Origin of the sequence: Varibaculum cambriense (assembly GCF_022133705.1) — a bacterium.
GTDB classification, from domain to species: Bacteria; Actinomycetota; Actinomycetes; order Actinomycetales; family Actinomycetaceae; genus Varibaculum; species Varibaculum cambriense_A.
Window position 1 is genome coordinate 1 of the sequence record NZ_JAKNHJ010000005.1, and the last position, 52,305, is coordinate 52,305.

Consider the following 52,305-nt stretch of genomic DNA (forward strand, 5'->3'; position numbering starts at 1 on the left):
AACAATCCTCTCAAAAAATCAAAAAAACCTAGGAACAAAACCTGGGACGCTTCAAGGGTGACTCGTTAGACGGCGCGCCCACAGTCGGGGCGGCATTTGGGGTTAATACCCAGTACGCTTGATTATTGCTGCTGGGGCAATTGTTCTTCGTTTTTGGCTCAGTCTGGTTTTACTGTTTCGAGTTGGGTGAGGTCAATGGATGCTGTGGTTAAAGCGCAGAACTTGGTTGTGAGCTATGGCAAGCATGTTGCGCTACGTTTGGATGATTTTCGCATTGGCGCCGAGGCAGGAGTGGTGGGGCTTTTTGGTCCGAACGGAGCCGGTAAAAGCACGTTGCTTCGCACGATTGTGGGGGATATTGCTAGGGTCCAGGGGAGAATCGTGGCTCCTCATCGTGTAGCGGTGAGCTATCTTCCCGATGAGCCTTTTTTGTATCCGTGGTTGCGAGTATCGCAATGCGTTGATTTGTTTCGTAGCCGATACGATGATTTCAGAACTGGTGCTTTTGAAGAGTTTCTTGAGGGGGCTTCTTTCTCGTCATTAGCCAAAGTAAGTGAGTTATCAAAAGGGATGAGTGAACGCCTTCATCTTGCGTTGATTATGTCTAGGGCTCCTAAGCTTTATGTGTTGGACGAGCCGCTGGCAGGGGTTGATCCGCTCACGAGGGATCATCTTCTTGCTCTGATCAAGAAATATCGTATTCCTAGCGCTCCGCTGTTGCTTAGTACCCACCTGATCAATGGCGTGGATTCTATTTTCGATGAGATTGTTCTTATTTCAGATGGGAAACTGCTGACTCATGATACTGCTAGCCATCTGCGAGATTTCGGCGATGGCGATTTAGAGCTGGCTTACAAGAGGAGCGTATCGAGCCATGTTAACAATGACTGATTTTCGTCTTTTGGCAGCCAAACATGGGCGGGTCATGATTCCGTTAATCATGGTCATTATCGCTCTAGCAATCGTTCGAGTTGTGTCAGATGAGCTAGTGGTGCAGCAAATATACGGTATTGGCGTTATGCTTCTCGAAATTGCGATAACGCTGTATGCGTTAGATGCTGTGCTTCGGCTCACTGGCGCTTGTGATGATCGTTTACTCTTGCTTTCTCCTTTGTCGCGCTGGCGTTTAGCTGTTTGCAATATGCTCGTGCTCTCCTTGTACCTCCTATGCAGCTATGGTGCTACGTTCCTACCATTAGCAAAGTCTTCATCGGTTGATGGGATGGTGCAGTTAGCTAATCTTCTCGGATATATCGTTTCGATATTCACTGGCCTTGGTTTGATGCTGCTCGTATCGTACACATTGAAAAATATTCGCACCCGTTTTCCTTATCTGTTATCGGCTTGGTTTGTTTTTTCGGTTACCATACTGCTCGCGGTGATTGCTTGTGTGCAGATACTTAAAAAGGTTGCGCCAGAGGCTCAATGGCTATTAGGAGTGACCTCAAGCGACTCGATAGTCAACCTATATTCAGCTAGTCTCCCCGTCACTGTTATCGGGCTCGGGGATCAAGTGAACAGTGCTTTCTTCTTCATCGCGGCGAATATGCTCCTGGGAATCATTGTCTGGTTGAGCGCGTTCATGCTCTCCCGTCGAAAAAACAACTTCATACGGCTATAGACAAGCTAGTAGACGGGTAATACTCCGCTCTGCAAGACTTACCGGTAATACCCTGTTTGCTTCCAAGATTTTGCACGCGAGGGGCCGAGCCCGCTGTCCAGTGCATCATGTCGTAGAGATTCGACCATCCCTACCCAAGATGCTCGCGCTTGACTGACCTGCCATTTCGCCAACGATCACTGTCAAGAGCGTAGATACGCTAGTAGCAAGGCTTGCACAAAGCCATCAAATTACCAAAGTCATGCGCGCCACCCCGGCTTAGTGGGAGGATGTGGTGGACTTCCTGCGTTGGTGTGAGCCTGTCTTCTTTCTGGCGCTGCTCGCATAGCGGGTGTTCGGCGACATAGCGGGCGCGAATTCTCCACCACTGGCGTCCGTAGCGTTTGTTGATAGCTGGGTCGCACTCGTACTTGCGATAGTTGTGTTTGGCGAGTTTGGCGAGTTTGGCGTGCCCATCGCAATACCTGTCGTGCGTGAGGTGCGGGAATCCGTGATAGGAGCAGGGCGTTGCAGGCTTGCGCAGCACCGCCGATTCCCGCTAGCTCCACTTCGTTGGCGTAATCTCGTCAGGGATTAGTGGCACTAAATAGAAGCCCCTGGATAAACCGGAGGTTTGGTCACTCCACTACATTTCTGACCCAACGTACGAGCTCATCGTATCCAACAGCCCCATCCGCCACACCCAGAATAGTCTCGAGAAATGAAGCATGATCAGGTTTGAAATCTATACCGGATACTCTGAGATATGTACCTAAGAGTGCGGCACCAGTTCTCTTGTTTCCATCTAGGAATGGGTGACCGGAGATAATTCCAAATGCATATCTGCACGCCTTCTCAACTGGGTCAGGGTACAAATGTTCATCACCAAAGGTCTGGAAAGGCTGTGCGAGCGCCGACTTTAAAATCCCCTCATCGCGAACTCCATCGAGTCCGCCGAACCGAACGATTGCCGCAGCATGAATAGCGAGGACATCCTGCTGCGAAAACGCAAATCCGTTCATTTGGCCAGTTCTTGGAATACGTCGGCATATTCATCCATGAAATCGACTGCAACGTCGGCTACATCGGTCGCGCCGTGTGCCGGTTGGATAATTACCCACGGCCGATTATTCTTCAAAATGGTGAGGGGTTTCCCCGTCCTGTTCACTTCGGCCGTGACCCGGGAAAAATTATTTTTTGCTTCCGCTAGACCCATTGTAAATGCAGGCATCGACATTCCCCTTCTTGACTTAGCAAAATTATGGCTAATATTTGATCCAGAGTCAATAGGTATTTGCACCTCTCCGGCTTCGATGTGGCTGCTTGCCGCGCAGGATAAAAATAAATTAAAAAGGTTTCTCCTCTAGCGCTAGATGGTTTCGGTGGCGGTGCGCCATGGTGGGTGCGATTGCTATCGCAGGCATGACAAGGGAAAGGGAGGAAAAACTTATCCCCGCGCCTCAGGTGCGTAGGTCAAAAAACTCTACAATCCACATGCTTTCAGAGCATATTTAAAGTACCAGAACCTCTGAGCAAACCCCCAAAAACAACAAATTTATACACATAATTCAGCTATTGACTCTTTTTAGAAGACTTAAAATGGGCGCTAGGAGAGGGGGCAGCTAATGCGGTTTCATTCTTTGCAATTCCAGATCAAGGGATGGGCGGAGGATTTTCTTGCCAGTGATGGGCAAGACTTGGATATTGCGGACGAATTTGCGCGTCTTTCTCGTTCATTGGGGTTTGAGGGAGCTCCAGATAGCTATGCCGGATTATGGGCTACCCAGTTCGTCTACAACGACTATTCCCTTCTCGAGGGTGACTTTTTAGCTAGAGGTTTATGTTTAGACTTGCTATGCGACAGTGATTCCCCCATCCCGTTTAGTGCGATTTTCTTATGCCTAGCAGAGACGCTCAAGCGAACAGCCAAGTGCACGGTAACGGAGCTAATTGTTGTATGGGAACCTTATTCAGTTAGGACGAAGATTCCTAAAGGAAACGGTAAAGCGAATCTTGAAAGATATATCGCGCAAAATAGGGAAATTAATCCCCTCCCGATTGCCCAATGCGCAACAGTTAAATACGCATGCAAAGGTAAACAGGCATCGGTTCTTGCATCTGGCGAAGTCCCCTTGTCGATGTCCTCATGCTACCTGCCCGAATTGGCTTTACCGTTTTCTGGAATCTGTTCACAGTGGGGAACTGAAATACTGCGCCATGCGGAAACGATTGAGATTACTGCCAGCTAGTGCGACCTATTTGGTGCCGCTGGAATTTTTGGGTATTGAACGAGGGCTCCCTTTCACTTACGCGTTTCCATCCGGATGTTAGTCAACTAAAAGGAGTACTGATCCCAACGGGACTGCCGCGATTAGGACACTCAGGATTATTCCGAGGACGAGGGCGCGCCCTCCGGACTTAAGCACGTTGCGTAGGTTCACTCCGGCTCCCATCGCGCCCATCGCTACCGTCAGGAACAGGGTAGCAGCCGTGCCCCCTAGGGTGCTGAAATTATTATTGACAGTGGGGACGCTGGCAAACACCGAGGCTAGCGCTACTGCCATCAGGAATCCCACAACGAATCCGGGAATTAGAGGTGGACGCTTGCCAGAGCTGGCTTTTTGTGCCTGTTCGTGGCGTACTTGCACTACGCGTCGCTCAATGATTCCCACAATCGCCACTACGATCGCTAGGCAGGCCACGCGTCCCAGTTTGGTGGCGGTAGCCAAATCAGAGATTGCCGGATCGTAAATGTTTGCGGCCGCCACTACCTGGCCGACCTCGTGAATAGAAGCTCCCAGCCAGACGGCTGCTTGGGTGGGGGATAACCCCAGCCCGTGGGCGGCAGCCGGTAAAGCAACGAGGGAGAGCGTCCCGAATAGGGTAACGCACGCAATAGCAGTCGCGACCGCATCATCGGCATCCTCGCGGTTGCGGGCAGAAACCACCGGGGAGATCCCCGCAACGGCAGAAGCCCCGCAAATAGCGGTGCCGGAGGTGGTGAGAATCCCGGTGGCGTGACTGACCCGCATCAAGTAAGTCAACAGGTAACCCGCCACCATAGTGACTGCCACCGCGCAGATGATGGTCGCGATGGTACCGGCACCGAGTGCAGCGATAGCCGGTAGCGACAGTCGAAAACCAAGGAGCACCACCCCGGAGCGCAGAATAGTCTTCGCGGAAAAACCGATACCGGGTTCGCAGACAACAGGAATCAACTTCGTGTTGCGGACGGCTATTCCCAGTAGGATTGCTACCAGCATCGATGACAGCAGGGGAATAAACAGGTTAATTAGCCAAGCGATTCCGGCAATCACACACGCGTACGCTATGCCTGGTAGTAGCCGTTTTAAATTATTCAAAAAAATCACTTGCCATATATACCACAAGGCCAAGACGGTTAAGCAACGAGAACGCTAAAGTTGCCTGTCTAGTGCCTTACTGATTGCCTGGTAACTACTTCGAACTTAGTCAGGTATTACCGCAATTTTTACGCCGATGCGATCGTGTACTGCCTGATACGCTTCGTGCACTTGTGAAAGCGGGAAGGTGTGGGTCACGATTTCCTCCACATATATAGCCCCCGCTTCGAGCACTTGAATCGCCCGTTTTACATCCCGACGGCGAGCATTGGAACCCCCGGTAACCTGCAATTCTTTATAGTGAATCAGGTTAGGTTCCATTTGAGTCATCGAACCCTTCGGGAATCCCGCGAAGTAGTTTACTCGTCCCCCATCCCGGGCAAGCTCTAAGGCGTCTTGAGCGAGTTCGGAGGCACCGATGCACACAATTACTACATCGGCTCCCGCACCGTTGGTTACCTCCTTGACCCGATCCTCAAGTTCTTCAGGGCTGACCCCAATCGCGCCTAGCCGGTCTGCCACTTGGCGCCGCCCAGGGGAACGGTTAGATACGAATACCTGTCTAGCCCCACTGGCCAGTGCTAGTTGCGCGTGGATTAGTCCGATCGGGCCGGCTCCCAGAACAGCTACTACCTCCCCAAGATTAACTTTGAATTGATCGAGGCCGTTTAAGCAGCAAGAGATAGGTTCGGCTAGACAAAGAGCTTTGGGGTCAAGCTCTTTACTAGTTGTGATTAGGTTGCCTCTACGTAGGGCGCGTTCCGGCACCAGCAGGTATTCCTGGAGACCCCCATCGATGGCGTAGCCAAACAGCTCTAGATTTGAGCAAAGGTGTTCACGATCTTGTAGACAGTTGGGGCAGGAACCGCACGATACCACGATCGATACTGTCGCCTGTTGCCCAATGCGCAAGTCGGGTTGAATCTGCTCGACGCCCTCGCCGATTTCCACGATCCTGCCTGCAATCTCGTGCCCGGGAACCGTACCATAGGAGATCCCTGAAGTTTTCGCCCCGGTATAGAGGCGATAGTCGGTGCCGCACATGGTGTTGGCCTCGATTTTCAGTAAGACCTCATTTTTGCCCGGGGTTGGTTTTTCCTTTTCGACCAGCCGTAGATCTTCCGGTGCATTCAAAGTTGCTGCCCGCATGACTTCTCCTCTCCTTAAAGACATTTCGGAACCGCGCCCAAAAGTAACGTGAAGAAAGTAGCGCGTGGATCAGGGGCTCTGATGCCCAGTGAGTCTAGTGTCTCACGAATCTAGTAGCGACCACTGTCATCAGTAACCGTAAATTGGTTCCTCACCCGTCACGTGAATAGTTCTTCCAGTCTTAAATAACTGGAGAGATTAGTGGTCGAAGAAGGATATTAGGCTTTCGACTCACCTTGCGAAGATGGCTCCTTCTGTGCGGTCGCCTAGCGGTAATCAAAGACATTTCCCTGGGATCCGGCGAGTGATCTTCCTAAGCGAGGTGTCAGGAATGTGAACTGCCAATAAAAGTTAGGTACGCCGCTAGGTTGAATCCGCTGGAAGTTACTTTAACTGGTACCTGGGAGAAACCCGTTACCACCAGCAAGATTAAAACTGCTGATTCCGAAAAGACTCCCACGCCGAAAGCTAGCCCCAAAGAAGAAATGGTAAATACCGGCTCCTCGCCCTTAGAGCTGCTGTTACTTGCAGGAGCCAGCAGTGTTCTAGGTGCGTTAGTGCTGCTACGACGCCGGGCGTAACGCGAGTATGAGGTTTTGGCTGGAGGGCGGGTGTATGTGGTACCGCCGCGAAGCGTTTAATGCGGCTTGTGTTGTAGCTGCTGCAGCATTTCTGATTAGCTCAACGCCTGACGATAGCTTCACCCCGAGGAGTGTAACGTTTAGTTCTTGAAAACTTTGTAACTGTATTTTCTGAAAGGCTGATTTTCAGATTTCCTCAGACTAGACTCCAGACTGATTAGATAGTCTCATGGTGAAAAAAGATCGCTTGGGAATGACCCGCAGGGATCATCAATCCCTGGATGTGGCAAAGCTCTACTATAGCGGCCTATCTCAGAGTGAAATCGCTAATATACTGCATGTTTCGCGACCAAATATCTCCAAATTGCTCACTCATGCGAAGGCGCGCGGGTTCGTGAAAATTCGAATAGATGATCCACGAGAGCAAGACAGAGAGCTCATCGATTCTTTACGGTCTGCTTTTTCACTTGACGAGGTACGTTTAGTGTCTCCACCTAGAAGACGCGACATTGATATTCGCAAGGCTCTGGGACAGGCGGGGGCAGACCTTTTTATGGGGATGGTGCGTGATGGAGACGCCGTTGGAGTTTACTGGTCTCGAACCATTCAGGCATTGACTGCGAGCTTACAGCGGAAATCTTTACAGCGGGTCGATGTAGTCCAGGTCGGTGGCAATCTAAGGATGCCGTCCCTGGATTTATCCACTCTAACCAGTTTCCGGGAGTTACGAGAATCTCTGCAGGCCAAGGTGCACATGATAGGGCATCCAATCGTGTTGGAATCGGCAGGTGCGAAGCTAGCGATTGAACGAGAAGAGAGTGTCAGTAGGGTTATGGCACTTGCGCGCCGAGCACGTATCGTGCTTTATTCGGTCGGCTCAGTTAGTTCCGTGGCAACTCTGCTGCATAGTCCGCTCATTAATGAGGACGAAAGAGAATTCTTGATCGAACATTCGGTGGGGGAAATATGTGCGCACTTCATCGATGAAGACGGCAGGGTCTGTCTGCCGGATCTTAACAACCGCACTTTGGGAATTTCCTTGCCGGATTTACGGCGTAACGAGCAAAAGATCCTGGTAGCCGGAGGATCCGATAAGTTGCAAGTAGTCTATGCGGCATTGCTACGTGGTTATGCTAACCGGTTAGTTATAGATACGGTAACGGCTCGTAAGCTACACGCCTTGACGAAAAAGAAACAAAGCAAATAGCCAAAATGGCACATATGTGCCAAAAATTCGTTCTGTAGGCTGGGGCAGCAAAGTAGCGTGAGACCAGTGACAAGTCAGCCAAGACTTGCATGAAGTCGAAGGAGACGTAGACATGACCAATAAAGCAAAACTAATTGATCATACCCTGCTTGCGCCAGATGCAACAGGTGAAGCGGTAAAAAAGCTTTGCGAAGAGGCTAAAACCGCAGGATTCTGGTCGGTGTGTGTAAGCCCCAATAGGGTTTCGCTGGCGAAGCGTGAGCTTTCCGGTAGTGATATTAAAGTATGTACAGTAATCGGATTTCCTTCTGGTGCGCATTGCACAGAGGTGAAAAAATTTGAGACTGCCCATGCCGTTGCAGACGGAGCGCAAGAAGTCGACATGGTAATAGACCTGGGGGCAGTCAAAGATGGGAATTGGCGCGCAGTTCAGCTGGACATTGCTGGTGTTGTCCAAGCAGCTGGTACTGGGGTTCTAGTGAAGGTCATCTTGGAAACCTGCCTGCTAACGGATGAAGAAATCGTGAATGCATGCGAATGCGCACAACAGGCTGGCGCAGATTTTGTAAAAACTTCTACAGGTTTTTCACAATCAGGTGCAAGTGCGCATGCGGTGGAGCTTATGCGTAAAACTGTTGGCTCGAATATGGGAGTTAAAGCATCTGGCGGGATTCGAACCGCTGCCGTCATGGACGAAATGATCGCCGCAGGAGCTAACCGTATTGGTGCCTCTGCCGGAATGAAACTGTTGGGGGGGAACAAATGAGTATAGATGTGGAAACTTCGCCAAAGCAATCATTGCCTAGGCAAAAAACACCCGAAGGACAAGTAAATAACAGCCGAGGGTTGATAAAGGATAATACGCTGCAGTTAGCCGACGGTTACCTTTCGCGAACCCCCATTTTTCAGTATCTCTTACTGTCGATTTGCTTCCCCATGTGGGGGATAGCTGCCAGCCTCAACGACATCTTGATTACACAGTTCAAGTCAATTTTTACTCTTTCTGACTTTGCTTCCGCGTTTGTGCAGTCAGCATTCTACGGTGGGTATTTCATTATTGCTATTCCTGCCTCCCGAGTAATCCGCTCCACCTCCTACAAAGTTGGAATCATGGTTGGTCTGAGTGTGTATATCATCGGCTGCTCACTGTTTTTCCCGGCTTCCCACATGGCAACGTATTCAGTATTCCTGTTTTCACTGTTTGCGATTGCAATTGGATTATCGTTCCTTGAGACGTCCTGTAACACTTACTCGTCGATGATTGGACCGAAAAAATATTCCACGCTACGACTAAATATCTCCCAAACTTTCTATCCTCTCGGATCTATCGGGGGAATTTTACTGGGCAAGTACTTGATTTTTTCCGAAGGTGCCGCGCTGCATGAGCAGATGGCAAATCTTACTGCTGCAGAGTCGCAACAGTTTGCTCGGGAAATGCTACAACGCACTCTGCATCCCTACCGGGTAATCATTCTAATCTTGCTGGTAATCCTGATCCTGGTGATGATTACGCAGTTCCCAAAGTGTAAGCCTGTGGTAAATAACGCGAAAGAGACCACGAAGGCAACCATATTCCAGACCCTAAAATACTTGGCCGGAAACCGTAGATTTAAAGCTGGTATTCTGACTCAGTTCCTTTACGTTGGCATGCAGACAGCGGTTTGGTCCTTTACGATTAGACTCGCGCTAAATCTGGATCACTCCCTCAATGAGCGAACAGCCTCTAACTTCATGATCTTTGCGTTTATTGGGTTCTTTTTAGGAAAGTTCCTAGCAAATCTTTTGATGACCCGGTTTAATCAAGACTTAGTCCTCGTCGGCTACTCTCTTTGTGGATTGGGTGCGTTAGCGTATGTAATCTTGGTTCCTAATATGACAGCAGTTTATGCTGCGGTGTTGGTTTCGTTCTTGTTCGGGCCTTGTTGGGCAACCATCTACTCACGCACGCTAGATTCGATCGAAGATAAACGCTATACCGAAACCGGCGGAGCGATAATCGTCATGTCTATTATTGGCGGGGCGGTTATTCCTGCAGTACAGGGGCTGGTCTCTGATCTGACTGGCTCGATGCAGATTTCTTTTACCGTTAATCTCTTTTGTTTCGGTGCCGTATTGATGTACTTCTATTCCTCTTATAAAACTTCTCCAAAGGGCGAAATCTAATGCAATATGAAATGAATTTACCAAGATCCCTGTTTACGCAGTTAGAGACGGAAATACTGCATTCAGAGCAGTGGTCGGTAACCACGAAAACTTACTCATCCGGAGTTGCTTCACTAACTATCCACAACTCGCTCGGATATGTTGAGGTGCTGCCCTTCATGGGGCAAATTATCTGGGACGCAGAGTTTTGCGGTCACAGCCTGCGCATGGAAAACATGTTTTCAGAGCCTAAACCGGCGACCTTGATTGAGGACACCTACGGCTGCTTTGCTTTCCATTCGGGGCTGCTTGCCGCTGGTTGCCCCGGCGAGGGGGATAACCATCCGTTGCATGGTGAATTTGCATGCGCTCCCATGGACTCGGCGAAATTGATTGTTTCAAACAATGCCATTCGCGTAGTTTCTTGCCGCGAGTACTTGAAGGGTTTTGGTGATCACTATGTAGCCAATCCCTCGGTGACTTTGCACCAGAATTCATCCATGTTCGATATTGAGCTACGGGTGCAAAACATGTCTAAGTACGCCTCTATGCCTCTGCAATATATGTGCCATATGAACTACGCGTTCGCACCAAGCGGAAAAATTACCCAAAACTTGCCTGCCGATGCGTTCAAATTGCGTGAATCTGTGCCGGCGCATGTTAAACCAACTGAAAAATGGTTGAAGTTGAACGCAGATATAAAAGCCGGTAATCGGGACGCTAATTCCTTGGAAGGGGCTGAAGAGTTCGATCCGGAGATTGTGTATTTCGCTGATGGAGTAGACAAACTGACCGAAGAAGCAATTTTAGAAATGACCTGCCAGGACGGAACGGTATTTGAAACCCGTTTTAGTACCGAGAGTTTCCCAGTGATAACGCGGTGGATATTGCATAACGAAGATCAAAAAGTTGCTGCGTTTGCGCTTCCCGGGACATCACGTCCAGAAGGGCGCGAAGCGGCTCGTAAAGCTGGAACGTTAATTGAACTTGCCCCTGGGGAAGCTCGCACTTTCCAAGTAACTACCGGCATTAAGGAGAACTAGAAATGGATATTGCAGTAGTTGGCTCGAATATGGTCGATTTAATCTCCTATATCAATCGAATGCCCCATGAAGGCGAGACCGTAGAGGCTCCAGATTTTCGAATGGGTTGTGGCGGTAAGGGTGCGAACCAAGCCATAGCAGCTTCTCGGATGGGCTCGGAAGTTTTGATGGTCACCAGAGTAGGCAACGATATGTTTGCAGACAACACCATAAGAAACTTTGCTGAGAACGGTATCGACACCAAATTTGTTATGCGTACGGATGCTACCTCGGGGGTCGCCCCAATTTTTGTGGATCCCCAATCCCGTAACTCAATCATAATCGTCAAGGGAGCAAACGCATTGTTAACTCCCGGTGATGTGGAACGTGCCAAGGCACAAATTGCCGAATGTAAACTGATCGTGATGCAGCTGGAAATTCCGTTAGAAACGGTATATGCGACTATACGATTAGGCAATGAATTGGGTATTCCGATTCTGTTGAACCCAGCTCCAGCCGATCCCTCACTATCGTTAGAGCAGGTAAAAAACGTAGAGTTCATCGTGCCAAATGAGAGTGAACTATCTTTACTAACTGGGATGCCGGTAGAATCCGAAGAAGATATACGTGCTGCAGGGCAAGTGCTTACTCACTCGGGAATTCCGAATGTGATTGTCACTTTGGGTTCACGGGGCGCCTTGTGGATTAGTGAAGCCGGAGAACAGTTAATTGAAGGAACCTCTGACAGGGCAGTTGACACTACCGGGGCAGGTGACGCTTTCATTGGTTGCTTTAGCCATTGTTGGACGCAGACTGGTGACATTGCTGAGTCGATTCGCAAGGCTAATATCTATGCGGGCGATGCAGTAACTAAGCGGGGTACGCAAACTTCCTATGCTACGGCTGAAGAGCTAAACCTGCGTTAGTCCACCGTTTTCCTAGGCTCAGTGTGGCTGGCATGAACGGTGTATATGCGCAGTCGCCTTAGATTAGCATACGCAGCATAAAAGCTACGAGGACATATTATTCGGTCCTTTGTCAGCCAGCTTGATAATGTCGTTACCCTTTCTCCACGGGGTGGGAAGGGTAACGACATTATTGCTATCACGGTGAGTGAAAGCTGAGAGTAAGAATTCTGGGTAAAGCTGAGCGCTCCTTAGAGCGTACTGTTTATTATCCTGGTGGTTTGTACTGATTAGGCTTCAGATTCTGAAGAGTTTATCGCTAAGTGTACTTGTTTTCATCAGGCAGTTTCGCGCGAGCATCAAGTAGTATCGAGGCATCGGCATCGAAAACCAATGCAACTGCCCGCTCTAGAAGGTGGCGGTGTCGATCACGTAGCGGTAGCGCACCTTAGCGGCCACCACGTTATCCCAGGCCTGATTGATTTGATCGCCAGAAATGATCTCCACTTGGGGGCCGATATTTTTCTCGGCGCAAAAGTCCAGTACTTCCTGGGTGAGGGCGATACCGCCGATATTCGAGCCGGCCAGCATCTTTTGCTTGCCCACCAAGTTACCCATGGCGAAGGATTGTCGATTTTCCGGAAGTCCTACAATCCCTACGATTCCCTCGGGTTTTACACAATCTAGCAGCTGATCGATTTCCACTCCGTCAGACAGAGTCGATACCACCAGGTCAAACTGGGAGCGCATACTTTCCCAAGTCCCGTCCTCGGAAGTGGGGTGCAGTGCAACTGCCCCAAAGCGTTTCGCGTCCTCTTCTTTGGCGCGGGTGCGGGAAATGACGTGGGTTTCGGCTCCCAGGGCGGCGGCAATCTGCACCCCCATATGACCGAGCCCTCCCATGCCCACGATGGCGACTTTCTTGCCCGGGCCTGCTCCTAAGCGTTTCAGCGGGGAATATAAGGTCACTCCGGCACACATAATGGGGGCGGCTTTTTCCAGAGGAATCGCGTCCGGGATTCGGCAAACATAGTCTTGCTCCACGGTGATCCCGGTGGAATAACCGCCGGCTGTGGGGACGCCGTCGCGCCCTATACAGTTATAAGTCCAGATAGTCCCGCCCTCGCCATTACAGAATTGTTCGGTTCCCGCTTGGCAAGCCTCGCATTTGCCGCACGAGTCCACGAAACAGCCGACCCCTACCCGATCACCAACGGCAAACTTGGTTACTTTCGAGCCAATTTTGGTGACGATTCCGGCGATTTCATGACCGGGGGTGAGGGGGTAGATTACCTCTCCCCACTCCGCGCGCCCGGTGTGAATATCGGAGTGGCAGACCCCGGCATATTTGATCTCGAAATAGATTTCGGTTGGTCCTGGTTCGCGCCGCTCTAAGGTTACGGGATGGAAATCCGAAGTGGCCGAATCCATTGCGTAGGCTTTTACCTGGGTCATTGCTGCTCCTTGTAAGCGAGAAGGTTATTACCCTCAACCATAACCCGCCACCCGACCTAGCGCAGGGGTGGCAAGTAGGAACGGGGGGGGGGAATAATTTTTATCTGTCAATACCGTACTAATAGTGGTACGATATTGACAAAGAAGGAGGGGGTGAATGTTTTGACCTACGCGCACGATTTATGGGAGGTTGCGGCTTATAGCCACGGGGTATTAACCGTTTCGGAGGCGATTTCTGTCGGTGTACCTGCTGTTGAGGTACGAAAATTAGCTTATAGAGGCACGCTGCGTAGCTATGGTAACGGGGTATACGTACATCATGGGGTGCCGCTCACGCGTTTTACCCAGTTCGCCATAGCGGTGGCGCTAGCTGGTAAAGGCGGGTTTTTATGGGGAGATGCGGTCTTTTCTCTTTTGGAACTGGGGGATTTTAATCCGCGTTCGATCCGGGTTGCTACCCGTAGACGGGTACGTAGAAAGTTACCGCAATGGATGCAGCTTACCGATTGCGTTGACATTGTGGAAACAGATATTACTGAGTACTGCAATCTGCCATCCACCTCGGTTAATGAGGCACTGACAGATGTTTTTCCCCAACTACCAAATGAAAAATGGCTGGCCTTAGTGCACGAGTGCTACCGTAAAGATTTTGTTACCGCAAAGGAACTCAAGGCTAAGGAAGTGCTGTATGAGCGGGGTCGTTCCTCCCAAAAACATTGCTCAACTTGAGCAACGCCTGCAAGAAGTGTCCGCTGCTCGGGGGATTACGGTTGCGCGCTCCCGGTTAATGCTGTCTACCTTGGTTGTATCCCAGATGCTTCCAGAGTTCACAGTAATAAAAGGTGGTATGGGCATGAATCTGCGCGCGGGCGAGCCTGGAACTCGCGCGACCTCGGATCTTGATGTTTTTATCTCTGAGCAAACCCGCAGATTCGAAGAAGCGCTGCGCGTTAAGTTGATGAAAGGCTGGGGTTTCGTCCCACCATCAAAAGCACAGCTACACAATAATCCAAACAGTGCGCCCCGAACAGCTTTCACGGGGGCTTTGGTTGCTTTACCAATTCACGACCCTGGGGTGAAGCTCCCTCAGTATTTGGTGCAACCGTACCGGGTTTCATTGAAATTTCTTGGGAAGCAGTGGTCTGCGCTCAAGGTGGAAGTGTCAGCTCAAGAGATTGAGACGAGTACGTATGAGGGTACTCGCATAGATAGTGATTTATATGATTTTAATGCCCGTTTCGGCTTTGGGGAGTTGAGGCCTGTAAGTTTGATTTCTCCTGAAGCTCAGTTTGCGCAGAAGCTTCATGCAGTTACTGATCTGACATATTCCAGAGCCCATGATTTGGTAGATCTGCAGGTGCTGTGGCGCATGCAGCTGGACTTGGCGGAACTTAAGCAATTATGTGTACGAACTTTTTCATGGAGAAAAGCGCAAGCCTGGCCACCTCTACCTTTGCGGGATATGAGTGGTTGGGAAAGTGCATACCTGGAAGCGCGCGCTGAGACTCAGGTCAATGAAGCTACGGACATGCTGTCCTCACTTTCCGATGCGAGACAGTGGCTAGCACAAACTATTCGCACCATAGATGGAATTCAATGACCAGGTAAACGCAACAAAGGTAACACCGTGTGGCAGAAAGTCCCCAAGACTGGTTCCGCGGGGATTCCGGCGCTGGCGCTAGGGTTACTAGCCGTTGGCGCGGGCGCAGTCATGGTTCGCCACCGTAAACAGCAGTAACCATTAAGAATAACTAAATAACAGTTTTGGGGCGCCCCTCAAAAGGGGCGACCCAAATTTATTGCTTTTCTCGCATCACGTCCTATTACCTAGTGCAAGGGGTGACGTAGAGAGAACTGATACTGCTTATCCATAATCGGTTTCAAGGCCGGATATGCCTGGTTTTGCAGCTCCGCTAGTTCCAGATAGATTTCATGATTCTTAAGGTTCGGTTCCGAGGTGTCTCCCAAGACAACCATCCCTTTTGCGGCCTCTGCTACGGAAGCGTAGGCAGCAGTTTGTGCCATCGCCATCACCGCGGCGCCCATAGCCGAAATTTCTTCGGTTTCACAGCTGGTGAGAGGCAGCCCGATACAGTCCGTCATAATCGCGCGCCACAGGGGAGAGCGTTGCCCACCTCCCATTACCCGCACCGATTGCAAAGGCACCCCGGTAGTGTCGGCAAGGGTATACAGATTGGTAGCCATGGTCAATGAAATACCTTCCAGAATCGAGCGGTAGATTTCCGCTCTCCCATAGGCTCCTGCCAGCCCGATGATGGCGCCGTGGGCAATCGGATCCCAGAAAGGTGACTGTACTGCATTCCAATAGGGCATGGTTACCAGCCCGCCGCATCCGGTCGCCACCTGAGAGGCCGCTTTTTCTAGTTCGGGATCGGGGCGCCCCGCAAGTGCCGGATTGCCCAGTTCGCTACGGAACCAACCCGCCAAGTGGGCACCAGAATTTTGTACGATTTCCAGCACGTATTGGCCGGGAATGCCTGCCACGTCGGTGCGGAACACATCGGCTATCTGATAGCGAGGCGAGTGCACTCCGGCTACCAGGGCAGTCCCCATATTTAGGTAGGCTTCTTCCATTCCGGTAGCCCCGGCTCCCAATGCTGCCGCTTGCCCATCCCCGCAGGCAGCTACCAGTTCAACTGATTGTTTGATTCCCCAATCCGCTAGCACCGATTTCTTGATCGGGGCGATTATCGAGGCGGCGGGAACCAGATCGGCTAGCTGGTCACGTTTGATCCCGATTAGGTCTAGTAGTTCCGGCGAGTAATCCAACTTCGCGGAATCCAGGAATCCCAAGGAATCAGCAGTTGCCACCGAATCAACCCATTGACCGGTCAAGGCATGAGTTAGATAGCCGTGCACCCCTACTATCTTGTGGGCAGCAGCTAGTTTTTCGGGTTCATGTTCTTTTAACCAGGCAATCTTGTAGATCGAGGGAGTGGTGTCGGGCTGGAATCCTGAAAGTTCATGTACTCGCGGGCTACCAATCTTTTTAACTTGCTCCGCGGCTCTGCCATCGAGCCATAAAATCCCGGGACGAAGTGGGGTGCCTTCCGAGTCAACTAGGGCGAATGACTGGCGTTGGATGGTGGCGCAGAGAAATTCGATGCGACTACGATCAGTGTCGCTAAGCTGCGCAACTGCCTGCCCTACCGCCTCATTGGTGCTCTTCCACCAGTCGCGAGGGTCTTGTTCATAAAAGTCCACTCTTGGGGTGGACATTGCAAATTCTACCTTCGCCTGTGAAAGTACCGATCCGGCACTGTCGACAATTATCGCCTTGGTACTGGTGGTAGAGGAATCTACTGCGATTACTAAACTGCCCATGCTGATTGAACCTCCTCGTTCCAATGCGTATAAAGGTGATTTTACTTGGCCGTGGTTAAGGATAACTGGTTACGGCTAGTTCACCAGAGAAATAAGTCGCCGAGGAATGCTGCGATCCACTTTTTCTATGATTTCGCTACTGAAGCTAGTTGTCTGTTGGGAGCAGAAAACTTTGAGGAAATCATGGGGCGGTGCGTAGGGGGATGGTTATTCCGTACTGATCTTCTTGAGTACATTCTTTCCTGGCGTTTCAGTTTTAGAAGACCGAATGCTAATATCCCACAGAATACTGCGGGATATTAGCATTCGCATTCCTCACCAGATCCTGTAATGGTGAGGTTAACTTTCGGGCATTAGCCCTATTTTTGAACAGCTTCAGATTGCCCTGAAGTGAGTATGCTGCATCAAGGTGAGTTTTCGGGTATTTAGCCCTATATTCGAGTACTAATCCGTAAAATAGGAGGTATACATAACCCCGGCGATTCAGCCTAGGCTGGGGATCGTTCCGGGGTCTTCGATATTGAGTTTACCACAGGGAGCAGGGGTGTCACAGGTGCACAACAAGGAATGGGATCGAACTATTATGGTCGGTCTTCTTTCTGAGAAGCGTTTGAGCACATATCTCGCAGCTACCGATGGTGTCCTTGACACTGCATTTGAGCTTTATGCCTGGAATACTCAACTGGCTGGGGCGATGCTAAGTGCTACTGCGATGGTTGAGGTGGTGGTGCGCAACTCAATCGACCGCACCCTGACTGCCTGGAATGCGACGAGGCACGGATATGATGACTGGTTCGCTCTCCCTGCTCTCGATTCTCGGGCTAGAGAAGACGTGGATAAAGCTCGCGCTCGTATAGAACGCAACGGTTCAACGCCTAATCACGATAAAATCGTGGCCGAACTGTCCTTTGGTTTTTGGCGATTTCTGACAAGCCGCAGGTATCACGCATCAATATGGGTTCCCGCACTTCACAAGGCATTCTCTTTTGGGGATTCAGACCTGCGCAAACGCCAGCGAGAAACAGCCAGATTGCTAGGAAATATGAATTTCCTTAGGAATCGTGCCGCTCACCTGGAACCAATTTTCCGGCGCAATATCGCCCGGGATATCGCAGAGGCAAGATGCTTGATGCGGTGGGTAGATCCGGAAGCCTTGCTATGGTTCGATGACACGCTGAGGCTAGACGATGTTCTTAAAGTTAAACCAACAATAAAACCAAGGTTGATTAACTAGGGTTATTATAGCCGAACGAGAGTGAAACAACTTAGTTAGTATGGACGATTATCCCAGCTAAGTGGGAGTTCCTTCAACGTTCGGTGCTGGGTTAAATGGTGAAGCGACGAAAAACCTCACTGATTCGCCACTGGCAGCATTCAAAACAGCTCATGTGATGCCGCAGAGATATTACATGAAATGATAATTGCAAACTCGATAGTTGCATTATTGCTGTTCAAAGATTATCTAATGGCGGAGGTAGGGGGAATAAACGCCATCCCCGCCACTACCTGCACAAACGCAGGTAAATAGGTAGTTTGTGCTATTACAGTACTATATAGGAAAACAGCCCCGCCGGCCTTTATGGGTCAGCGGGGCTTTAGTTTTAGTGTGTATCCGCACCCCGATTATTGGGATAGTCAGCGAGTTTTAGCCGTATCGGCTAGGGTCGCCGGCTCTTTGGCGGCGACCCTATTTTAGCAAATTTTGTTATTGTGGTGCAGTTCATAAAAAAAGAGTGTCCAGGGGTGGACATGTCCAGGGGTGGATGCTATAGTTATATATGTAAGCGAAAGAGAGGGAAGCGAAAAGCTTTCCAAGAGAAAAGGAAAAACCAAAATGTTCTACTCCACCAAAGACGAAGCAATCGAACGCGAAATTATTACCCCCATCGAAAACGGGGAAGCCACCCGTGAAGAATACGACATCGACGCCATCGCCGAGGCAGTAATCGACAGCGACGACCGCAACCGCTACTACATCCGCGAAGATGTGGACTTCTGGGACGTTGTAGCCGACAACCAAATCTAAACCCAAATAAAACAAGCCCCCCGCCAAAAGGCGGGGGGATCCGGGAAAGGAAAGCACGAAATGAGCATCGGGCAGAAAAGCAAGCGGCAACACATCTTAGATCTTCAAGAATGCTGCAAAAAAGGACAAGCCGCCACATTCGCGTTAGACACCTGGCAGACACTACCCACCGTCGAAGCCTTCACCGAATGGCTAGAAACCGACTTTGCGAAAGTTTGGAAAGAACGCAGAGCCAGCACCCCCGCCCGCTGTGCTTCAACTGCCCGCCTATTCGACGCGATGAGAAAAGACCCTAGCCGGATCCAGGTAATCAAAAACTAACCCCAAAAAACGAGACGAGAAAGAAACCCTAAAATGTTTATTAGCCTAGACGAGAAATTCACCGACCAAGCCGAGAATATCTACAAGGTAGAAAACCCCGTAGACAACCACTACATCACCTATCTCTATGATGAGGACGGAGGAAACATTATCGCCCGTAGCGACGAGAGCGAGGACTTCCCCAAGTTCTACAAGCGGGGCTGGACGAAGCAAGAATGCCATGACTCCCTAAAAGCGGATTGGGTGATCCAGAAAGACCGGCAGGAACACATCGAAGATTTAGAAGCACACCTAGAGCCGGGACAAGATTCCTGGCTGTGCCTAGAGGCCTGGGACACCCTACCCACCGAGCAAGCATTCAAGGATTGGCTAGACGCCGATTTCGCGCCCACATGGGAAGACACGGGCGACGATCCCGATTTTGAGGACGAAGATAGGCAACGGCTAATCGATTCATGCGATCGGCTATATAATGCTATGGAAGATGATCCCAGCCTTGTCCAGGCGGTGCGGTAATGTGCCAAAAATATGAGTTCGACGCCTGGCTTGACGACGCTAAAGACGACCTCACAGAGGACGCTTACGAAGAGCTTTATAAAATCTGGTGTGAGGTGGATCAGCTTTTCGAGGTAGCGCCCGCCAGTGGAGACAAGCCGCGGGAGGTCGACCAGGACGCTATAAACGAATTTTTGACCGGCGCAGCCGAGTTTTCTTTCGCGATCTCGAAGCCCACCAGCGAGACTTCTAAAGCCCACGCCGCAAGCGTCTTACAAGCTGTCGGGGAGGATTGGGCAAAAGCGCGCGGGCAATACCACGCCGCAAGGCTGCAGCTTTACGGGGCGATAAAAGCCGCCCACGCCTACACCAACCGGAACCAAATCGCGGTTAATGCCGGGGTCGGGCGGGACACGGTGTATAAAGTCCTAGACGCCGAGAATCTATCATGACGAAAAAGCTCACAGCCTCAAAAATGCCCGAGCTAAGGGCTACGCTACAAAAACAATTTGATGAGTTTTCCCCTAGTGATTATGCACGCGAGGTCGCAACTTTTGACCCCTCTGACCAGGTCATGGCCAAAACAGTGCGGCCGTTCAATCCGGTCGATACTACTTTATGGTGGGTGCGTCCCGATATGGCGCGCCTAGCATGGGATGCGGCCAAGACCCTCCCAGAAAATACCCGTCTTTTAGAGGCTATCCCTGCCCCGAAAGGCATCCTAGTATGGGAAGGCACCCCGCTAGTGTCTGGCGTACTTCTCACCTCGAAATACTGGGATGAGCAGCGCGATACCCCGATCCACGGGGTTACCTGGGAGGTGACGGCGCGCGGGGTAGAAGTAGGAACTCTAATCTATGATCCCCCCGGCGCGGAAGAACTTTGCTATATGCCTTTTACCGCTTATCTGTACATTGGGCAGCTGAAAAAAGACCTTGAAGCGTACCTAACCGCAACTTTCCTGCTGGCTACTCAGCCCCGGATAGGGCAAATTACCCGGCACGATTCGACACCTAGACGGCGGCGGTATGTCCCTCCCGGTCCCGGCGATATACCCACCGGGGTAAACCTGGTGGCTTTACGGGAAAATGCGGCGCGATTACCCACAGAAGAACTAAGCGAGGGAGAAAAGAAATGGGGTCTTTCGGTGCGTTTCATGGTGCGAGGCCACTGGAGAAACCAAGCCTGCGGGGCAAAACTGGGGCAACGCCGCCCCGTATATGTCGCCCCGTATCTGAAAGGACCGGAAGACGCACCCCTGAAAAGCTCGGAGACGGTGTTTGTCTGGAGACGCTAGACGAAACCATCCTAATATCTGAGTATTTAGCGCCCTACACGGGTAAAACGCTAGAGCGCTACTACCAGATTATGCTGGATTTTCTCGGCTGGTGCATCAACGCCCGCATCCACATGCTGGACGTGAACAGGGTTTTTATCGAGCAATACGCAGCGGCGAAAAGAAAAAGCGGGCTATCAAAAAGCACCGTAAGCGGCTATCTAGTCCCTATCTGTGGATTCTATAGATGGGCATTCCAAGAGGGGCTAACCCAAACGGATCACGGGGCATATGTTAGGCGCTATTCCAGGCCGCGCCGCTCACGCCTCAAATGGTATACGCGGGAGGAAGCCCGCCGAATCCTAGCCGCGTCGATCGAGATGGGGAAGCCTACCAGCGGGCTAATACATTTACTTTTGCTAAATGGTTTGCGGCTGGGTGAGACTTTAGCGACGCGGATCGAGCACCTATCCACGATAGATCACATGACCGCTCTCACCCTCCCGAACCGGAAAATGGGGGTCATGGATACAGTCACTTTACCCGCCGCCACCGTCGAAGTTCTTGGCGACTGTATTGGGAAACGCAAGCATGGGCGGATTCTTTTAGACCGTGGCCGTGTCCTCACCCCGTCTCGGGTCTACACACTTTGTAATCAAATGAGCGAGATTTGCGGGCTAGATACGCCTGTAAGGCCGCATCAGCTGCGTGCCACATTCGTGACCCTCTCGCTAGATGCCGGGGTGCCTTATCGGGACGTGATGGCTTCCACGGGGCATGCTGATATGTCTATGGTGGCTTATTATGACCGGGCTCATGCCGCTATTCGCCGTAATGCTTCCCACCGGTTGAGTGACTGGCTAGCTGATTAATCGTCTTGCCGTGGTGTTTGTGTGCGGGCATGTATGGCTTCCCAGATTTCCCGGTGATCCCTGTCCGCGTTTTGCTCTGCGTCCTGCATCCTAGTGGTGAGGTTTTCTACTGATTCTCTTAGCTGGTGGATGTCGCGGCGGATGAAAGCGGCACGCTCTCTAGATTCCGCTGCCTGCTGATCCCTTACCCGCTTAAAATCCTCTAGCTCTCCTAAGATTTGCCCTAGCCCGGCGCGCGTGTCATTTTGTCCCAGTAGCATGATCCGTTTATTAGCGTCGATATCATCGCGAAGATTGGTCTTGTGCGTATTCGTGACCTGGCGGCGGGTGTCTTCGGTGGCTTTTTTGATTTTAGCGAGCACGTAGGTGAGGACACCGACGATGAGGGCTGTGAGGGCGGCTATGACTTCCGGGGCTGTGAAAATCTGGTGCAAAGCGTTTTCCTCCATATATGGGAAAAGCGCCCCGCCCCTCTTGCAGGAAAAAGGGACGGGGCAAGCCTGATAATGGTTTTTCGTCTAGGCTTCTGGGTCTAGGCGATGAGCAGGAGCGCAAGAATCGCTACTATCATCGCCGCTAACTCTTTTAGGCGTGTGTGCCAAAGCCGCGCCCTGACCTAGCAAAGCTGCTGCGAGCGCGACCCAGAGCGGGGCTAGGGTGTCAGTGATTACCCCGTACCCGCCTAGAATTGCAATAATCGCAATTACCACCGAGTATGCCCATGCCCGCACCGTTGGGGTTAGCCATTTAGCAAGCCGGGGCGTGTCGGTGTAGGTGTAGTTTTTATCCATCATGTCCTCCAAAATCGTTAAATTAGTTTTCCGGCATTCAGGCGACGCTGCCAGGCTTTGACTGATTGATTCCCGAAATAGCCGTCCTGGGTGACGCCTAGACGCCGCTGCATAGCCCTAGAAGTAGCCTTGCCCCAGTGTCCATCCTGGCTAACTCCGGCGGCGGCTTGGATACGTCGCACTAGGGTTGACCCTCCGCGCCCGTACCGCATCACCACGACCGCCCAGTGAGCCTTTTTATTGCCTTTCCATTGCCCGGAAATATAGCCATCAATCGGGGTGCGGGCTAGCTGCTGAGCGCGTCTAATAGTAGCCGCCCCTGCCCACCCATCCACGGCGATACCGGAAGCGGCAGGCTGGGTGGTGTATGCGGGGCGACCATAGCCGACCACGTAACGCGGGGCGCGGGCACGGCGCAGCACACGACCACCAGAGCGCCCACCACTAGCCCCAGTGTTGCCGTCGATAGTGACCACGCGGCCACGGTTCCAGCCCTCAAAAATCCCTACATGCGAGATGCGGCCTAGCCCGAAATCAAAATACACAATATCGCCGGGGGTAAGGCCGCGCGTCCCAGAATGCCACCGGCCACGCTGTTTAAACCAGACCGCGCCGGTTGGTGTGTAGGAATGCCTCGGAATGATCGCGGTGGCTCCGGCTTGCGCCGCAACCCACGACACAAACATCGCACACCAATAGCCTTTGAGTCCGTACCAGTCACAAAACTTCCCGCTAGTAGAGGTGGCAGTGTAGCCGAGCTGAGACCGGGCAATCCTTAAAACATCGCTTGCGGTCGCCATATTATTCGGCCTCCTCTTCTTGGTCTAGATTCGCCACAGAATCCGGGTCTTGGGGCAAGTCCGCGGCGTTTTCTTCGTCATCTGTCGGTAGCGGGGATGCCTCCAAAAGTTCCGGGGACTCCTCGCAGCCCTCGCAATTCGCGCAGGGGTCTAGGTTTTCTGGCATTTGTTTTCTCCTTTTGGGTATGAAAAAAGCCCCGTGCATTTGCGGGGCTAAAAATGAAAAACGGTGCGGGTTTACACGGGGATGAAAATAGCAGCGATAGGCATCACTATCCCAGCCTGAGAGCCTGCGGCTTCATACGAGGCACACTGCAAAATGCCTCTATTGTCTACATATAGCTCATATTGCCCGCCCTTATTAGTGACGCCCGCTCCGATAAATTGGGTTGCGCTAGGCCTGTAGCCTGCCGGGATAGTAGCGATACTGGTGTAAGCCCCGCCGGCTTGGCGTAAAACCGCGCCGGTCAGAAACACGATCTGACCGACTTTACAGATACGGGGCGTGTGACCACTCACCGCAGCCCATCCGGTGGACAGAGCGAGGTTTTGCCAGTCAGTTTGCACTAGGGTCTCAGCATTCTTTGCGGTGGCGTGAAGAATCGGGGGGGGGGTAGACATTACTAGAATCCTTTCTATTCGCATTCGTCCGCGTACCAGACGATATCCGGGAAATAAAAATTAGCGACACCGCCGGAGTTAGTGTAGATAATGATTCGTCTATCATTAGTGACCCACATGGGGTAGCTGTACCGCACGCCGTTATTAAAGATCGCTAATCCTATAGTTGGGGTGGCGGTTTTGGGGCATGGGACACCGTCAGGGAGTTGCGCAACCTTGCGCGCCCCTGACTTTTGCATATCAAAATTGATGAGGCAAGACCCGGGGATGCGGTACATGTCGCCGCGTTTTTCGATCCGCAAGCCCTTAAAGCCATCAGACGGTTCTATAAGCTGCCAGGTCTTTTCGACCTCATATTTAGAGTTAGTCGACACGGCGTGAATCAGCGGGGGGGGGGTAGTCATTTAAAGCCTTTCTATTGGAGACGGTTAGGATCAGTCGACAGGGACACGAGACGCCATCCCAAAGTCTGAATAAAGCTTTGGTCACTGTTTCCGCCTTGATATACGCGCCCCTCGATTATGCCCGTATCGCGGTTGTAAACGCAGGTGGATATTTGGGTGAATCCGCTGGATTCCAGACAAAAGATCTGGAATGTGAAACCCTCAGGCGCGCGATAAGGGGCTTGTAGCTTTATAGTACCGTTCCAGTTGTTGGAATAGTTAGCCGTTAGTTTCCACCCGCCCGGGTTCTTAATCGCCCCTGATAGTGGGTATTTTCGCCCGTCAATAATAATAAAAGGCTCACGTGTTTCCGTGTCCACATGCGCAAGCGGTTTAACCATAATGTACCTCCCTAGAATCGTGTTTTATTGCGTGGTACGTGTCCAGATAGCGGCACCCATAATCGAGGTGCGCACATAATTAGCCGACCGGCTCAAATGATTCTGTAACTCGATTTTTAGAGTCCCTGCTCCGGCTAGGTTGATTTGCGCCGCTATAGGCATCACGTAAGTGTAAGACAAGTTATTCTGGACGCTTGCCGCGTAAGAATTCCCCATACCGGCCTCACCATGCGGCGTGCCATTGACCAAAATCCGACACGCTCCCGTGCCGGTGTCATAGCCCGCCTGATTAATCCAGGCTGACGCTGTAATAATCAGCAAGGCTTTATCCGGCCATGCAGGGACGGGGACAGACACAGACCGGAGGGTTTTCCAGGATTTAGACACTGTCGTGGACTCTTGCTTTGTGGGCGCGCTGATTGGGGTCGCTTCCATCTGCTCTTTCAGTGCTGCGCCCTCAATAATGCCCTTGCCGAGTTTCAGGTTACCGCCCGAAATATTGAGAGTCCCACCATCTCCGATAATGATATTGCCGCCGTGCCTAACCCTAAGATTTCCCTGGGAGATTGTCGCGGCTTCAAGGGTGCGTGTCCCTGTCGTGTCGATTGCGGATTGAATCTCACGGAATCGGCGCTGCGCGGCGTCTATCCCAGACGGTAACGGAATATTAGCCAAAAGTATCATCCCATCCAGATTGCGAAAGCGGTTATCTCAGCCTGACCCCGGTCATAAAACACATAGTCAAGGCCGTTCATAGTGTGCTCAAGCTCCACCCTTACGGCCTGGCCGGATGTTACCGGGATAGGCTGGCAGTCCATCATCCCTAAATGCACCCACTGAAAATCCTCATAAGCGCTCAGAGTAGCGGGATATTCGGGGCATGGAATACCTGCGATCTTGGAGCGGATCCGTGATTCTAAATAGTCTGATTCCGCGATATCTCCGGTTACGTGACCTCTATAAAGCGCGACCGCGAAAATGATCCCGGTTTTAGCCCACTCCGGGGCGGTCATCTCCACGCCGCCGACTTTGTGCCATTGCCCGATTCGCCACCCTTTTTGCGCCGTCACGGGGGCGCGTACGGTTTGGCTCATGGTGACCCAGATATGATTTTTAAGCGCTGAAGCTGGGAGAGTACCAGCAAGCAATTTTAGATTCCCGGTGACGATCTCAAGACTGCCGCCGTCTAGGACTTCCAGGGTTCCGCTGCCGCGTACCGTCACACCACCCTTGCTAATCGTGGCTGAGGATAAGCGCCTGCCCCCGTAAGAATTCTCTTTCTCGACCGTCCGAAGAATCCGGGCGGGGGTTTCAGCCGTCACCGGCAGCGGCGCGCCATCACCAAGCATTCACTACCCCCCGATTTGTGCGACATACGGCTTGACCAGCTCTTTCGCTGGGTCTAGCGACCAACCCACAACCCTAATCTTCCTATCGATTTTTAGGCTGTCCGTATCAATCACTAGCCGCACATCGTCCCCCATGTGCCAATCCACACCGAGCCGGGGATACTCATCAAGTTTTTGCGTCAATGTAAAGACCTGGACACCGCCCGATAGCGCCGCTAATAGCCCTTTAGCGTGAGTATCTAGGGTCGGTTTTTGGGTGACTGAGTCGAAAGTTTTCCGCACCTCAACGCGGGGATAACCGGCGTTTTCACGCGCGGCGTCAATCATCGGAGACGATAGGGGGCGATCTTCGCCCTCACCGCCACCCGCCGCGACAACGTGGGTCGCATATTCGGATTCTCCAAAGCGTTCTTCTAGGGTGGCTTCTATTAGCCCGCCGGGTAGCTCAAAAACCGCCTGCGGGGAATCCGTAGCAATCCCGATTCGGGGCGTGCCGCATTTAAAGACCGGGATAATCGCCGATTGTTTTTGCCGGTCTTGCCACTCAATGCTGATGTGCCATTCGGGGCCGCCAATAACCCCCGACAAATCCGATAAACGTTTATATAGGGTGGCGGCGTCGTCGTCGTTATATTCCCTGTCACGCTTAACCCCGCTCCTAGGGGCATCGACTAGGAATGGAACCCCATCCGGTATTGCCTGCCTCACCAGCCACGCCGCTATGTCGGACTGGTCTACCTGGTCAAACCTTTTCGCGGGCGTGTAGCGGCGGTCTAGATAATCTTCCGGGGATGAGCAGGAAATCGACACCACGCCGCTAGTCGCATCCCGGCTACGCCCGGTAATAATCCCGCCCCAAGCAATCGTTCCATCATCGAGGACAGCTACAATCCAGAAGCGCCACGGCGCGGTCAACGCCTCCCAATCTTTAGGACATGCCGGGTCATAGACAGGCAGGGAAAAATTAGCGGTCGAGATGGTTTGCATCGCCCGCTCGAAACTATCGCCAGACGCAAGCGGCAATTCGGCATGTATCTGCCCGGTCTGTATATCACACGCCAAAAAAAACATTATTTTCTAGTCCTGCCGTTTCACGACGAAAGAGCCCATAAGCTCAGTACCTTGTGGCGGGGTATCACCCAGCACCGATAAGCCGTTTCTATATAGCTGACACCACCAAATATTTTCGCCATCCCCTAAAGGCCCGTGCCAGGGCGTAAGCCCTGACATCCCGGTAGCTATCTCGTTCCCGTACCCGCTCATTGTGACATTTACAGTGATTAGGACGGCTCCACCCGGTAGGGTCGTGCCTTGCACCTGCCCATACTCCACCGCCGGAGCAAACGGGTAGTCAGTAACCTGCTCGTCCCCTTTTTTCGATGCTCCCGCTAGGGACGCTTCCACCCCGGGGGTTACGCGGGGAGCGCCTGATACATATACCCGGATAGTCGCAAGGATTAGCGCCCCGGCGGGGGCTTGCGGTTCGCGAGGACTGCTATTCGGTGTCCCCTCTATGACCCGGATTTTAGCGCCCCGACCCTTATCCGCGGTCTCCTCGATCGTGAGAGCGACTAGGTCTATGCGGCTAAAAGTTGCGTTAGGCGCAGATAAAGGCAGCGTAACCGGGTTCTTGATCCCGGTCAGGTACGACCCGCCGGCGGTGGTCACTATGCAATGCCCCGGCTGCACATTAACCTCAGTCGAGGACGCGGACACGGTGCATCCCCGCAAAATACCGGGGTTAGCGATAAAAGGATCCGTGTCTGATTTAGGCTCGAAGAATACCGCGAAAAGATCCCGCAAATCCCTGCCCGTGTACTCTGGCGCGTCGTCCGTCCCCGCATCAAGCGCCCACGGAACCAACAAATCTTTATTTGCCTCAGCCATAATAGTTTTTCTCCTTATAGGTAGGATTCCGCGACCCGAATCTTCAACCGCGCTTCCGGCGTGTAGCCATCAGCAGACCACGTGATTAAATGCTCCCCGACATCGATGACCGGGAAACCCCCCGAAATAGCGCCACGCCGGGAAGCCCCGTTAAGCTCCACCGTCCTAGCGGCAGGGTCAATGACCAGCCGCTCACCCTCTTTAATGTCCAGATTCACCGCGACACGCCACCCCGCCACCGCATCACGAACCACCGGATTCCTCACCGGGCCGCTAATAATAATCTGCGAGAGCGGACGAGCTGAGCCCGCGACGATAAACCGCAGTTCACCCGCCACCACAGCCGACTTGATAATAAATGGCACCGTAACCGGGATACGAAGCCCCCCGGTTTTTTTAGGTAGCCCGGTTTCGTACACATCCCAGACGGTCGCGCCCGTTTCCCAATCCACGGGGTGAGCGAAAGGCGACGCCGCCACTAGCGGAATCTCTAGGCTAGCGCCGACCCGGTGTTTTTTCACCTGGATTTTATCCTCACACCGTACCTGCCAGCCGAGCGGGTAATCCCTGTAATCCCGTACCCGCAAAATATCGGATTCCCTGAGAGGCAGCGCGTTTTTTATCTTGTCCACCGCCACATTCACCAGGGAGGGTTTATCGGGTGGCACACGCACCCCGACATTAAGGCTCATTCTGGTGGCGCGAATCCATGTGCGACCCATCCAGTCACCATCCCGCCAAGCGCGCGCCCCGGTTTCCCCCTCTAGGGTCACATCATAAATTTTAGGTACGTCATTTAGCACCCAAAATATGCCGTCGCTATCACGTACCCCGAAAATTAGCCCGCCGAGGCGCGCGGCGGTTTCTTGCCACGTAGTGAGCGGCTCAGCCTGTAGCGGTGTATTAAGGCTAGGCATACGCACCTCCAAGAGCATTAGCGGATTCAGGGACAGCGAGCAGACGGCGGGACAACATCGTCATCATCTTCACCGGATCATCAGATTTGAGCGTGTTGTTGATTGTGACCGGCGCGCTAGAACGCCCGCCAGCCCCACCCGTACTAGTCCCGGTTACGCGGTTAGCTTGACTGTAATCCGGCTCCGCAATCATCCCCGGCAGGTCACTAGTCAGCCCGGTCAAGGTGGCTTTCGCATTAGCGATCCGATCCTGCAAGCCTTTGTCGAAGCCCTCGATAATCCAGCGGCCTTGAGGACGCAAGAGCCGTTTATCGACCGATTCCGGACCTTTCCAAGATGTGAGCTTCGAGGTCAGATTACCGAGAATATTCTTGACCTTGCCGAACATCGATTTAATACCATTTATAAGCCCATCAATGATTTTGCGACCTACACCAGATAAAAGCGACCCTGCACTAGAAAAAGCGCTGCGAATCTTTGACGGGATAGAGCGGATTGTAGATAATACCGCGCCGACCCCGCCAGTCACGATAGCTTTAAGACCGTTCCACGCGCCCGAGAAAATCCCTTTAACTGTCCCCCAAATCGAAGAACAAATATTTTGAATCGTCCGCAAACCACCGTTAATTACACGTCCTATCCCGCCCATCACAGACGAAATAATCGCCATTATCCCAGACCACACACCAGAGACTAGGGACGCGATACCCCCGAAAACGGTCGAGAAAATCCCGGCGATTACCTGAATCGCCCCGGCTAGTACCCCGGTTAAGAAGTTCACTAGCCCCATACCGGCCTGAATTATCCCGGTCATTAACGGCACGACCAGCGCTAACGCAACATTTAGCACAGTGGCGATGGTTGAGGCTATAGCGGATAGTATCGGGGCTAGCACGGATAGGACAGCGGAGATTAGCGGCATGACAGCGGCAAGAATATTCCCAATAATCTCTACAATCGGGGCAAGCGCGGTCACTAGGGTCGCTATCGTCCCAGCTAGTAGCCCTATAAGCTCACCAATACTAGGCAGTGCCGGGACAATCGCAGCGAGGACTTGCCCGATAATCTCAGCGAGCATGGGCAAGAGCGGGGCGATAGCGGAGACTAGCGAGAAAACCACTTGCGTCACCGCCTGCAACACCGCCCCGATCTGCGGCAGGATTGGTGCGAGCGCGTCTATCAACGCGGACACTACCTGCGACAATACCGGCAATAATATTGCTAAAGCGCCACCAAGCGCCCCCGCAAGCTGCGCCGCTACAAGCTGCAACATCCCCCCAATCATTGGGAGGATAGGGGCAAGCCCGGAGACTAACGCAGTGACTAGATTTCCTAGCGCGGGCATGATACTTTGAAGCGCGCTACCGAGCGCGGTAAAAACCTGCCCGAAAATAGGGACAAGGCTAGACACTATCGGGGTGATTTGATTTACTACCCCCGCTAAAGTGTCCCCGATCGTCTTAAATACCGGTTCAAGTTTCGCCATTAGCGACCCTATCAGGGAAAACACACCTTTAAGGCCGTCACCCATGCCGCCTATACTCGAGAAAAGCCCGCCAAGCGCGGACTGCAAAGCCGGGGAGGACTGGATAATCTTCCCGATAATCCCGATAGCTAACCCGATCGGCCCGGTCAATCCTTTGAAAGCGACACCAACTAGCGGAATCTTTGCTAAGAGCGGCGCGAATGCCCCGACAGCGACACCGATTAGCGGCGCGAACTTGCCTAGCGTGGACGTGATCCCCGATAGTCCGCCTTTACCGAATGCCTCAAACTTTTTACCGATACTTTCAAAGACGGGCTGTAGCCGTTCAGTGACGGCATCGGCGACATCAATCAGGTGTTTTAGCAGTTCTTTGAGACCGGGTAGCATCGGGGCGATAGCGGAAGCACCTAGACGCCCAAGAGCCGCCCCGAAGTTCTTCATCGCGCCGGTCGAGGTGTTAGCGGCTTCAACCGCCGCCTTGCCTAGCACCGACTGCATAGCATTATCGAACTTTTCGAAGTCCAATTGCCCATTGGATGCCATTTCGCGGACAGCTTGCTCAGTGACCCCCATAGACCGCGCCAAAAGCGACGCAGCAGGAACACCATTTTTAGAAAGCTGGGTCAAATCAGCAGCGGTAACTTTGGCCTGGCCAGCCATTTTTGCCCAAATAGTCGAGATATGCCCGAAGTCTTTACCTGAAATCTGAGCCGACGCCGCAATATTCTTTAGCGAGCGTTCCATCTTTTCGGTATCTCGAATGGACGCGCCGAGCTTACCCGCAGCCTGTGCCGCATCATTAAGCCCGAAAGCCGTCCCCTTTACCGATTTAAGGGCGGCGTTCATCATGCCCTCGGTCTGCTGAGCATCGAATCCCAGCCCCTTGAGGGAGGCGCGCGCGGATTCAATACCAGTAGCCCTAGACCAACCTTTTTTAAGCGCCACAGCACCGACGGCGGCGATAGCAAGCCCCGCCGAGGCTGCGACCGATTTCAGACCGGCGAATGCTTTAGACCCAGCGGCGCGCATCTTAGAAAAAGACGCCGACATAGCCCCGTGAATCCGCCCGCCCACTGCCTGGAAATGAGGGGCAAGGCTAGAGAAACTGGCTTTAATGCTGGACACAGCCGGGGCTGCCATAGCAGAGAGCCGCCCGAAAGCCGCGCCCGCTTTACTAATCCCGGGAGCAACTAGGCTAAATGCTTTAGTGGCAAGCCCCCCGATTTTTCCGAAAGCACTATCCGCGACCCCGCCTAGCTTTCCGAAAGCGCCCGCCCATAGCCCGCCCATCTTGGTGGCGGCACTAGCCGAAACGCTTAGGCTTTTACCGATTGCCCCGGTGAAGGGTTGGAGCCAGCGCGGCGCGCCCTGGAAAACCTTAGACCAGGCTTGAGACGTGAAAGTCGCGGCTTTCCCGAAACCCGTCCCAAGACCCCCGGCTTTTTTCAGCGCATTATTTACGAACCCGCCGAGCGACCCCGACACCTGAGAAAACGACTTAGACGCGGCTTCACTATTGCCCGCCCACGCGGTCTTGAACGCCCCGCCCACCTGAGAGGCTTTAGCCGCCGCGACCTTAAACGCGCCCCCGGCTAGGCTAGTAGAAGCCGCTAGCTTCTTTTGTGCCGCTTCTGCGAGCTTGGAAGCCTCAGCAGTCTTGACTAACGCCGCATCGTAAACCTTTTGCGCCGCTGCCGCTTTCTGAGTAGCGACATCATGGTCACGTTGAGCCTTAGCGAGCCGCTCCGACGCTGCGATTGCTTGCGGGGAATCAGCCCCAAACTTTTTAACCGCCGCCGCGTACTGTGCTTGCGCGACTTTTACGCGCCCTGCCGCATCCGCGACCCGATTCTCTGCGGTCGTGAGCTTTAGAGACGCCGCGGCTTGCTCCGCTTTCGCGCTCTTTAGAGCATTGGAGGTGACCTTAACCGAGTTTTCGAGCGCCTTAAAAGAGTTCTTACCTAGCCCCTTAGTGGCAGCGGAAAAGGTTTTGTTAAACGCCCCGCCGAACTGTTTACCAGCCCTAACCGATTCACGCGCAACCCCGGCGCGCATCCCCTTAAAAGAGGGAGCTATCGTGATCCATGCAGTAGAAGCGAAACCCGCCAAAACAGCCCCTCCTTATTTAGTTTTTCGGTTAGTTAGTCTGGTATTGCTGAAAACGTTTTCAACGTGTCCTCAAACCAGGCTTTTTCCTCGCTATCCATGCCCGCAATCAAAGCGCGTTCCGCCTGATCCGCGCTATTTTCCGGCCACGGCCACTCAAAGAGAATCGGGTCTTCTTTTTCGCCCCTAAGCGCGTTCATCACCCGCTCCCAGCCACGCGCCTCCCAAATCTGGGTTCGGCTCATGGGGTAGTCCCAACCGGTGACGGACGCGAAAACCCGGCTAGCGGGGTCGGTGATTATCTCGACCGCTGCCGCTATCGCATACGACACGCCCCAATCCATGACAGTGGAAAGGGGCGTGTGGTAGCGGGCTAATAAATCGAGATTGAAAAGCTGGGGACGGTCAAGGCAGAGGGAGAGTGCCGCGGCCGCGACTATTCCCCCGGCTCATCCCCCAAAATATCTGAGGACGGCAATTGCGCCCCGATTTCATCCGCAAACTTGGTAAATTCTTGGAAATAGCAGGTAATGATCACAATGAATTCGGTCATGCCAACTTCTTCAATGATCGCGGACGCTTTTTCATCCCCTAGCGCCTCCAATAATTCAAAAAACGCTTCGGTCTGGTCTTCAATGTCGCGGACTTTTTTGAAAACCTTGGTTTTAATGTCGAGCGGTAGTTTTAGGACACCGCCGGAAGTCTGAAAAGTAATATATTGCCCACGTACAACGGGTTTTAGGTCTGCGCGGGTTGGAATCTTAAAAGCTGGCTTGCTGGTGCTCATGATTATTTCTCTTTCAAATAGGTGTTTTTACTGGTATTGCTGGCGGTTTTGGTATAGGGAAGCCCCGGCCGGAGAGCCACCAGCAAGAAAAAACCAAAACCCTCTAGCAAAACCCCCGCGCTGCACATGTGGTAAAGGAAACCCACAAAAAATCCACACACGCAGGCGCGGGGGATACGAAAGGATGCTAAAAGGCCGGTTTTTCTTCTCTCCAACCGGGGCAGTCTAAGAATCCCCGGGGCGGTTAGCTTTCAATAGCCGCGGGCGTCACGTCGCCCTTCACTCCATCAGGGAAAATATTCCATTCGCCGAACTGCCCGCCCTCATGCTGCGGGTCAGTCCCGAACCTTACGGTCACCTCATAGCCGAGAATCGAGCCGCGCTCCGACTTCGATTCCTTGACCTCTTGAATCTGGACGTTAGCGCCAGCGCGGCGGCGAATCATCGAGTTCTTAAAAATCTCCTCCACATAGAGGGCGTAACGGTTAGGATTACCGCCCGCGTCCACCACGAAAAATCCGTTAGCATCCGGCTTAATCCCGCGAATAAATTCCACCGTTACCGGGTCAGTCTGTGCCAGGGTGAAAGTTAAGGTGCAGTTTGCGAGACCGGACGGCATCGAGTAGCCCTCCTGCCAGAACTCTTGCGCGTCCCCGTCAGCCTCCAAAGTCCATTCGGGACCGCCGTCGCTAGTAATCAGCCCTAGCCGCTTGAACTCGGTGGGTAGCTTGTATTCTTTTTTCCCTCCCTCCTCAGGGGTCGGGATTTTCGTCCCGTACGGTGCGAAAGCAATTGCGCCGGTCACGGGGATATTTACAGCTTTAAGGTCATTACCTTGAGCATCAGCCGCCATAATAATTATTTCCTCCTATTATTGTCGGAGCCCCCGTGATGTATAGGGAGCAGGTTATGTACCGCAAATGCGGATATGTCTGGTCGGTGATTGGTTGCGGTCCGACCAAGCTAGAAACGTGGGTTACGGGCGTGTTTTTTGCGTATGGTAGGGCACGGATTAGGGTGCATAGGTTTTCGGCGTCCTGGTCTGCTTTCCAGCGGGTAGGGGCTGAGACTGTGAAAGCTATATCGCGGGCTTGCTGCACCCCATCCGGCAGGTCTGTGCCTCCGTCGTCTCGGACTACTATCCAGCGGGGCGGGGCGGGCATGTCTGGTTCTGGCCATGCCGCGAGAAACTCCGGTTGTGGGTGGTGTAGCAGGTTTTCCCTAAAATATTGGATTAGCCAGGGTGTCGGGTTTTCATAGTGCGTGACCTGCATCTAAACCCCCTATTAGTATTTTTTGGCGCGGTTAACGGCTTTGCGTAGATTCCCGGTTTTGGCTTCGAGGATTGCGGCTTTCCAATCATCCGCGACGACCTGCCACATGGTGCGCCGCTTCGATTTCACTTTGCGGGTGTGGATTGAGCGTTGATAATCCCCGGTGTCGTAGGGGGCGGTGGCTCTGGCTTCAATCGCGGCGGCTTCGGCGATTGAGTGGGTTAGCTGCGATATCGCCTGGTCATGCCCGATCCGGTTAAAAAAATCCTCGTTTATTTCGACCTCGACATTTACGGCTTTAGACATAACTACCCCCCTCTTATCCTGTCGAGGATTTCAAATGCACTACAGTTCCGCGCAGGGTCGCGCCGGGTAGCGGGTTTTCGTAATATTCAGGGTGCCCGTCCACATCAAAAACCCGGTCGCGATCCCATAGCCGCGCCTCTATTCTGTCGCCGGGCATAATGTCAGCGGTTTCGTCTGGCATGTAGAGCGTCCACGTATCCTGCACCTGTAACCGCCCAACCTGGTCGGTTGAGAGGGTAGAGCCGGGCGCTATAAACCCGCTTATTCTTTCCCTCTCTGGATAGTCTTCCCAGTCTGCGAGCCTTCTAGTCCCGTCATACCTGTCAGTGACAAGGCGGCGGCGTAGCCTGTAGATTTCTTGGCTGTGGTAATTAAAAAACACTTTGTCACCACCCTGGACCTAGTGGCAGGCGATACCGGGCTAAAACCTGCTTTTCCGGCTCTAGTAGTAGCGCTTGGGATAGTGGCATGCCCCCGGTTAAAGTCCCGTAGCGCATTGAGAATGGCCCGGTCGTTTGCTGCACTACGCCTTGGGAGGCGTTCCCGGTTTGCATACGATCTGCGAGGGCTCGCGCGATTTGGAAGATTTCGACGCATTCTTTCGGGTCGTAGCCGTGCCTAATAGTGGCTTTTATGCCTCCGAGCCGGGAGGGTAGCGCGGTTTTCCCTACACGGATTAGCCCCGCGTCTGAAAACTCGATATTTTCCGGCGTGATTTCTTGCCCCGCATACTCTAAGCGTTCCACATCTAGTAGGCGCAGGGTCGGGAGGTTGATTGTGCGTGTCCCGGTCGCGTCTAGGGTGAGGGTTTCGGTGATGATCGGGCAGATGTGCCAGCGGGCGTAGGCGCGAATAACCCCCCATGCTGCGCCCCGGGTATCGTTATTACCGGCTGGCGGCGTATCTGGTATGGAATACCGGTCTAGCCCCATCATTACCCCCTTTTTTTTCGTTTTATTTGTTTGCTGGTTTAACGGCTTTATTAGCCGGTCTAGCGGCTTTGCGGCGCGGCTTAGGTTCTTCAATCAATAAACCTTTAGCGCGTAAATCCGCCGCCGTAGCCGGGGTGACCTGTATCCGTACCGGTTGCCCCGCGCGTCGTATTGTCACAATCTCCATGTTTTCCCCTTGTGTTAGGTGGTGCCATGCCCGCCCCATTGAATAGTTCCCCTGGTTTTCTCACTGATATTTTTGGAGTGACTATCAGCCGCAGACATTGAGCTCCTGCGGAAAACTACCCGCCAAGGGCGGGCAATAGCACCTAGATTATTTGCCGCACTGGCTTATGCGGCGGTCTTTTCGAGCAGGCAGAAAGCGGACGGCATATAAACCGCCAAAGCGAGGCGTTCCTCAGCCAGGATGGTGACCCTGTTGTGGACGAAATCGTCCTCATTCTGGAACGCAGTCCGCACCGCTACTCCGCCTTTGTGGTAGACGGTCGCGGCCTGTTTACCAGCACCAACAAGGACTTTGCCCTTTTCGATAGCGGGGGTTACGATCGTGGTTTTACCCCATAGTGGCGGGTTTTGGAGGATGCCCCCGACCCCGTATTGCCCGGTAAATGGACCGCCCGCCAAATACTGCCCGTTCTGGTCTTTCTTGAGGCGTAGCTCTTGGTAATCCGCAGGGTTAATCAAAATCCCGTCAGCCTCAAGCCCGGTAGTCTCGGCGACTTTGGAGCATGCCCGGAAAATGTCATCCACTAGGTCGGCCTTGGATTCCATTTTCTGCAGCCCCTCGCGCTTCAAAAGCCCGAGAACGTTAGTTCCCTGCCCGTCACCGTGCAAAAGCTGGTTTTCCTCAAACTTCGCTAGCTCGCGCAAAAGCCGGTTATTAATCTCAGTGACTAAAAATGCCTCGTCTTCTAGCATTTCGGTGGAGAGCTTGATATAGCCGGCGATCTTGCGGACGGTTTCGGTTAGCTCTTTGTAGCTGGGGAAATGCAGCTGCGGTTTCTTGCCCTCTTCCGCGACGGTGGTGAAAGCGCCCTCGACTGCCGCGCCTAGCTGTTCAGTGAAGTAGACCAGGGTAGGGGAGTCTAGCGCGCCTGCGCCGAGGAAATCAGCAACACGTAGCGGCGGTTCATATTCCCGGATAATGTTCCGGTCAATAGTCACCGGCTTTAGGTGCTCCGGGAGGGTGCCGGTTACGTGGGTGTCGGTCGCAGCCTTGAACTCGGGGGTGGTGATAGACATGGCGGACATTTGCCCGGAGGCTTTCGCAGTCTTGAGCTTAGCGCCCGCAGTTTTCACCACGTGGCCACCTAGGGACTTAGCCGGGGCGTCTTTAGCGTCCTGCTTTTTATCGCCTAGCGCCTTAGTGATGGTTTCGGATTCTTTCAGTGCTTCGAGCTTCGCAGACAACTCCTTAACCTCAGCGCTGGCGGCTTTTACGTCGTCGACGCTGCCGTTCCCGGTGTTTAGCGCGGTCTGAGCCGCCTCAAGGCGTTTTAGGGCGGCGGCTAACATTTCTTTCAGGTTCATGTTTTTCTCCTTAAAGGTTTAGTAAATGGTTTGCGCGGGCGATTATTGCGTCCGCTTCTTTTTTCACTGACTGTTTGCCGCCCTTACGCGGGTCAGTCTCCGAATCTTCGGTCTCTGACCCGGTTCCGCCGGGTTCATCATCAGTAGGTTCTTGGTTAGGGGTTTCTTCCCCTTGGTTTTTCTCGATAATCTCGGCTACTAGGTCAACGATTTTTGCGAGTTGATCCTCAAGCTTTTCTAGATCGGCCGTTAAATCCGTTTCCGGTTCTTCCTCGCTAGTGTCCTCGGTGGCTTCGTCCTCGCTAGGTTCCGGGGTGTCTTCTTCTTGGAGGGCTTTCACAGATTCAATCGAGGTGGCTTGATTCGCGCCCACCGGCACAATGGAGACTTCAAAGATTTTGCAGCCTGTAATCTCAAAGCAATCTTTCTTATTTTCCCCATCCGTCACCTGGTAGGCGAAAGACATTTGCCGCACCCGCTGCTCTTTCAGCAACTTGTAGGCGTAAGCGGCTTTAGGATTATCTAAATCTAGCTGGACTTTCACGAAAAGCCCATGCTCGTCCTCAGTGGCTTCTAACGTGGTGCCGAGGTTCATTTCAGGGTCGGAAGTCTCATGGCACCAATAGCAGGGGATACCAGCCCCGCCGTCCCCGAAATCCTTCAAGGATTCCGCGAAAGCCCCTTTGACGATTTTGTCCCCGACCGAGTCCACGTTTCCGAATACTGAGGCGTATCCGGTGAATTGCCCGGCGGTTAGATTATCTTTTGCGCCTATCCGGTCGATCTTCAACTCTAGTTTTTTGGTTTTCATAACCTCTTTTTTCCTTTCTGCTCCCGCCGGGAGCACCGGGGGGTTCTCATACCATGCTTTTATCGCTTCGATTGAAGATTCCGAACGGGCTTCTTTCGCGGCGCGTTCTAGGCAAATATCTTTGCCGGGGTCTAGGCAAATAATCCGAATCCCGCGCTCTGCCATATCCGCGAGCGCCGCGTTAGATGGTCTAGTGTGGATAGCCCACACGTCGGCTTCTATATCGTCCGCAAAGCCCCTGCCCTGCCCGGCTTTCCTCATAGCTTCAGCCACTTTGCGGATATCGTCTTGCCCCTGCGCGTGGGCTGTGCCGCCTGTGGCTTCTACTAGCCGGTCAAAATCTATGAGCGGGTCGCCAGCCTTTCTGTTTTGCCGCGCATACGTGGTTTTCCCGGCACAAGGCGCGCCGATAATGAGCGTTTTCATTCCCACACCTCCACCACGCCCGCGCCGTCTAGGGTTTCCCCGGTTTTTTCTTGGTGTTCGGTGATGATTCCCTTGAAGCGTTCCGCGATAGTTTTAGCGACATCCTCTGGCGTGCCGGTTTTGGTGAGGTCTTGGGTTAGTTCTTTAACCCATCGCCGCCAATCAATAGCTCCGCCTGCGTCTGTGCGTCGCTTCAACCGATCCGCCGTCTTAGCCACGATTTCCAGCGCGACTTGCCCTCCAACCTCCGGGGGGCGTCCCTCCCCTCCATCAGTCGGAGACGCAAGACCACCCTCAAGCACATTTAGGGGGGTTATTAGCTCGTCCGCGCCCTCTACGGGCTTGTAGTTGAGCATTCGCCGGGCTTCGTTCCGGGTAAGAATCGGAGCACCCACGGCGGTTTGTAGGATCTTGTATTGCTCCGCGAAATCCCCCCGCAGCTTAGCCTCAACATTAAACTCGACGAATTGCTCAGGTGGCGCGCCAATCATCGGGGCAAGGAAAGTGTTAAACCGCTGTTCAAGTGCCACGATCCAAGACCCTAGGGTGTTCGTGTATAGCTGGCGGCTGTATGCAGTTACGTTGGAGTAGTTAGCATCATCCGTGATCCCGACCATGACGGGCGGGACGTGGTACACCTGGCAAACGGTTTCTAAAGATAGCTTGGTGGCTTCCGCCCATTGCTCCTCACGTGCTGAAAACCCGGTGCGCTTGAACTCGATCCCGTCCTCTAAAAGCGGGTTTGAGCCGGCCATTTTCCCGTTCGTCCCGGTGAAGTCTAGCCACATCTGATAGAACTTGCGGCGCGCCGCGTCGTCCCACTCCGGGGCGTCTTTCGGTCGGGTCAAATAGCCGTTAAAACGTCCGGCGGATTTCCAGGTTTGCGCCCTAAACCGCCGCGCCTGGTATTGCTCTTCTAAAGTTGTGCGGAGCGCTTCGACTGGTGAAGCGTTCCCTTCCATTCCATCCGGCGACCAGCCGGGAAAACTTAGCACTTGCTCGGCGGGTATTTCTACCGATTGCGGGTTATCCCCGGTAGCGGCGAAAAACGTTTTAGGCGCGCCGAAAGCGTCCATCTCCACCGTCAGCCACTCGTTAGGGAGTAGCCGCAACTCAGGTTGCCCATCAGCCCCGATAGTCACCCACACGTAAGAATCCGAATAAAGCGCGATCTGCGTCACCAAGGCACGTAGGAACTCGCCGAGAGTCTGGTTAGGGTTAGGACGCTTAAAAACATTCGCCAAAACGCCCTGCCGTACCCGGTCACGATCCCCCGCCTGATTAGTTTCAAAAACATGAATCCCCAGCTGCGCAACATTCGTAGCTATATAGTCCACAACCGTCCGCAAATGCGGCTCAGTCCGCCAAATATCGGCGACGCTTTTACCAATAAGCCCGGAATCATCAACCGGGGCTTCCAAAACTTGGAGTTCTAGGGGTATGCCCCGCCAAATAGACACCATTTTGGAGGGCTGCCGCGACCTAATCCGCCCCGTATATGCTCTAAGGCTATCCAAAAGGCTCATAGATCCTCCCACCAATCCCGATTTTCTTCATCAGCGTCCCCAGTGGGTTCCCCCTCCTCCCTAGTTCCGCTAGTCGCGGGGAGGGTTAGCCACCAATCGCCCGGCATCTCCCGATACGCCGAAAGCCTCTTATCTGTCTCCACTGGATTCACCAGCCCATAAAGCGCCCAAGACGCCGCCACCAAGGGGCAAATATCTACCGGCTTTGACAAGGTTCTTGCCCATGCTTGCGCCTCCGCCACAGACCGCACCAAAGCACCGCCCGCCGCAACATCCAGGGCGGGTTGCCCAATATGCCTGAGTTCCCCCGCCACCACGCGGTCTTTAAATTGCCCAGTCGCAGCCCCCAGCATCGTGCCCTGCACTAGCCGCGCCTTAATCTGCAAGCGTCCTAGCGGTTCTGTGAGTTCGGATGCGGGACAGCCCCGCGCCTGAATCATCACCGAGCCGGGCGAATGCTTCTCTATGAACTCTTGTACCCAGTCCGGCACCCACACCATGCCGGAACGCGCCGCCACCACTTCTACATGCGGGACACCATCGGCACGCCAGCCCGCGACAGCCACAGCAGAAAAAGACCTATCCACCGCCGTATCAATCCCGATAGCAAGCGGCGACCCCTCCATAATCTGAGAATCAGCGTCTAGGCATTTACCCCACGCCTCACGCGGCAAATAAGGTTCACGAATCGCCTTGACCCATTGGCAAAGGTTCTCAGTCCTGAAACCCTCGATAGCGTCCCCGACGTCCGCGAGCTGCGCCGCTAGCGCATCTTCTGTAATCGTGTAGCCTAGCGCCGGGTTGGCTTGCGCCCATGCGTCCCGGTCGTCCACTTTGGCTTTTTCCGGTGCCGACCATCCGTAATACGCGAAAGCCCCGCCCGCCTTAATCTGAGCGATTCCCTGCTTCCTGAGGGTAGCGAGAACAACGGATTTATGATCCCCAGCATTAGACAGGCATAGGGTTAGGGAGTTGTGTTGCGCTATCGCCGTGTTGGTCGCAGCGTTCCACCCATCCCAGTTGTAGTGCTCCCTAAGCTCGTCCATGATGATCGTGTCCGCAGATTTCGACCTAGCGCCCTGGCGGCTAGCGGAAGCGACCCTATAGACCGCGCCATTAGTTAACCTGAGTTCTAGCCCGGTGTTGCCCTGCCGCACCTGCTCAACCGCCCCGGCAAGCTCCGGGGTGTGCTGGGCGTACTGCACAGCCTCTAGCCAGGTTTCGCGGGAGGTATCCAAGTTCTGGGCGGTGCCTAGCACATAGGTTGAATGGTCAACGTACATGCGCCAAAGCGTCAAAATAACCGCTAGCGTGGTTTTCCCGTTCTGGCGGGCGACCTCAATCAAAACCCGCCGAAAACGGTACTCCCCGTTCTCCTTAATCTCGAGCATGTGCACGAGCGCCCACTTCTGCCACGGCAACAGCTCAACCCTCAAAATCTCTTTCGCGAAATCAATGACATCGAATCCGAGAGTAGTTTCCGGGGTGAGAGGTCTTAGGGGGCGTGTCCAGATACGCGGCTCAGTAACCCCAAAACGAGGTTCCCCCATGCCTTAACCCGCCTGCTCGCTATCGCTCTTGACTAGCCGGATACGGTCACGCGACGCCCGCATCTTCCCAAGCGCCGTAGCCTCAGCCGCCTCACCCTTATCTTTCGCGATAGCCTCAGCCTGAGCCCTAGCCGCCGGGGTAGCTAGCATGTCGGTTAGGATGCCTTTCAAGTGCGGCATTAAATAAAGCGCTTTAGTTTTTTCAAGCTGGCTGCCAGTCCTAAAAACTTCGTCGATATGGTGGGCGATCTTGCGGCCAGATGCCACTAGCGCCGCATCTTCCCCGCTAGCGTGTAACCCTTTCTTACCGGCGCAAGCGGTGACGGTCTTTTCAAAATGAGGTTCTAACTCCGGGGAATCACCCACAGGGGCGGAGAGTGCCGCCATCCGGTCTAGAACTTCTAAAAGCAGCTTAGCCGCCGCCGTGTCACCCGGGATTTCTTTCTTCGGGTCACCCATCGCGGCTTTGTGTAGCCTCAAAGACAAGCCCCGCAAAATCTCATAATCCATCTTGCGTTGCTGTTCAGTAGTCGGCGGGGCTTTCCTAGTAAGTGCTTTAGTTGTTACCTGCCGCGCCCGTGCTGGGGTAATCCCTAGCTTGTCGGCGATTTCGTCAAAGTTAGCGCCCGCCATAGCCATCCCGCGCGCTTTAGCTTCTAAAACTTCCTTTTCACGCCGCTTTTCAGCGTTGCGGTTTTTATCGCTCGCACTATTCATAATTTCTAGCTCCGTGGTGGTTGCCTCGCGCGCGCGCGATAGGGCACTTTTTGACACAGCCGACACCGACCTAGCAAGGTTGCCTCGCGCGCGCGCGATAGGGGTGGGGTTTTGTTAGGGAGAGGAATAGCACCACCCGGACAGTGTTACCTGGTCAGGGGGTTTTGTGATGTTATCCCCCCTCCCCCTTAGCTTCTGTTTATGCTGGTGAGAGATGGTTTACCAGTTTTTGCTTGTGTGGCCGATGCCGGGGCGGGGTGCTTTGTTGCCTCTTGACTGGTTGCATGAGGCGTGGGCGGGGCGGAAGTTGGCGGGGTCTTCTAATAGTTCGGGGTGGGTTGAGACGGGCAGCAGGTGGTCTAGCTGCAAGCGGTCGGGGTCGCTGCTGTTGTAGGGGGCTTCATAGTTGATTGGTTGCCCGCATATCCAGCAGGGGAGGTTATGTTTTTTTGCGTGGTCTTGAAAGGCTTTGCGTTGCTTTATGTGGCGGCGCGTTGAGCGGTTAGGTTGTTGCATGGTGTCCTCGGGTTCTTTTAATAACTTTTTCGCGTGCCCGGGTGGCTTCGAGTGTCCCCCATAGGTTGAGGGCGTCGGTGAGTTGTTGGCGGGTGGCATCCCATAGCTTAGGGTTGGTGATGGTGAGGGGGTTGCGGATTGCTCCGGGTTTCATTTTGTGGAAGATTCGCCCGCCTCCTGCCCCGTTGGCTGTCCCGTTTATGTAGGTGACGCTGGCGGTTTCGGGAAAGATTTGCTGTAGGTATCTTGCCCGGTCGTGTTGGTAGTTTGACCGCATCCCGGTTTTAGCTTTTGATTCTTTCCGATAGTTCAATAGTGGGACTAGGGTCGCTGTCGCTCCGTCTGCTCTTGTCCCGTACTGGTACGCGTGGGTTATGTCGTCTTCGAATGGCCCGAACCAGGGTTCGCGGTTATCGTCGATTTGTTCGAGAAATAGGGAGTAGGGGAAGCCGGTGCGGGCTAGGATGGTGTTCTTGTTTCCGGCGACGGCTGTTAGTTGCGCGCCGCACATTCTGGTGTTGGTGGCTGCGGTTACGTTGGTTAGGATTTGCGCGTAGAAGACTAGCCCGTTTAGTTTTTTCGCGGTTTCGCCACCGGCGGCGGTGTCTCTGCTGCCTATTGATAGGCGCTGAATATTGTCGTCGAGTTGGAGTAGGTAGCGGCAATGGTTCCGGGCGGCGAGGTGGCATGCCCATTCTCTACCGGGGAATGCTCCGAGGAAGTCCCCGGGGTTTGGTTTGTTGGGTTTCATCCAGTGGGTAGCGGCATATTCATGCGCCCATTCGGTTGAATAGGTTTCGATCGGGTGCTCGTCTGTCTCATACTTAGGGGCGTCTTTTTCTGACACGACCCACGCAATATTTTTAATGCCCGCGTCTTTGAGGGGTGCGAGCAGACGGGCGGTGGCGTGTTGTTTTAGTTTTGGTCTTCCCCCGCTGATTATCGCGACTTGGAGGTTTTCGGGGAGGTTAATGTTATTCGCGTTTGCGGCGGACATTTAGCACTCCTGGGGTGTGTGCGAGGGTGTATTCGATTTCGTCGCGGCTGTCCTCGTCTAGGCATTCGATGGTTAGGATGTATTGTTTTTGGATGAGTGCCGCGGCCGCGTCGTCTAGATCAAGGGGGGTGTCTGGTGCGGGCTGAGAACTCGCGGGCGCGGGGCTGGTTTCATCGTCGTCTAGGTTGAGGGGTTCGGGGTCGGGTATGGATTCTAGGACGGTTGCCCAGTCTGCCACGTCTAACACGTCGTTGAAGTTGTCGAGTTCGTTTATTTGTTGGATTAGTTCGGGGTAGTCCCAGGTGGTGTAGTCGTGGGAGCGGTTGTCGGCGATGCGGTAGGCGTGGGCTTGCTTAGGGGTGAGGTGGGTGGCTTTGATGCATGGCACGGTTTTTAGGCCGAGTTTTTTTGCTGCCAAATAGCGCGTGTGTCCCGCGATTATCACCCGGTCTTTATCGGTAACTAGGGGTTGTTGCCACCCGAACTGTTGTATTGATTTAGCGACTTGTTCAATGGCTTTTTCGGGTATTTTCCTAGGGTTGTCGGGGGCGGGTTTTATTAGGGTGATTGGGGTTTCTAGGGCTTTCCCCAACGGGCGGGGGGTTTCAGTTTTGGGCATCGTTGCGGGGTTTCCTGTGGGGTATAGCAAAACCCCGCCAACCGGGTAAAGGCTAGCGGGGCTGGTTTAAGTCTAGAGTTTTTGGGCGCGCGAAATACGCCCATTGCCTGACATTATAGCAGGTTTTCCCTTATCTGGGACGCCTGGTAAAGATTCCTGCCTTTACCGTTTTTCCTAACCTCGATTTGTCCCCGGTGTGCCCATTGCCAGAGCCGGTCGGGGGTGAGGCCGGGGAATGCTGCAAGGGCGTGGGCGGTGTCTATCCATTGGTCGGAGCGCGCGATTTTTTGGCGGGTCGCAGTGTAGAGATCGGCGGGTTTCCAGGCGATGCGGCAGGTTTTGCAGGTGTATTTTTCGTCCCAGCCTTTCACCCCGTATTTCAAAAAGGTGGGGTTGCCGCATTTGGGGCATGTGTAGGATTTGGCGGCGGGTTCAACATTCCGCCGGATTCGCTTCCAGATTGTGCCGATTTCGTCTAGTAGTAGCGGCAGATCATCATGATGCAGATAAAGCATTTCATCAATGGCGGCGTGTAGGGTGTCCCAGGTGTCGGCGGGGTCGAGTTGTAGCGTGTCGGCTAGGGTTGCTGCCCAATCATCTAAGACGGCGCGCATGGCGTCCCAGGTTTTCGCGCCGTCTGCCCCGTCTTGTGGCTCGTCTAGCCAGCGTTCGGCGTGGAATGGTAGGGCGTAGAGTCTAGAGTTTTTGCCGTGCCGCCCGATGTCGGCTTTTAGGGTCATGGTGGCTAGATCAATTACGGTTAAATATTTGCCGTCCCATTCTTGGATTCTGTCGAGGTAGTCGTGTGCCTGGGCGGGGCTAATCATCTTATCTTCATTAGTGGCGGGGTCGGTGCTCATGGCTTGATCCTCCTAGGCGGCGGTTTCTTGTCTGTAGTGTTTTAGGGGGTGTCCGGCGTAGGGCATGCCGTAGTTTAGGCGCATGTATCGGTCTGTGGTGCCTCGCGCGTTTTCTTCCCCTAGGCGGCGGCATTCAGCTTTGACGGGGCAAGCCTCGCATAGGGTGTGTATGCGTTTTTGTACATACGGGTTGTCCCACGTGGAAGGGTGGTCTGCTAGCAGGTCTATTAAGGCTATGCCGGCGGGTGTTGCGCAGGCGGCGTCGATTGCCCATGGTTTTGCAGTGACGGGCGGGCGGGGTTTATTAGCCGGCATTATTTGCCTTTCTTTCGGGCTTCGTATGCGGCGGCTAGGCGCGCTAGTTTTTCGACTTTCTCCACGTAAAACGTCATCTCGGACTCTACGGTTTTATCGAGGTCAATTGCTGCTTTCAGCTCGTCGCAGGCTTCGCGATAGTCCACCAAATAAGGGGACTCGTAGCCGTCCATCCGCCAAGTTTCGACTAATCTTTCTGGCTCAGCGCATTGCAGCAGGTCAATCGTATAGTTGTACCATTGACGCACTATTTCGGTGACGGTTTCGGTATAGCTGAGGGCATTCTCGAATTCGGCTTGTATGTAGTCGTATTCCCCGGGTTTCGCGGTGATCCTGGTTATAGCGTTGCCGGTTAGTGTCGATATGAGGTTACCTAAGAGTCGGGCTAGTAGCCCGACTTCGTGGACATGACGGCTATAGTATCGGGTGGTGTCTTTGTCGTATCGGGCTTCTAGAATCCAGCCGATTTCAGCGGTTTTTTCGGCGGCGGTTTTAAGAAATTTTAGGGTATCTACAAGGATCATTTTTGCCCCTCTTTTGTAGCGTTGATCGTGGCGGTTTCTATGGTGATGCCGGGATTAGTGCGGTATTTTTCTAGCGCCCTGGTGGGTAGTGTCGAATCTTCCCAGTCGCACGACAAGCGCGAGCCAGTATCATGTAAGATCCGGCACCAGGTCTCGGAAGTGACCGGGGCGGATTTCGTGACCGGGTCACAGGTAGGCGCGGTCATAGTGGCTAGCCCGATGATGATTAGCGCCGCTACCGCGAGTATTAACAGGATTTTCGCCCATACCGGAGGGTCTAACGGGTCTCGCATTTAGTAGCCTCCTCTTTTTCTATGTCGTCCAAACTTTTCTGGCAATCGCGATTGACTAGCTCATAAAGCTCTCTCCGCTTCCTGGCGCAAATGGCGGCAAATTCTTTTAGCTCCTGCTGCCCCCGTCTTACAAACGGTTCTAGAAAGGTTAGGTCTGGGTGTTTTTCGGTGTTCATTTTTGTTTTTTCCTCTTTTTCTCTTGGGCTTTGGCGATTTCTAGAATCTTGACCGGTGTCCCCGCCCTATAAAGATCAATTACTTGCTCTGCGGCTGTGACTTGCAGACTGGAGGCTAGGTATGCGAGCCAATCTAGACTCTCTTGTATCTCTGGCAGCCATTCCATTAGTCTTTTGTCGTTGGATTCGAAAACTTGTCGGTTAAAGTCCTGGCATGCCCGGATATAGTCGTAGACTATGGCGTTTAGCTCTGTCGTGGATTGAGCAAGATATTTTGCGGCTTCTCGCAGGTTCGCGATGGCTCTTTTTTGGGTTTTGTCTAACATTCCCCGCCCTCCTTTTGGTTATGCCGGTTTTTAACGCGTGTAGCGAGTTTTCCAAGGGTTATCCGAATGTCCCAGATTCGCCCGATAAATTCAGCGGAGTCTTTTTGTGCCTCAACCGCTAGACTGCATACATAGTCGAGCCGCTCGTTTATGTTCGGGATTTTCTCAATTAGCTGCTCATCTGTGAGATCGTCTAGCCAATGATTGAAGTCTTGCCCGGCGGTGCGTAGCTGCTGTGCGGCGCGGTCTGTGACGTCTACACGGAACGCTATATTCTCGGATTGTGCGCGGGCTTTATGCGTGAGTTGCCGATCTTTATTTCTCAACATTCCCGGCCTCCTGACTATTAGCGAGGGTGCGGGCGGTCGCGATGAGCTTTTTAATCGTGGTGATTTGCTTGCCTAGCTTGCTGGCTATGGTCTCTAGGTCGCCCGCTAAAATAATCGATTTATCGATTGGTTCGTCTATGAGTATCGGGAATTTCGTTAGGAATTCAGGGGTGGCAGCTCGCAGATAACCCTCGCTTTTCCCTAACGTATAGCCAAGATATTTTGCGAGGTCTTGCGCGTAATCGACAGCGTTCCCAAGACCCATCACGGTCGTCTGTATGTCTAGCAGGGTGTCCATGTATTCGCGACTAACCATTTTTAGCCTCCTTCTTCTTGTCGTCTAGTAGCGAGTAGAGGGTGAAGGAAAGAGATCGGATTTCGTTGATGGGGGTTTTGCTGACGATCGCGGCTGTGTTTGCCCCGCCAGCGAGTATTCTTAAAAGTCCGTCAATTTTTTCAGATTCCGGGCTGTATAGATGATCTTCAATTTTCTTTCCGATAGAGGTTAGTTGTTGCATGATTTTTGCTTGCTTGTCGATAGTGGCAACGAGTTTGCTTGCGACAGTGGCAATCTCGGCGTCGTGGGAATTAGTCATTTTCTGTCTCTTTTCTCATTTCTTCTAGTGCTCCTCGGATTAGCCGCGTGTAGCGGTAAACGTTAGAAAGGCTGGATTCACCTGCGGCGGCGTAATCTTCTAGGGTTTTAATGGTTTTCTCGAAACCTGCCAGATCAGCGGGAACGTTTTCTTGTCCGCTGATGGGTGTGAGGTATCCGAGCGCGTCGGGTATGTCGAATACTAGGTCTGCGCAGTTGTCTTGTGCCGAGCCTGCGTCGCAAAGAATGGCGCGTAGGCATGACCAGATGCGTTGCATTGGGGGTTCATCGGTAATCATTTTTTACCTCCCGGCTTACGGTTTTGGGGTTTCTCGATTTTCGTCATAATCTCACCCAGCTCCTGGATGACCTGGTGGTGACCTATCGCCCAGCCTTCCAACTGATAAGCGGCTTCTAGCAGGTTGCTTAATTTTTCTTTGCTCTCGTCAAACTCGCGGGGAAAATCTTCGAGAACGTCTTTTAGTTCGTATAAGTCGAATCCGGCGTTCTGAATACAGCTAATGATTTCGTTTTGGTAGCTTTCGATAGTCCAAAGTTGGTTACACGCGTCATCTAGCAGTTTTTTCTTACTAGTCATTTTGGGGTTTCCTTTGGTTTAGAAGGGGGGTGTGTTGTCGACGTTTCCCCATGCGTCGGTTTGGGGTTGATCCGCCGGGGCTTGCTGTGTAGGTTGCGCGGGTTGTTGCGCCCAGGGGTTGTCGGTGGGCGCGCCCCATTGCCCCTGCCCTTGCCCGTTGCTGGCGGGTTGGTTCTTGGGGGGTCTGATTCGTATCGCCGGTTTTAGTACCCGGTAGGTGATGCCGGCGCGCCCGTCCTGGCTGCTCCAGGGGTCTAGTTTTAGCCCGGTTCCGTGGAATTCGATGGTCTGCCCACGTTTGGCTGCTGTGGAGTAGTGTTCGGCTTCTTGCCCCCAGAATGTTAGGGAGAGCCATAGGGGTGCGCCGTCGTCTTCCCATTCGCCGTTTTGGTTTTGGCGGGATGCGGTTGCGCCTAGTGAGTATTCGCAGACGGCTGTCCCGTTGTTGGTGTATCTGAGTTGTGGGTCTTTTCCTAGGTTTCCGATGCCGGAAATATGTTTGATTGCCATTATTTTTTCTCCTTTATTTTTTGTGTTGTTGTTTTTCCATGCCATGCCTAGCCCGACCCGGACGTGCCATGCCTGCCTAACCGCGCCACGCCTAGCCTCGCCTCGCCGTTCCTGGACGCACCTCGCCATGCCTCGCCTGCCAAGCCATGCCAAACCCGACCTCGCCGGGACTTGCCTGGCCTCACCATGCTTTGCCTTACCCGGCCTGCCTTGGCGGCGTTTACTATTAAGCGGCGAAAACCTCGGTGGATAGTTCCAGCAGATCGACTAGGTGGGAATAGCGGGCGCGTGTGCCCTCCATTTCGCTGCGAGCATCCGCCAGTGCTTTTTCTCTTAGAAAGTCGTTTTTTGTGACTTCCTCGACTGGGTAGTATTGCCGTTTACCCTCGCTATTAGTCCCGGTAGGGATAAACGCGGGGGCATAAACTACCTGCGTGGCTTTTTTGGGGGTGTATTCGATTCTCACGGTTGCGATTAGTCTTCCGGCTTCGATTAGCCGGTATCTTTCGGCGGCGCGTGAATCGTCCCAGGTAAAATAATCATGTAGGGGTGAGGATTTCGCGCGGGCTTCTTTTACTACCGCTTCGCAGGTGAGTACCCCGTCGCGGGAATGCAACGCCCGCAGCTCTTTCTCAATTGTCGCGTTTACCATTTTTATTGCTCCTTGATGATCTTGATGTCGCCCGGCACGACTTCATAAGTGCCGTAAAGACCGTTTTTCTCGGGTCGCCATTCCCCAACTCCAACGGTTTTGCCCCCGAAGTTGATGAGCGCGATTAGTGAATCTAGGGACAGCAGGTTAGGGAAGAAGTCAATCACTAGGGTCGCTTCCCATTCGTCGAACTGCGGGCGGTAACGCAAGTCGCTGCCGGCACGTGATAGGCGCACGGTGTCCTCTCGCATGTGTGGTTCGCCTTTAATTTCCGCGAGTTCTTGGTCGCAGATCGTAGAGTATTCTCCTTTAAAACTCATGAGTTGTCGGAGTTCGGTCATTACTTGTCCCATGAGTTTGCCGCCGCGTACGGTTGCGGCTTTGAAAGCCACCACCGGGAAGCCATAGCGGGTTTCGTCTAGCTGGTAGATCGCGGCGCGATACTCCGCCTCAGGGTCTTTTAGCTCCTTGCCTTTCTTCTTGCCCTGCATGTTGTCGAGCATCTGTTTTTTAGCTTTCTCGCTCCATTTATGCATGATTAGCGGGCTTAATCCCTTGATTGGGATTACAGCGGTTTGGGTGGTCATTTGTGGGATTTCTATTGCGGTCATTTCTGCCATTTTAATCTTCCTTTTATTGTGGGTTTTATTTTGATTTATTTAATTGTTTTTCCCGCGTATTTCGCGCGGTGCTAGTTGGTCTGGTGGGTTGCCGCCTCCTGTCTGTCGGCGTGTGCGTGTGCCGTTTTGGCGGGGTTTTAGATCGCTTGCCTTCCTGGGGTAGGGTTGCGGGGTTTTCGTCCGTTCCTCACGATTGGGAACAGCTCTCACGGCGCGCCAGGGGGTGAGGGTGCTGCTGCCTGTATTCGTTCCAGGTGCGGGCATCGGTTTTCACTGTCGCCCAGTGCTATTGCCCCTCCTCGTCCGCTAGCCAGCCGCACCGCTCCAAGGTTGGCAGTAACTCCTTGACCGGCAGGCAGATCGGTTTGCCCTGGCTATCGTGGTTAAAGTGGTTGTCAAAAGCACCGATTCCGTAAAATGTTTCATGGCATTTTGCGCAATGCCCGCTAGAGTTTCCGTGCTGGATCCACGTTTTTCCGCATTTGCAGGTGGCTTTCATTTTTCGCTCCTTTGCGCTGGTAGTTTCGATATTTGCCTAGCTTTAGTGAGGGCTTCACGCTCTGCGGTCTCCACCGGTAGCGCTTTCACCGCGATTAAGAATCTGCGGGTTTTTTCCCAGGTCACGTAACTATCCGGATTTTCCGGAGGGTTGATTCGTGAGTTCTCCGGGGCGGCATTTTCCACCGCGTTTAACCTGGCCGCCTGGATTTTCCGAATCTCGTGGGCTAACGCTTCGGGGCTGATACGCGGGGCGTATTCCCGGGAGTTTTGCCAGGTCAGAACAAGGTTTCGGGTCGCTGCCTCAACGTCACTTTTAAGCGCTTCGGTAATGTTTTCCCCGGCGTGGTTCAGGTAATCCGCCCAGATGAGCGCCTGATTCTCGCCTTTGACGTTGAGGACGCCGCACCCGGCAAGATACCCGATAATCTCAGCGGCTAGAGTTTTTGTAATCATGCCGCGTCACCGCCTGTCGGTGCTGGTAGCGTGAAGATTTCCGCGCTATCGCTTGCGGCTTGGTCTGCCAGGTCTGAGGCGGCGGCGACTTGGAACATGCGCTCGATCTGGTCTGCCTGTGTCCGGTAGCGGGGCGCGGCGTGACCTGCGTTATTGCGATAGGGGCTTCTTAGCCAGTTACGGAACGCCGCGTCATGATCCACGTAGGTTTTCCCGCTAGCTTTCAGATAATCCCGAAACTTTTCGGCTTCGGTGTTGAGGTTTACGCCGGTTTCTAGTGCGATCCTGGCGTGGGTTGGATTCGGTGCCCAATCGGGCGGGAGCGGTTTCGGTCTGGAAGTTTTACGCGGCTTCTTTTGCGGCGCGCGCTTCCCCCCTTGGGGGGATACACCGTTAGGTGTAGGGGGGTAATTATCTTTCTCTTTCTCTGTATTGCTTTTAGCATTGCTTACAGCATTGCTTTGTGTATTGCTTGAAGCATTGCTTTTAGTATCGGTTTTCTTGCCCCATCGTGCCTGCGCCATCTTCCGCCCGCGCTCTTGAAGTGCAAGAATATCGTTTTTTGAGGTCTGGTAATCAAGATAATCGCTAACCTTAAAACCGTCCTCCGTTTTAGTTAGGCTCGGCTTAGTAGGGTCATTAGTGCATAGCTCGTCAAATAGTGCATCCGCGATTTCCTCAAAATCAAGCATTGCGGCAGGCATTGCTTTTAGCATTGCTTCGCGCATTGCTTTAGGTAATGCTTTAAGCATTGCTGTATGCATTGCTATAGGCATAGCGAGATCATTGGCGGCATCCCTCGAGATTTCCCCATCAGTCAAAAATCTTGAGCAGTAGCAAAGCAATTCAGTGAAAAGCCAGCGCGCCGGGATCGAGACTGCCTTCATCTTTGGGTGCTGCGGAAAATCTTGGGATAACTTCACCCACCGGGTGTTGTCTTTCATTTCTTTTTCCTCCTCCCATTTCTTCCAAAACATTTAAAAAATCAGTCGATATTAAACAAAACTCCGGGTCTATATCTGGCATTAAAAGCCCATTTTCA

70 protein-coding genes (1 of these 70 only partly in view) are annotated in these 52,305 nt (G+C 53.1%); 19 read left to right on the forward strand and 51 right to left on the reverse strand.

What is annotated here, in order from left to right:
- Positions 1-195 precede the first annotated feature (195 nt).
- Together L0M99_RS03125 and L0M99_RS03130 are read left to right on the forward strand one after the other, a co-directional pair.
- On the forward strand, positions 196-891 hold the full coding sequence (locus tag L0M99_RS03125) for an ATP-binding cassette domain-containing protein (protein WP_238127722.1): 696 nt from the start codon (positions 196-198) through the stop codon (positions 889-891).
- Positions 875-1,621, forward strand: a complete 747-nt coding sequence (locus tag L0M99_RS03130; RefSeq protein WP_238127723.1) for a hypothetical protein — start codon at positions 875-877, stop codon at positions 1,619-1,621. The genes L0M99_RS03125 and L0M99_RS03130 overlap by 17 nt, the downstream gene beginning before the upstream one ends.
- 199 nt (positions 1,622-1,820) lie before the next feature.
- Here the strand turns inward: L0M99_RS03130 and L0M99_RS03135 are convergent, their stop codons facing one another.
- The 3 genes from L0M99_RS03135 to L0M99_RS03145 form a co-directional block, all read right to left on the reverse strand.
- The gene (locus L0M99_RS03135; RefSeq protein WP_238127724.1) at positions 1,821-2,147 is read right to left on the reverse strand and encodes an HNH endonuclease; all 327 of its coding nucleotides are present in this window, start codon (positions 2,145-2,147) and stop codon (positions 1,821-1,823) included.
- 91 nt (positions 2,148-2,238) lie between these two features.
- Positions 2,239-2,622 carry a type II toxin-antitoxin system death-on-curing family toxin gene (locus tag L0M99_RS03140; RefSeq protein WP_238127725.1) on the reverse strand — a complete coding sequence of 128 codons (384 nt, stop codon included), beginning with the start codon at positions 2,620-2,622 and terminating at the stop codon, positions 2,239-2,241.
- Complete coding sequence (locus L0M99_RS03145) at positions 2,619-2,831, reverse strand: type II toxin-antitoxin system Phd/YefM family antitoxin (protein ID WP_238127726.1); 213 nt, start codon at positions 2,829-2,831, stop codon at positions 2,619-2,621. The genes L0M99_RS03140 and L0M99_RS03145 overlap by 4 nt, the downstream gene beginning before the upstream one ends.
- Before the next feature lie 394 nt (positions 2,832-3,225).
- On the opposite strand from L0M99_RS03145, the gene L0M99_RS03150 reads away from it, so the two are divergent.
- Positions 3,226-3,849 carry a hypothetical protein gene (locus L0M99_RS03150; RefSeq protein ID WP_238127727.1) on the forward strand — a complete coding sequence of 208 codons (624 nt, stop codon included), beginning with the start codon at positions 3,226-3,228 and terminating at the stop codon, positions 3,847-3,849.
- Between the two features lie 78 nt (positions 3,850-3,927).
- Here L0M99_RS03150 and L0M99_RS03155 read toward each other — a convergent pair whose 3' ends face one another.
- Entirely contained in the window at positions 3,928-4,971 is a 1,044-nt protein-coding gene (locus tag L0M99_RS03155; protein WP_337954203.1) for a YeiH family protein, read from the reverse strand.
- A gap of 96 nt (positions 4,972-5,067) precedes the next feature.
- Positions 5,068-6,111, reverse strand: coding sequence for an alcohol dehydrogenase catalytic domain-containing protein (locus L0M99_RS03160; RefSeq protein WP_238127729.1), 1,044 nt, complete (start codon positions 6,109-6,111; stop codon positions 5,068-5,070).
- Between the two features lie 368 nt (positions 6,112-6,479).
- Here L0M99_RS03160 and L0M99_RS03165 point away from each other — a divergent pair, with 368 nt between their 5' ends.
- From L0M99_RS03165 to rbsK, 6 genes are all read left to right on the forward strand, one after another.
- Positions 6,480-6,692 carry an LPXTG cell wall anchor domain-containing protein gene (locus tag L0M99_RS03165; protein WP_238127730.1) on the forward strand — a complete coding sequence of 71 codons (213 nt, stop codon included), beginning with the start codon at positions 6,480-6,482 and terminating at the stop codon, positions 6,690-6,692.
- A gap of 229 nt (positions 6,693-6,921) precedes the next feature.
- Complete coding sequence (locus L0M99_RS03170) at positions 6,922-7,899, forward strand: sugar-binding transcriptional regulator (protein WP_238127731.1); 978 nt, start codon at positions 6,922-6,924, stop codon at positions 7,897-7,899.
- A 112-nt stretch (positions 7,900-8,011) separates the two neighbouring features.
- Positions 8,012-8,665, forward strand: a complete 654-nt coding sequence (deoC, locus tag L0M99_RS03175) for a deoxyribose-phosphate aldolase (protein WP_238127732.1) — start codon at positions 8,012-8,014, stop codon at positions 8,663-8,665.
- Positions 8,662-10,062, forward strand: coding sequence for an L-fucose:H+ symporter permease (fucP, locus tag L0M99_RS03180; protein WP_238127733.1), 1,401 nt, complete (start codon positions 8,662-8,664; stop codon positions 10,060-10,062). The genes deoC and fucP overlap by 4 nt, the downstream gene beginning before the upstream one ends.
- Positions 10,063-10,073: 11 nt before the next feature.
- Positions 10,074-11,084 (forward strand): aldose 1-epimerase family protein, encoded by a 1,011-nt coding sequence (locus L0M99_RS03185; protein ID WP_238127734.1) that lies wholly within the window; start codon positions 10,074-10,076, stop codon positions 11,082-11,084.
- Between the two features lie 2 nt (positions 11,085-11,086).
- Positions 11,087-11,989: a ribokinase gene (gene rbsK, locus L0M99_RS03190; protein ID WP_024058220.1), complete on the forward strand. Its 903-nt coding sequence runs from the start codon at positions 11,087-11,089 to the stop codon at positions 11,987-11,989.
- 387 nt (positions 11,990-12,376) lie between these two features.
- On the opposite strand, the gene L0M99_RS03195 is transcribed toward rbsK, so the two are convergent.
- Entirely contained in the window at positions 12,377-13,423 is a 1,047-nt protein-coding gene (locus L0M99_RS03195) for an NAD(P)-dependent alcohol dehydrogenase (RefSeq protein ID WP_238127735.1), read from the reverse strand.
- Between the two features lie 135 nt (positions 13,424-13,558).
- Between L0M99_RS03195 and L0M99_RS03200 the strand changes: the two genes are divergently transcribed.
- Genes L0M99_RS03200 through L0M99_RS03210 form a run of 3 tightly spaced genes read left to right on the forward strand, consistent with a single transcriptional unit; the run spans position 13,559 to position 15,161 of the window.
- Positions 13,559-14,152, forward strand: coding sequence for a type IV toxin-antitoxin system AbiEi family antitoxin domain-containing protein (locus L0M99_RS03200; RefSeq protein ID WP_238127736.1), 594 nt, complete (start codon positions 13,559-13,561; stop codon positions 14,150-14,152).
- A complete protein-coding gene (locus L0M99_RS03205) occupies positions 14,112-15,023 on the forward strand; it encodes a nucleotidyl transferase AbiEii/AbiGii toxin family protein (protein ID WP_238127737.1) in 912 nt (303 codons plus the stop codon). Before L0M99_RS03200 ends, L0M99_RS03205 begins: the two co-directional genes overlap by 41 nt.
- A 27-nt stretch (positions 15,024-15,050) precedes the next feature.
- Positions 15,051-15,161 (forward strand): NPXTG-anchored protein, encoded by a 111-nt coding sequence (locus tag L0M99_RS03210; RefSeq protein ID WP_238127738.1) that lies wholly within the window; start codon positions 15,051-15,053, stop codon positions 15,159-15,161.
- An 89-nt stretch (positions 15,162-15,250) separates the two neighbouring features.
- On the opposite strand, the gene L0M99_RS03215 is transcribed toward L0M99_RS03210, so the two are convergent.
- A complete protein-coding gene (locus L0M99_RS03215) occupies positions 15,251-16,768 on the reverse strand; it encodes a xylulokinase (protein ID WP_238127739.1) in 1,518 nt (505 codons plus the stop codon).
- Positions 16,769-17,321: 553 nt separating this feature from the next.
- On the opposite strand from L0M99_RS03215, the gene L0M99_RS03220 reads away from it, so the two are divergent.
- From L0M99_RS03220 to L0M99_RS03250, 7 genes are all read left to right on the forward strand, one after another.
- Positions 17,322-18,002, forward strand: a complete 681-nt coding sequence (locus tag L0M99_RS03220) for a hypothetical protein (protein WP_238127740.1) — start codon at positions 17,322-17,324, stop codon at positions 18,000-18,002.
- Positions 18,003-18,527: 525 nt separating this feature from the next.
- Entirely contained in the window at positions 18,528-18,794 is a 267-nt protein-coding gene (locus L0M99_RS03225) for a hypothetical protein (protein WP_238127741.1), read from the forward strand.
- Positions 18,795-18,854: 60 nt separating this feature from the next.
- Positions 18,855-19,115, forward strand: a complete 261-nt coding sequence (locus tag L0M99_RS03230) for a hypothetical protein (protein WP_238127742.1) — start codon at positions 18,855-18,857, stop codon at positions 19,113-19,115.
- A gap of 33 nt (positions 19,116-19,148) precedes the next feature.
- On the forward strand, positions 19,149-19,631 hold the full coding sequence (locus tag L0M99_RS03235; protein WP_238127743.1) for a hypothetical protein: 483 nt from the start codon (positions 19,149-19,151) through the stop codon (positions 19,629-19,631).
- The gene (locus tag L0M99_RS03240) at positions 19,631-20,062 is read left to right on the forward strand and encodes a hypothetical protein (RefSeq protein ID WP_238127744.1); all 432 of its coding nucleotides are present in this window, start codon (positions 19,631-19,633) and stop codon (positions 20,060-20,062) included. Before L0M99_RS03235 ends, L0M99_RS03240 begins: the two co-directional genes overlap by 1 nt.
- Entirely contained in the window at positions 20,059-20,907 is an 849-nt protein-coding gene (locus L0M99_RS03245; RefSeq protein ID WP_238127745.1) for a hypothetical protein, read from the forward strand. Before L0M99_RS03240 ends, L0M99_RS03245 begins: the two co-directional genes overlap by 4 nt.
- A 71-nt stretch (positions 20,908-20,978) precedes the next feature.
- Positions 20,979-21,758 carry a tyrosine-type recombinase/integrase gene (locus tag L0M99_RS03250; RefSeq protein WP_238127746.1) on the forward strand — a complete coding sequence of 260 codons (780 nt, stop codon included), beginning with the start codon at positions 20,979-20,981 and terminating at the stop codon, positions 21,756-21,758.
- Here L0M99_RS03250 and L0M99_RS03255 read toward each other — a convergent pair.
- From L0M99_RS03255 to L0M99_RS03460, 44 genes are all read right to left on the reverse strand, one after another.
- Entirely contained in the window at positions 21,755-22,192 is a 438-nt protein-coding gene (locus tag L0M99_RS03255) for a DUF2746 domain-containing protein (protein WP_238127747.1), read from the reverse strand. The genes L0M99_RS03250 and L0M99_RS03255 overlap by 4 nt on opposite strands.
- An 84-nt stretch (positions 22,193-22,276) precedes the next feature.
- On the reverse strand, positions 22,277-22,549 hold the full coding sequence (locus L0M99_RS03260) for a phage holin (RefSeq protein ID WP_238127748.1): 273 nt from the start codon (positions 22,547-22,549) through the stop codon (positions 22,277-22,279).
- Positions 22,550-22,566: 17 nt separating this feature from the next.
- Positions 22,567-23,349 carry a CHAP domain-containing protein gene (locus L0M99_RS03265; RefSeq protein WP_238127749.1) on the reverse strand — a complete coding sequence of 261 codons (783 nt, stop codon included), beginning with the start codon at positions 23,347-23,349 and terminating at the stop codon, positions 22,567-22,569.
- A gap of 1 nt (position 23,350) precedes the next feature.
- Positions 23,351-23,515, reverse strand: a complete 165-nt coding sequence (locus L0M99_RS03270) for a hypothetical protein (RefSeq protein WP_238127750.1) — start codon at positions 23,513-23,515, stop codon at positions 23,351-23,353.
- Positions 23,516-23,586: 71 nt separating this feature from the next.
- Positions 23,587-23,970 carry a hypothetical protein gene (locus tag L0M99_RS03275; RefSeq protein WP_238127751.1) on the reverse strand — a complete coding sequence of 128 codons (384 nt, stop codon included), beginning with the start codon at positions 23,968-23,970 and terminating at the stop codon, positions 23,587-23,589.
- A gap of 14 nt (positions 23,971-23,984) precedes the next feature.
- Positions 23,985-24,374 (reverse strand): hypothetical protein, encoded by a 390-nt coding sequence (locus tag L0M99_RS03280; protein WP_238127752.1) that lies wholly within the window; start codon positions 24,372-24,374, stop codon positions 23,985-23,987.
- Positions 24,375-24,385: 11 nt separating this feature from the next.
- A complete protein-coding gene (locus tag L0M99_RS03285; protein ID WP_238127753.1) occupies positions 24,386-24,754 on the reverse strand; it encodes a hypothetical protein in 369 nt (122 codons plus the stop codon).
- 24 nt (positions 24,755-24,778) lie between these two features.
- The gene (locus tag L0M99_RS03290; protein WP_238127754.1) at positions 24,779-25,429 is read right to left on the reverse strand and encodes a hypothetical protein; all 651 of its coding nucleotides are present in this window, start codon (positions 25,427-25,429) and stop codon (positions 24,779-24,781) included.
- Positions 25,430-25,434: 5 nt separating this feature from the next.
- A complete protein-coding gene (locus tag L0M99_RS03295) occupies positions 25,435-26,103 on the reverse strand; it encodes a hypothetical protein (RefSeq protein WP_238127755.1) in 669 nt (222 codons plus the stop codon).
- A 3-nt stretch (positions 26,104-26,106) separates the two neighbouring features.
- Entirely contained in the window at positions 26,107-27,165 is a 1,059-nt protein-coding gene (locus L0M99_RS03300) for a siphovirus ReqiPepy6 Gp37-like family protein (RefSeq protein ID WP_238127756.1), read from the reverse strand.
- A gap of 15 nt (positions 27,166-27,180) precedes the next feature.
- Positions 27,181-27,990 (reverse strand): hypothetical protein, encoded by an 810-nt coding sequence (locus L0M99_RS03305; RefSeq protein WP_238127757.1) that lies wholly within the window; start codon positions 27,988-27,990, stop codon positions 27,181-27,183.
- A 14-nt stretch (positions 27,991-28,004) separates the two neighbouring features.
- On the reverse strand, positions 28,005-28,907 hold the full coding sequence (locus tag L0M99_RS03310) for a phage tail family protein (protein ID WP_238127758.1): 903 nt from the start codon (positions 28,905-28,907) through the stop codon (positions 28,005-28,007).
- Positions 28,900-32,502, reverse strand: a complete 3,603-nt coding sequence (locus tag L0M99_RS03315) for a phage tail protein (RefSeq protein ID WP_238127759.1) — start codon at positions 32,500-32,502, stop codon at positions 28,900-28,902. The genes L0M99_RS03310 and L0M99_RS03315 overlap by 8 nt, the downstream gene beginning before the upstream one ends.
- Before the next feature lie 32 nt (positions 32,503-32,534).
- The gene (locus tag L0M99_RS03320; protein WP_238127760.1) at positions 32,535-32,831 is read right to left on the reverse strand and encodes a hypothetical protein; all 297 of its coding nucleotides are present in this window, start codon (positions 32,829-32,831) and stop codon (positions 32,535-32,537) included.
- Positions 32,832-32,935: 104 nt separating this feature from the next.
- Positions 32,936-33,286 carry a hypothetical protein gene (locus L0M99_RS03325; protein WP_024058246.1) on the reverse strand — a complete coding sequence of 117 codons (351 nt, stop codon included), beginning with the start codon at positions 33,284-33,286 and terminating at the stop codon, positions 32,936-32,938.
- A 244-nt stretch (positions 33,287-33,530) separates the two neighbouring features.
- A complete protein-coding gene (locus tag L0M99_RS03330) occupies positions 33,531-34,139 on the reverse strand; it encodes a hypothetical protein (RefSeq protein WP_238127761.1) in 609 nt (202 codons plus the stop codon).
- 433 nt (positions 34,140-34,572) lie between these two features.
- Positions 34,573-34,866 carry a hypothetical protein gene (locus L0M99_RS03335; protein ID WP_238127762.1) on the reverse strand — a complete coding sequence of 98 codons (294 nt, stop codon included), beginning with the start codon at positions 34,864-34,866 and terminating at the stop codon, positions 34,573-34,575.
- Positions 34,867-34,879: 13 nt separating this feature from the next.
- A complete protein-coding gene (locus tag L0M99_RS03340) occupies positions 34,880-35,047 on the reverse strand; it encodes a hypothetical protein (protein WP_238127763.1) in 168 nt (55 codons plus the stop codon).
- A gap of 205 nt (positions 35,048-35,252) precedes the next feature.
- Positions 35,253-35,801: a hypothetical protein gene (locus L0M99_RS03345; protein ID WP_238127764.1), complete on the reverse strand. Its 549-nt coding sequence runs from the start codon at positions 35,799-35,801 to the stop codon at positions 35,253-35,255.
- 19 nt (positions 35,802-35,820) lie between these two features.
- Positions 35,821-35,985, reverse strand: coding sequence for a hypothetical protein (locus tag L0M99_RS03350; RefSeq protein ID WP_238127765.1), 165 nt, complete (start codon positions 35,983-35,985; stop codon positions 35,821-35,823).
- Positions 35,986-36,149: 164 nt separating this feature from the next.
- On the reverse strand, positions 36,150-37,349 hold the full coding sequence (locus L0M99_RS03355; RefSeq protein WP_238127766.1) for a phage major capsid protein: 1,200 nt from the start codon (positions 37,347-37,349) through the stop codon (positions 36,150-36,152).
- A gap of 10 nt (positions 37,350-37,359) precedes the next feature.
- On the reverse strand, positions 37,360-38,586 hold the full coding sequence (locus tag L0M99_RS03360) for an HK97 family phage prohead protease (RefSeq protein ID WP_238127767.1): 1,227 nt from the start codon (positions 38,584-38,586) through the stop codon (positions 37,360-37,362).
- Positions 38,583-40,112 (reverse strand): phage portal protein, encoded by a 1,530-nt coding sequence (locus tag L0M99_RS03365; RefSeq protein WP_238127768.1) that lies wholly within the window; start codon positions 40,110-40,112, stop codon positions 38,583-38,585. Before L0M99_RS03365 ends, L0M99_RS03360 begins: the two co-directional genes overlap by 4 nt.
- A complete protein-coding gene (locus L0M99_RS03370; RefSeq protein WP_238127769.1) occupies positions 40,109-41,662 on the reverse strand; it encodes a terminase large subunit in 1,554 nt (517 codons plus the stop codon). The genes L0M99_RS03365 and L0M99_RS03370 overlap by 4 nt, the downstream gene beginning before the upstream one ends.
- 3 nt (positions 41,663-41,665) lie before the next feature.
- Positions 41,666-42,436 carry a terminase small subunit gene (locus L0M99_RS03375; protein WP_238127770.1) on the reverse strand — a complete coding sequence of 257 codons (771 nt, stop codon included), beginning with the start codon at positions 42,434-42,436 and terminating at the stop codon, positions 41,666-41,668.
- Positions 42,437-42,598: 162 nt separating this feature from the next.
- Positions 42,599-42,994 (reverse strand): HNH endonuclease, encoded by a 396-nt coding sequence (locus L0M99_RS09975; protein WP_425304300.1) that lies wholly within the window; start codon positions 42,992-42,994, stop codon positions 42,599-42,601.
- Positions 42,882-43,892 (reverse strand): hypothetical protein, encoded by a 1,011-nt coding sequence (locus L0M99_RS03380; RefSeq protein ID WP_238127771.1) that lies wholly within the window; start codon positions 43,890-43,892, stop codon positions 42,882-42,884. The genes L0M99_RS09975 and L0M99_RS03380 overlap by 113 nt, the downstream gene beginning before the upstream one ends.
- The gene (locus L0M99_RS03385; protein ID WP_238127772.1) at positions 43,870-44,511 is read right to left on the reverse strand and encodes a ParB N-terminal domain-containing protein; all 642 of its coding nucleotides are present in this window, start codon (positions 44,509-44,511) and stop codon (positions 43,870-43,872) included. Before L0M99_RS03385 ends, L0M99_RS03380 begins: the two co-directional genes overlap by 23 nt.
- 113 nt (positions 44,512-44,624) lie before the next feature.
- Positions 44,625-45,371: a hypothetical protein gene (locus L0M99_RS03390; protein WP_238127773.1), complete on the reverse strand. Its 747-nt coding sequence runs from the start codon at positions 45,369-45,371 to the stop codon at positions 44,625-44,627.
- A 314-nt stretch (positions 45,372-45,685) separates the two neighbouring features.
- A complete protein-coding gene (locus L0M99_RS03395; RefSeq protein ID WP_238127774.1) occupies positions 45,686-46,210 on the reverse strand; it encodes a hypothetical protein in 525 nt (174 codons plus the stop codon).
- Complete coding sequence (locus L0M99_RS03400) at positions 46,207-46,503, reverse strand: hypothetical protein (protein WP_238127775.1); 297 nt, start codon at positions 46,501-46,503, stop codon at positions 46,207-46,209. The genes L0M99_RS03395 and L0M99_RS03400 overlap by 4 nt, the downstream gene beginning before the upstream one ends.
- Before the next feature lie 172 nt (positions 46,504-46,675).
- A complete protein-coding gene (locus L0M99_RS03405; protein ID WP_238127776.1) occupies positions 46,676-47,005 on the reverse strand; it encodes a hypothetical protein in 330 nt (109 codons plus the stop codon).
- Positions 46,999-47,334, reverse strand: coding sequence for a hypothetical protein (locus L0M99_RS03410; protein ID WP_238127777.1), 336 nt, complete (start codon positions 47,332-47,334; stop codon positions 46,999-47,001). Before L0M99_RS03410 ends, L0M99_RS03405 begins: the two co-directional genes overlap by 7 nt.
- Positions 47,321-47,650, reverse strand: a complete 330-nt coding sequence (locus L0M99_RS03415; RefSeq protein WP_238127778.1) for a hypothetical protein — start codon at positions 47,648-47,650, stop codon at positions 47,321-47,323. Before L0M99_RS03415 ends, L0M99_RS03410 begins: the two co-directional genes overlap by 14 nt.
- On the reverse strand, positions 47,643-47,930 hold the full coding sequence (locus L0M99_RS03420; RefSeq protein ID WP_238127779.1) for a hypothetical protein: 288 nt from the start codon (positions 47,928-47,930) through the stop codon (positions 47,643-47,645). Before L0M99_RS03420 ends, L0M99_RS03415 begins: the two co-directional genes overlap by 8 nt.
- Complete coding sequence (locus L0M99_RS03425; RefSeq protein WP_238127780.1) at positions 47,923-48,228, reverse strand: hypothetical protein; 306 nt, start codon at positions 48,226-48,228, stop codon at positions 47,923-47,925. Before L0M99_RS03425 ends, L0M99_RS03420 begins: the two co-directional genes overlap by 8 nt.
- Positions 48,225-48,527, reverse strand: coding sequence for a hypothetical protein (locus L0M99_RS03430; RefSeq protein WP_238127781.1), 303 nt, complete (start codon positions 48,525-48,527; stop codon positions 48,225-48,227). The genes L0M99_RS03425 and L0M99_RS03430 overlap by 4 nt, the downstream gene beginning before the upstream one ends.
- 18 nt (positions 48,528-48,545) lie before the next feature.
- Positions 48,546-49,037 carry a single-stranded DNA-binding protein gene (locus L0M99_RS03435; protein WP_238127782.1) on the reverse strand — a complete coding sequence of 164 codons (492 nt, stop codon included), beginning with the start codon at positions 49,035-49,037 and terminating at the stop codon, positions 48,546-48,548.
- Positions 49,038-49,263: 226 nt separating this feature from the next.
- Positions 49,264-49,689 carry a hypothetical protein gene (locus L0M99_RS03440; RefSeq protein ID WP_238127783.1) on the reverse strand — a complete coding sequence of 142 codons (426 nt, stop codon included), beginning with the start codon at positions 49,687-49,689 and terminating at the stop codon, positions 49,264-49,266.
- Positions 49,690-49,691: 2 nt separating this feature from the next.
- Entirely contained in the window at positions 49,692-50,309 is a 618-nt protein-coding gene (locus tag L0M99_RS03445; RefSeq protein ID WP_238127784.1) for a hypothetical protein, read from the reverse strand.
- A 286-nt stretch (positions 50,310-50,595) separates the two neighbouring features.
- Complete coding sequence (locus tag L0M99_RS09980; protein WP_425304301.1) at positions 50,596-50,808, reverse strand: hypothetical protein; 213 nt, start codon at positions 50,806-50,808, stop codon at positions 50,596-50,598.
- A complete protein-coding gene (locus L0M99_RS03450) occupies positions 50,805-51,263 on the reverse strand; it encodes a hypothetical protein (protein ID WP_238127785.1) in 459 nt (152 codons plus the stop codon). The genes L0M99_RS09980 and L0M99_RS03450 overlap by 4 nt, the downstream gene beginning before the upstream one ends.
- Entirely contained in the window at positions 51,260-52,027 is a 768-nt protein-coding gene (locus L0M99_RS03455; RefSeq protein WP_238127786.1) for a hypothetical protein, read from the reverse strand. Before L0M99_RS03455 ends, L0M99_RS03450 begins: the two co-directional genes overlap by 4 nt.
- A gap of 82 nt (positions 52,028-52,109) precedes the next feature.
- On the reverse strand, positions 52,110-52,305 hold the 3' portion of the coding sequence (locus tag L0M99_RS03460) for a hypothetical protein (RefSeq protein ID WP_238127787.1). The gene runs 59 nt beyond the window's last position; the window shows 196 of its 255 coding nt (coding positions 60-255); its start codon lies off the right edge, out of view — the gene reads right to left on this strand; the stop codon is at positions 52,110-52,112.

Excerpts from the sequence above, each read along its gene's own strand:
- L0M99_RS03125 (WP_238127722.1), top strand. The coding sequence starts at position 196 with ATGGATGCTGTGGTTAAAGCGCAGAACTTGGTTGTGAGCTATGGCAAG.
- L0M99_RS03235 (WP_238127743.1), top strand. The coding sequence starts at position 19,149 with ATGTTTATTAGCCTAGACGAGAAATTCACCGACCAAGCCGAGAATATC.
- L0M99_RS03430 (WP_238127781.1), bottom strand. The coding sequence starts at position 48,527 with ATGACTAGTAAGAAAAAACTGCTAGATGACGCGTGTAACCAACTTTGG.
- L0M99_RS03425 (WP_238127780.1), bottom strand. The coding sequence starts at position 48,228 with ATGATTACCGATGAACCCCCAATGCAACGCATCTGGTCATGCCTACGC.
- L0M99_RS03360 (WP_238127767.1), bottom strand. The coding sequence starts at position 38,586 with ATGAAAACGCTCATTATCGGCGCGCCTTGTGCCGGGAAAACCACGTAT.
- fucP (WP_238127733.1), top strand. The coding sequence starts at position 8,662 with ATGAGTATAGATGTGGAAACTTCGCCAAAGCAATCATTGCCTAGGCAA.
- L0M99_RS03390 (WP_238127773.1), bottom strand. The coding sequence starts at position 45,371 with ATGAGCACCGACCCCGCCACTAATGAAGATAAGATGATTAGCCCCGCC.
- L0M99_RS03335 (WP_238127762.1), bottom strand. The coding sequence starts at position 34,866 with ATGTCTAAAGCCGTAAATGTCGAGGTCGAAATAAACGAGGATTTTTTT.
- L0M99_RS03435 (WP_238127782.1), bottom strand. The coding sequence starts at position 49,037 with ATGGCAATCAAACATATTTCCGGCATCGGAAACCTAGGAAAAGACCCA.
- L0M99_RS09980 (WP_425304301.1), bottom strand. The coding sequence starts at position 50,808 with ATGAAAGCCACCTGCAAATGCGGAAAAACGTGGATCCAGCACGGAAAC.
- L0M99_RS03275 (WP_238127751.1), bottom strand. The coding sequence starts at position 23,970 with ATGTCTACCCCCCCCCCGATTCTTCACGCCACCGCAAAGAATGCTGAG.
- L0M99_RS03150 (WP_238127727.1), top strand. The coding sequence starts at position 3,226 with ATGCGGTTTCATTCTTTGCAATTCCAGATCAAGGGATGGGCGGAGGAT.
- L0M99_RS03130 (WP_238127723.1), top strand. The coding sequence starts at position 875 with ATGTTAACAATGACTGATTTTCGTCTTTTGGCAGCCAAACATGGGCGG.
- L0M99_RS03215 (WP_238127739.1), bottom strand. The coding sequence starts at position 16,768 with ATGGGCAGTTTAGTAATCGCAGTAGATTCCTCTACCACCAGTACCAAG.
- L0M99_RS03385 (WP_238127772.1), bottom strand. The coding sequence starts at position 44,511 with ATGCCCAAAACTGAAACCCCCCGCCCGTTGGGGAAAGCCCTAGAAACC.
- L0M99_RS03370 (WP_238127769.1), bottom strand. The coding sequence starts at position 41,662 with ATGGGGGAACCTCGTTTTGGGGTTACTGAGCCGCGTATCTGGACACGC.
- L0M99_RS03340 (WP_238127763.1), bottom strand. The coding sequence starts at position 35,047 with ATGCCAGACGAAACCGCTGACATTATGCCCGGCGACAGAATAGAGGCG.
- L0M99_RS03380 (WP_238127771.1), bottom strand. The coding sequence starts at position 43,892 with ATGTCCGCCGCAAACGCGAATAACATTAACCTCCCCGAAAACCTCCAA.
- L0M99_RS03195 (WP_238127735.1), bottom strand. The coding sequence starts at position 13,423 with ATGACCCAGGTAAAAGCCTACGCAATGGATTCGGCCACTTCGGATTTC.
- L0M99_RS03365 (WP_238127768.1), bottom strand. The coding sequence starts at position 40,112 with ATGAGCCTTTTGGATAGCCTTAGAGCATATACGGGGCGGATTAGGTCG.
- L0M99_RS03350 (WP_238127765.1), bottom strand. The coding sequence starts at position 35,985 with ATGGAGATTGTGACAATACGACGCGCGGGGCAACCGGTACGGATACAG.
- L0M99_RS03400 (WP_238127775.1), bottom strand. The coding sequence starts at position 46,503 with ATGCGAGACCCGTTAGACCCTCCGGTATGGGCGAAAATCCTGTTAATA.
- L0M99_RS03140 (WP_238127725.1), bottom strand. The coding sequence starts at position 2,622 with ATGAACGGATTTGCGTTTTCGCAGCAGGATGTCCTCGCTATTCATGCT.
- L0M99_RS03285 (WP_238127753.1), bottom strand. The coding sequence starts at position 24,754 with ATGGTTAAACCGCTTGCGCATGTGGACACGGAAACACGTGAGCCTTTT.
- L0M99_RS03265 (WP_238127749.1), bottom strand. The coding sequence starts at position 23,349 with ATGGCGACCGCAAGCGATGTTTTAAGGATTGCCCGGTCTCAGCTCGGC.
- L0M99_RS03280 (WP_238127752.1), bottom strand. The coding sequence starts at position 24,374 with ATGACTACCCCCCCCCCGCTGATTCACGCCGTGTCGACTAACTCTAAA.
- L0M99_RS03415 (WP_238127778.1), bottom strand. The coding sequence starts at position 47,650 with ATGGTTAGTCGCGAATACATGGACACCCTGCTAGACATACAGACGACC.
- L0M99_RS03205 (WP_238127737.1), top strand. The coding sequence starts at position 14,112 with ATGAGCGGGGTCGTTCCTCCCAAAAACATTGCTCAACTTGAGCAACGC.
- L0M99_RS03440 (WP_238127783.1), bottom strand. The coding sequence starts at position 49,689 with ATGGTAAACGCGACAATTGAGAAAGAGCTGCGGGCGTTGCATTCCCGC.
- L0M99_RS03345 (WP_238127764.1), bottom strand. The coding sequence starts at position 35,801 with ATGATGGGGCTAGACCGGTATTCCATACCAGATACGCCGCCAGCCGGT.
- L0M99_RS03420 (WP_238127779.1), bottom strand. The coding sequence starts at position 47,930 with ATGACTAATTCCCACGACGCCGAGATTGCCACTGTCGCAAGCAAACTC.
- L0M99_RS03160 (WP_238127729.1), bottom strand. The coding sequence starts at position 6,111 with ATGCGGGCAGCAACTTTGAATGCACCGGAAGATCTACGGCTGGTCGAA.
- deoC (WP_238127732.1), top strand. The coding sequence starts at position 8,012 with ATGACCAATAAAGCAAAACTAATTGATCATACCCTGCTTGCGCCAGAT.
- L0M99_RS03305 (WP_238127757.1), bottom strand. The coding sequence starts at position 27,990 with ATGGCTGAGGCAAATAAAGATTTGTTGGTTCCGTGGGCGCTTGATGCG.
- L0M99_RS03325 (WP_024058246.1), bottom strand. The coding sequence starts at position 33,286 with ATGAGCACCAGCAAGCCAGCTTTTAAGATTCCAACCCGCGCAGACCTA.
- L0M99_RS03295 (WP_238127755.1), bottom strand. The coding sequence starts at position 26,103 with ATGCTTGGTGATGGCGCGCCGCTGCCGGTGACGGCTGAAACCCCCGCC.
- L0M99_RS03230 (WP_238127742.1), top strand. The coding sequence starts at position 18,855 with ATGAGCATCGGGCAGAAAAGCAAGCGGCAACACATCTTAGATCTTCAA.
- L0M99_RS03450 (WP_238127785.1), bottom strand. The coding sequence starts at position 51,263 with ATGATTACAAAAACTCTAGCCGCTGAGATTATCGGGTATCTTGCCGGG.
- L0M99_RS03355 (WP_238127766.1), bottom strand. The coding sequence starts at position 37,349 with ATGAACCTGAAAGAAATGTTAGCCGCCGCCCTAAAACGCCTTGAGGCG.
- L0M99_RS03250 (WP_238127746.1), top strand. The coding sequence starts at position 20,979 with ATGCTGGATTTTCTCGGCTGGTGCATCAACGCCCGCATCCACATGCTG.
- L0M99_RS03405 (WP_238127776.1), bottom strand. The coding sequence starts at position 47,005 with ATGTTAGACAAAACCCAAAAAAGAGCCATCGCGAACCTGCGAGAAGCC.
- L0M99_RS03310 (WP_238127758.1), bottom strand. The coding sequence starts at position 28,907 with ATGCCTAGCCTTAATACACCGCTACAGGCTGAGCCGCTCACTACGTGG.
- L0M99_RS03145 (WP_238127726.1), bottom strand. The coding sequence starts at position 2,831 with ATGCCTGCATTTACAATGGGTCTAGCGGAAGCAAAAAATAATTTTTCC.
- L0M99_RS03260 (WP_238127748.1), bottom strand. The coding sequence starts at position 22,549 with ATGGATAAAAACTACACCTACACCGACACGCCCCGGCTTGCTAAATGG.
- rbsK (WP_024058220.1), top strand. The coding sequence starts at position 11,087 with ATGGATATTGCAGTAGTTGGCTCGAATATGGTCGATTTAATCTCCTAT.
- L0M99_RS09975 (WP_425304300.1), bottom strand. The coding sequence starts at position 42,994 with ATGCCACCCGCCAACAACTCACCGACGCCCTCAACCTATGGGGGACAC.
- L0M99_RS03170 (WP_238127731.1), top strand. The coding sequence starts at position 6,922 with ATGGTGAAAAAAGATCGCTTGGGAATGACCCGCAGGGATCATCAATCC.
- L0M99_RS03330 (WP_238127761.1), bottom strand. The coding sequence starts at position 34,139 with ATGGCGGCTGATGCTCAAGGTAATGACCTTAAAGCTGTAAATATCCCC.
- L0M99_RS03240 (WP_238127744.1), top strand. The coding sequence starts at position 19,631 with ATGTGCCAAAAATATGAGTTCGACGCCTGGCTTGACGACGCTAAAGAC.
- L0M99_RS03445 (WP_238127784.1), bottom strand. The coding sequence starts at position 50,309 with ATGGCAGAAATGACCGCAATAGAAATCCCACAAATGACCACCCAAACC.
- L0M99_RS03395 (WP_238127774.1), bottom strand. The coding sequence starts at position 46,210 with ATGATCCTTGTAGATACCCTAAAATTTCTTAAAACCGCCGCCGAAAAA.
- L0M99_RS03245 (WP_238127745.1), top strand. The coding sequence starts at position 20,059 with ATGACGAAAAAGCTCACAGCCTCAAAAATGCCCGAGCTAAGGGCTACG.
- L0M99_RS03185 (WP_238127734.1), top strand. The coding sequence starts at position 10,074 with ATGAATTTACCAAGATCCCTGTTTACGCAGTTAGAGACGGAAATACTG.
- L0M99_RS03270 (WP_238127750.1), bottom strand. The coding sequence starts at position 23,515 with ATGCCAGAAAACCTAGACCCCTGCGCGAATTGCGAGGGCTGCGAGGAG.
- L0M99_RS03455 (WP_238127786.1), bottom strand. The coding sequence starts at position 52,027 with ATGCATACAGCAATGCTTAAAGCATTACCTAAAGCAATGCGCGAAGCA.
- L0M99_RS03410 (WP_238127777.1), bottom strand. The coding sequence starts at position 47,334 with ATGTTGAGAAATAAAGATCGGCAACTCACGCATAAAGCCCGCGCACAA.